This window comes from Xanthomonas sp. WHRI 10207, assembly GCF_040202975.1.
Lineage (GTDB): Bacteria > Pseudomonadota > Gammaproteobacteria > Xanthomonadales > Xanthomonadaceae > Xanthomonas.
The window spans coordinates 57,672-114,925 of record NZ_JBEGDX010000006.1; the positions used below are offsets into that span (position 1 = coordinate 57,672).

The following is a 57,254-nucleotide window of genomic DNA, read 5'->3' on the forward strand; positions in this document are numbered from 1 at the left end:
CACAGCGCCTGGTGGGCTGCGATTTCCTGGCCTTGATGAAGGAACTGGCCCCGGCCGGCATCGACGACCTGCAACGCGTCACCGGCCCGCTGGAAAACGGCTGAGCGCGGCGAACGACACCTGGCGAGCAGTGGTCAGGTGGATGTGGACAACGCGCTCAGAGACCAAGTGCCCGCGTGGGACATGCTGTACCGAGGCCGGTCGCACCCGCTGGGCGATGAGCGATAAGCGCCAGCGTTCTGTGAGCAGCGCCATTCCACCGGCTCAGCCCAACAGGCAGCCGCAGCAAGGGATGTCCGCAATACTGTCGATCGCCTTATCGACTGCCCTACGGCGGCAGCCCAACCAGCCCACCGCCCACCTCCGAACAAAGCGCAGTCACACCGCGCTGTTGCGAATCCCAACTCCCAACTCACCAATCACCAATCACCAACGATACAACTGCCAATACACCTTGTTGACCTTGTCCTTCTCGGCATCGGTATGCCCGTCGTGGTCGCGGTCGTACAGGAAGTAGGGCGCACCGCGGGCCGGCGTCACGCGCACCATTTCCAGCTGACCATTGACGCGGTATTCGTCGACCTTGTCGCCATTCCCCATGGTCTTGCTGGTGACATCTGCGCCGGCCGGAACATCGCCACCCGCGCGGCCACCACCGCTCGTGGCACAGCCGCCAAGCAGCAGCAACGGCAGCAGCAAAAGACATGCTCTCTTCATCGTCGTCATCCGTTTTAGGTCGTCGGTCAGTATGCGCTGGCGCGGTGTGGCGCGGGCGTGCAGCGTTAGAATTGTCCGATGAGCAAATTAGTCCTGATCGACGGGTCCAGTTACCTGTATCGCGCGTTCCACGCGCTTCCGCCGCTGACCAATGCCCAGGGCGAGCCCACCGGCGCGTTGTTCGGCGTGGTCAACATGTTGCGCGCCACCTTGAAGGAACGCCCCGCCTACGTCGCGTTCGTGGTGGACGCGCCGGGCAAGACATTTCGTGATGACTTGTATGCCGACTACAAGGCCAACCGCCCCTCGATGCCCGACGAGTTGCGCGCACAGGTGCAGCCGATGTGCGACATCGTGCATGCGCTGGGTATCGACATCCTGCGTATCGACGGCGTGGAAGCGGACGATGTGATCGGCACACTGGCGCTGCAGGCCGCCGCAGACGGATTGAGCGTCACCATCTCCACCGGCGACAAGGACTTCGCACAGCTGGTGCGTCCAGGCATCGAACTGGTCAACACCATGAGCGGCAGCCGCATGGATTCGGACGAGGCGGTGATCGCCAAGTTCGGCGTGCGGGCCGACCAGATCGTCGACTTGCTCGCGCTGATGGGCGATGCCATCGACAACGTGCCCGGCGTGGACAAGTGCGGACCCAAGACCGCCGCCAAATGGCTGGCCGAATACGACTCGCTCGACGGCGTCATCGCCAACGCCGACAAAATCAAAGGCAAGATCGGCGAGAACCTGCGCGCCGCACTGCCGCGGCTGCCGCTCAACCGCGCGTTGGTCACCATCAAGACCGACGTGGCGCTGGCCTGCGGCCCGCGCGCGCTGGAGCTGCGCGAGCCCAATGCCGAAACGCTGGCCGTGCTGTACGCCCGCTACGGTTTCAGTCAGGCCCTGCGCGAGCTGGGCGGCGCAGCGGCCGCTGGCGCGCAGACCGAAGCCATGGCCGTGGCCCGTACCGAACCCGGCCGCGCCCGCGGCACCGGCTTCGTCTCCGGCCCGGCGAGCGCGCCGGTGGATCTGGACCCGGCGCTGGCCGCGCCCGGTCAGTACGAGACGATTCTCACCCAGCAACAGCTGGACAGCTGGATCGCCCGCCTGCGTGCGGCCGGCCAGTTCGCTTTCGATACCGAAACTGACAGCCTGGACCCGCTGCAGGCCAACCTGATCGGCCTCAGCGTCGCCGCCGAGCCCGGCCAGGCGGCGTACCTGCCGTTCGGCCACGACTTCCCCGGCGCGCCGGCCCAGCTCGACCGCGCCCAGGCGCTGGCCCAGCTGGCGCCGCTGCTCACCGACCCTGCGCTGCGCAAGCTCGGCCAGCACGGCAAGTACGACCTGCACGTGATGCGCCGACACGGCGTGGAGCTGGCTGGGTACAGCGACGACACCTTGCTGGAGAGCTTCGTGCTCAATTCCGGCAGCGCCCGCCACGACATGGATAGCCTGGCCAAGCGCTATCTGGGCTACGACACCGTCAAGTACGAAGACGTCTGCGGCAAGGGCGCCAAGCAGATCAAGTTCGCCCAGGTCAGCCTGGAAGATGCCACCCGCTACGCCGCCGAAGACGCCGACATCACCCTGCGCCTGCACCACGTGCTCGGCCCCAAGCTGGCCGCCGAGCCAGGGCTGGAGCGCGTCTACCGCGAGATCGAGATGCCGCTGGTGGAAGTGCTCGCCCGCATCGAGGCCAACGGCGTGTGCGTGGACGCGGCCGAACTGCGCCGCCAGAGCGCGGACCTGTCCAAGCGCATGCTCGCCGCCCAGCAAAAGGCCACCGAGCTGGCCGGGCGCACCTTCAACCTGGATTCGCCCAAGCAGCTGCAGGCGCTGCTGTTCGACGAGCTCAAGCTGCCCGCCGTGGTCAAGACGCCCAAGGGCCAGCCCTCGACCAACGAAGAAGCGCTGGAAGCCATCGCCGACCAGCACGAGCTGCCGCGGGTGATCCTGGAGTACCGCGGCCTGGCCAAACTGCGCAGCACCTATACCGACAAGCTGCCGGAGATGATCCACCCGCAGTCCGGGCGCGTGCACACCAGCTACCACCAGGCCGGCGCCGCCACCGGGCGGCTGTCCTCGTCCGACCCCAACCTGCAGAACATCCCGATCCGCACCGAAGACGGCCGCCGCATCCGCCGCGCCTTCGTCGCCCCGCCCGGGCGCAAGCTGATCGCCTGCGACTACTCGCAGATCGAACTGCGCATCATGGCCCACCTGTCTGGCGACCCCGGCCTGGTGGGCGCGTTCGACTCCGGCGCCGACGTGCACCGCGCCACCGCGGCGGAGGTGTTCGGCCGCACCATCGACACCGTCAGCAATGACGAACGCCGCGCTGCCAAGGCGATCAACTTCGGCCTGATGTACGGCATGAGCGCGTTCGGCCTGGCCCGCCAGCTCGGCATCGGCCGTGGCGAGGCGCAGGACTACATCGCGCTGTACTTCAGCCGCTACCCGGGCGTGCGCGACTTCATGGAAACCACCCGCCAGCAGGCCCGCGACAAGGGCTACGTGGAGACGGTGTTCGGTCGCCGGCTGTATCTGGACTTCATCAATGCCGGCACCCAGGGCCAGCGCGCCGGTGCCGAGCGCGCCGCGATCAACGCGCCCATGCAGGGCACCGCCGCCGACATCATCAAGCGCGCCATGGTCAGCGTGGATGGCTGGATCGCCGACCATGCGCAGCGCGCACTGATGATCCTGCAGGTGCACGACGAACTGGTGTTCGAAGCAGACACCGATTTCGTCGACACGTTGCTGAGCGAAGTCACCGCGCGCATGTCGGCCGCTGCTGAATTACGCGTGCCGCTGGTGGTGGATTCGGGCGTGGGCGATAACTGGGACGAGGCGCACTGACGCAGCACATCACGCTGATATGCTGAATGCGCAGACCAGACATAAGTCGGTCGAAACATAATGCGCGCGCAGCAGGATTGGAGGAATGAATAACCGTTAAATTCTACATTTTTTTAACAGTTATCTTCACGATCCATCAATGTGGAAAATGGTGTTATATCCCTCGACGGGCGCAACGCCTGTCGGCAGATCTCTCCCATCCCCTGGAGCAGATCTCGGAGCGGAAACTCCTCCCCAAGTTTCCGTTCCCTGGCCCCGCCGACCTCCCCCTGGTCTGCGGGGCTTTTTTATTTCCAGCGTTCAGAGTAGCCGGAAAGACACGGCGCTGCTGGACAGCATCCGCAGATTGCGCAATGGCTGCGTGAGCAATCACAAATTTAAATGGGGGCGATTAACTCGCTCAATCAACACAGCGTTTCATTTGCGCAATTCAGGTTTAACTGTGAGCGACTCTGAACGCGTGAATCTGTGTGGATGACCCAACGGCTAAAGGCGCTGAAACCAATCCCCGCACGGGGAAGATTTCAGCGCCTTCGGATGCATCGGGCGTGGCGCAATGCCTTCGGACGGCAGCAGCGCTGGCGGCCCCTTAAATCCGGCCCGCTCCGATCACGGCAACGTCACTGTCAGCCCAGCCAGTCGCGCGGCACCAGGTAGTCCAGCAACCGCGCCTCGGCGCTGCCGGGTTCGGCGGTGTAGCCGTATTCCCAACGCACCCGCGGCGGCAGGCTCATCAGGATGCTCTCGGCGCGCCCGCCGCTCTGCAGCCCGAACAGGGTGCCGCGGTCGTAGACCAGGTTGAACTCCACGTAGCGCCCGCGGCGATACAGCTGGAACTCGCGCTCGCGCTCGCCAAACTGTTCGTCCTTGCGGCGCTGCACGAGCGGCATGTAGGCATCCAGGAAGCCATTGCCCACCGCCTGCTGGTAGGCAAAGTCGCGCTCGAAGTCCTGGCCCAGGTCGTCGAAGAACAGCCCGCCGACGCCGCGCGTTTCGTTGCGGTGGCGCAGGAAGAAGTACTCGTCGCACCAACGCTTGTGCGCGGCATAGCGCTCCTCGCCGAACGGCGCGCACAGCGTCTGCGCGGTGCGGTGCCAGTGCTGCACGTCTTCATCCACCGGGTAGAACGGCGTCAGATCGAAGCCGCCGCCGAACCACGCGGCAACCACCTCGCCATCGCGCTCGGCGCGGAAGTAACGCACGTTCATATGCGTGGTCGGCACGTGCGGGTTGTTCGGATGAAACACCAGCGAGACGCCGCAGGCCCGCCAAGTCGCGCCCGCCAGCTCAGGCCGGTGGGCACTGGCCGAGGGCGGCAAGCGCGTGCCGGACACATCCGAAAAGCCGATGCCAGCCTGCTCGAACACCGCGCCGTCGCGCAGGATGCGGGTGCGCCCACCACCGCCTTCCTCGCGCTGCCACAGATCCTCGGAGAACCGCGCTCGCCCGTCGGTGGTTTCCACAGCGGCGCAGATACGGTCCTGCAGGTCGGTCAGATAATCGCGTACACGGTCGAATTCGTTCATGGCCCAATTCTAAGCCGTGCATCGCGGCGGGTGCGCCCATCCGAACGTGGCCGTTTGTCGCAGGGCGATGCGGAAGGTGGAGAAGGTCCCGCAGCGGTTAGCGTGTCAGGGTCAGTCGAGTTGGTCTGTGTGTAACGTTTCAGCACAGCGCAGCAACCACTAAACCGCACGACACGGTGGCTTCCGTTCTTCAACAAAACCACCGACACACTGTCTGGTGCGGTGTCCTCGCCGCTTGCGGGACCGTTGGCGGCATGGATGCCGCCATCGAGCCCGCAGGGACGGGTTTACGGCGTGTCCCGCGAGCGGTGAGGGCGTTGCGCACTCGATGTCTTCGCGTTTGCTGCAGGGCCCTTGCCCGCCCACCATCGCAGGACACGCTGCAAGTACGTCCATGTAAGCTCCGTGGCGGCATCCATGCCGCCAAGGGTCCCGCGACGGTGAGCGGGCAAGCACCAGTCGCGTTGATCGGCGCCCAGGGTTTCGGCACTGCAACCAGCAACCCCCGACATCGCGCGACGCGGCGGTTTGGTTCTTCAGCAAAACCACCAGCAAACGGTCTGGTGCGGTGAGTGCACCTCGCCCTCGACTCACCAGGTTCGAAGATCGCCAGGCAACCGCAACATGCAAGCTGTCAGTCTTTTCAACGTGATTGACTAGCGCGGATCATTGGTTGCAAGGCAGCCGATCTGCGAGCGGACTGCATGGCCCTTGCCTGCGCCAAAATCACTGGACCTAGGCAAACTCCGCGCGAACAGCTGGCTTGCACAGTCGCCAGGCGAGTGCTGCATGCACGCAGCCGATGGCCAAAGCGCCCGCGCCGGTGAGCACCAGCGCCATCTGTTGCGTGGCCTGCAGGCGTGCCTGCATCTGCGGCCACTCCGGGCTGTGCGTTACATCGGCTGGCAGCATGGCCTGCACGCCGTCGAACAACGGCCCGATCAACGCCAGCCCGGCAAAATTGAGCAGCCCAGTGACGATCAGCACCGCCACAAACCCGATGCGCGCCCACTCGCGTCGCTGCAGCAGCGCCCAGCTCAGCCATGCAAACGCCACCGACAGCACCACCCCGATTACCGACAACGCCATGCCGTGGTCGATCACCCATTGCCACGACGGCGGCAAGGTCATGCCCGGGGGCAGGGCGAGCGTGGTGGCGTCGGGTACCGCCAACAGCACCACGATCTGAAACAGGTTGGCCAGTGCGCTGACAGCGCCCAGCAACAACGAGACCCATGCCAGCGGCGAGACAAAGCCACCGTTCGATTGGGGCGATGTGCGCGGCGCTGCGTTCATTGCAGCGACGCGATATGCGCCGCGACTGCCGCCTGCCCGGGTGGGTCCAGCGCGGGTTGCAGCTGTGCGTACCAGCCGGGCAGGGCATCGGCTGGCAGACACGCGCGCAGTAACGGCGTGCTGCGCTCAAGAAATTCCTCGAAGAACGGCAGGCCGCGGACATACAAAAAGTGGCTGTCGGTGATCGACATGCCGGCATAGGCTTCGCGCAGCCACTCCAGATGCGGCAGGGCATGCGCACCGTGACCGGCGCGGGTCAGCGCGGTCAGAAAGCCGGTCCGCGCCGTGGCTGGCGAGGTGGAGCGCTCCTGGGCGTTCAGATCGTCGAAGGTCAGCAGCCATTGCTCGCCGCGCTCGACCTCGTTGCACATCACCGAGGTGGTGGCCAACTGCAGCGCGTTGTGCGCGGTCGGCTCCAGCTCGTACAGCGCCAGCCAGTATGGATACGCCTCGTGGTAGCGGTCCAGCGCGCTCAATGCCAGCGCGCACAGCCGCTGCGCATCCGCACCGGCCTGCAACTGCGCTTGCGCCGCGTTGTAGGCGCCCACGTGATCGCCGCGCTGAAACGCGCTCAGCGCCGGCTGCAATGCGGGGTCGATCTCGGCAGCTGCCTCGCCGGCATCGTCGCCAGGCGCCGTCGCTGCGGTGGGTTCTGCCCGCGGCGGCTTCGCCACGGCGGTCTTGCGTCCAAACAAACGGTCCCACAGGCCCATCGCGTCTACCTTGTGTGCGCCAGCAATGAGTGGGAAGTCGCCGCGACGCCGGCGGCGCACCGGTTCTGCGGCAGACCGGCGCAGAGGGCGAACGCACGAACCCTCTGCCGGTCCTGCGTCAAGCTTAGAGCCACTTGCGTAGAGAGAGGTGAGTGCAACGCAACCAGCGTGCGTGCTGGATGAGCGACGCGTTGCCCTCGGCCCGATTGCCGCAAGCGTCTGCAGGCTGCGGCGATCGCTTCAGGACAAGGCGGCGAGCAGTACTCGCCCACAACAAGCTTCAAATGCGTATCTGTGACGTCGCCAGCGATGTAGCGCCTGGAAACGCTGCGCCCGGCACTGCAACCGTCTGTGGGTGCCGGTACCGGTGCCGGCAACGCCCGCCTTGCACCGGGCGCTGCGCGACGGTCAGCGCTGTGGCTTCACCTGCTCATTGAACAGCTTGAGGATGCGCTTGTACTCGTCCAGCCATGCATCGGCCCGGGTAAATCCATGGCGTTCCAGCGGATACGGCGCCACCTGCCAGTTGTCCTTGTGCAACTCGATCAACTTCTGCGTCATGTCCACCGAGTCCTTGAAGAACACGTTGTCGTCGATCATGCCGTGCGCGATCAGCAGATGGTCCTGCAGCCCGTCGGCGTAGTTGATCGACGAGGAGGTCTTGTAGGCCTGTGGATCGAGCTCGGGCGTGTTGAGGATGTTGGAGGTGTACTCGTGGTTGTACTGCATCCAGTCGCCCACCGGCCGCAGCGCTGCGCCGGCCTTGAAGGTGCCGGGGCTGCGGAACAACGCCATGTACGTCATGAAGCCGCCGTACGACCCGCCATAGATGCCGGCGCGTGCGCGGTCGCCCTGTTTGGTGGCGACCAGCCAGTCCAGCCCATCCAGATAATCCTCCAGCTCCGGGTGCCCCATGTTGCGGTAGATCGCGGTGCGCCAGTCGCGGCCGTAGCCTTCGGATGCGCGGTAGTCCAGATCCAGCACGATGTAGCCCTGCTGCACCAACAGGTTGTGGAACATCTGCTCGCGGAAATACGGCGTGTAGCGCTGCGACACGTTTTGCAGGTAGCCGGCGCCATGCACGAACATCACGATCGGATATTGCTTGCCCGGCTCGGGAGTCTGCGGCCCGTAATACTTGCCCCAGACCGTGCCGGCGCCGTGTTTGGACGGCACCTGCACGTACTGCGGTGCGATCCACGTCTGCGCCTTGAAGGCCGGCGTGCGCGTGTCGGTGAGCACCGTGGCCTGACCGCCCGCCGCCGGCACCACCGCCAGTTGCGGCGGCAGATAGGCGCCGGAGTAGCGCACCAGCAACTGCTGCCCATTCGGCGACAGGCTGAAGCCTTCCACGCCGTTCAAGGCCGTCACTTCGGTGAGCTGGTCGGTGCGCAGATCCAGCTTGCACACCTCGTAATCGCCCGGCCATTTCTGGTTGCACAGGAAATACATGCCGCTGCCATCGGCGCTGGGCACCGGCATCGACACTTCCCACTTGCCGCGGGTGCGCTGACGCGGCTTGCCGTTGCCTTCCACCGTGTACAGCTGCGAATGGCCGGATTCTTCGGAGAGCAGCCACAGCGTGCGGTTATCGGCTAACCAGCCGAAATCATTGAAGTCCCAGTTGATCCACGCGCTGTCGCTCAGCCGATGCCGCGGCTGCAGCTTGGCGCTGTCCAGATCCACGCTGGCGATCCAGCGGTCCTTGTTGTCCACCGCGCGGATTTCCACCGCCACGTTGCGGCCATCGTCGCTCCAATGCACCGCCGGGCCGCTGCCGTCGCCATCGCTTTCCACGCGCACCGCGCGATTGCCCTTGAGCGCGTCGCGCTTGGCGGCCTTGCGCAGTGCAGCCAGCGGGTCGGTGGCGATGCCGGGCAGCGCATCGAAGGACAGCTGGCGCGCGCTGCCTGCGGCCACATCGACCAGCCACAGTGCATGCGCCACCGGGGCATTGCGACCGACGCGGGAGCGGGTTTCCTGGAACTCTTCGTAACCGGATTCGGTCACGTACTTGGGCATCTTGCCGGCCTGGCCTTCGTCGGCGTTCTTGGCCTGTGTCACCACCAGCAGGTGGCGGCCGTCCGGCGACAATGCGCTGTCGACGATCTCCACCTCATCGCCCAGATACACCGGCGCTGCTGCGCGCGTGACGTCTGCGCGGCGCCAGGCATCTTCCTGCGTGCGCAGCGCATCGCGCTGTTCGCGATCGCGACGCAGCGTGGCCAGCGTGGCCAGTTGCTGCTCGCGCAGCACATCGGCCTTGGGCGCGGCCTTGGGGTCGCGCTCGGCCTTGACCACGGCCACCTGCGCGGTGCCGCCATCGGCCCGCCAGTGGTACCAGTTGTTGCCCGCACGCCAGATCGCACCGCCATCGCTGGCGAATTGCGGACGCGATTCGACTTCGTTGCTGCGGGTCAGCTGGGTCAGCGCGCCCGAGCGCAGATCACGCAGGAAAATATCGCCATTGCGTGCGAACAACATGCGCTGACGGCTGGCGTCGTAGCTGGGGTCGGCCGCATCCAGGCCGGCGCGCGCCGTGTCGGCCACGCGGTCTGCCGCTGCGCCGTCGATGCCCTGGCGATAGGTATCGCGCACCGGGCTGCCATCGCGCTTGAGCAGGTACTGCACCTGCTTGCCGTCCCACTGCCACCACGCCTGATCGACCGACGGCCCGATCCAGTCCGGATCGGCCATCACCTGTTCGATGGTGAGCGGTGCGGCGGACTGCGCATGCGCGGTGGCAGTCAGCAGCAGAAGGGTCAACGGCAGCAATCTGGGCATCGGAAACAACTGGACGCAAAGGAGAGCGCGCAAGCCTAGCAGTTCGTCTCTGCGGCAGGCTTGGGCCACAGGTCATGCGCGGGCGGCGTAACGCGGGGGTGGTTGCATAGCGGTGGTGCCAGACGGACGCGACTGTTATGTGTTTGCTGCACCTCATTGCAACCGCAGTGCGTGGCACTGCTGCGTTGCGCCGAATGACGCTGCGGCATGCACGGCGTCGCATGCGCGCATCGCTGTGCGCTTGTGGCGGGTTAAATGCTTCAGCGCCATCGTCGGCGGTCACTGCGTACGCTGCGTTGCGTCATGACGCGTTCTTTCTGTCTACCGCCTCTGTCTGCAGTAGGCGTTGCGAGAGGCTGAAAGGCCACTGGCGAATAAGCGCGCGTGGATGTTGTGGGCTGCGGACGTTGCACGTTGCACGTTGCACGTTGCCGATGACGGCGCTCGAGCTGCGCGCGTGCCCCGCCATTGGAGTCGCGGTTGTCACGGAGGCATGTCCAGAGCGCAATGAGCGAACGCGTCGTCCCCATACGCATAGGCCGAAGACCCGCGGTGGGTCTGGTGCCGGAAGGCGGCTTTACCGTCGCATGCAATGCTTGGCCACACATGCATGGTCGCCAACACCAGACGGAGATTCTGCGCACCTCACCGCCCCATTGTTGAAAGGTGCTTGGCGTGCGATTGAGCTAACACAACAATGCAGTGGCGGTTTTGGTGATCAGTATCGAAGCCTGCGACGTGTGAGCTCCGACGTGAGCGCGCGCGTCAGATTACGCGGACCCATTGCAGGATTCATCGGCGCAGCCATCCAGGTGCCGCGGTTGCCCGTCTGCCATCTGCGCCAGCTACGCGTCGCGGCCCCGGACAGCGGCCGGAAACCTCCCGACTTGCCAGCAGCCCGGGGGGCGGCCAAGCTAGCGCGCTTTTGCGATTGTCGATGCACATGTCCAGCCTGCCTGCTCCCGTTGTGTCCCATCCCATGGCCGTCGGCGCGCCTGGCCGGCCGTTGGCGTGGCGCGCGGGGCAGTCGGTGGATCTGGCGACCTTCGTCGCGCATGTGCATGGCCTGGCGCAGCAGCTGCCGGAGGGCCGCCATGCGGTCAATCTGTGCGAAGACCGCTACCGCTTCATGGTGGCGTTCTATGCCTGCGCGCTGCGTGGGCAGGTGTCGCTGCTGCCGTCGTCGCGCGCGCCGGCGGTGGTGGGCGAAGTGCAGGCCGGTCACGCCGATGCCTACTGCCTGGGCGATCTGGCGTTGGAGCTGGCGCCGCCGCGCTATTGGCAACTGCCGGACGCGCTGCCGCAGGCGGACGGCCCGATTCCGCAGCTGGCCGACGACGCACTGGTGGCGATCGGCTTCACCTCCGGCAGTACCGGTCGCCCGCAACCCAATCCCAAGACCTGGGGCAGTTTTCTGACCAGCACCCGGCAGGATCTGGTCGCGCTGCAAAGCCTGTGGGCGCACACCGACGCAGTGCCGCACGTGGTGGCCACGGTGCCGCCGCAGCACATGTACGGCATGGAATTGTCGGTGTTGCTGCCGATGGTGACCGAGCTGGCAGTGCACGCGGGCCGCCCGTTCTTCCCGGACGATGTGGCACGCGCGCTGGCCGATATTCCCGCCCCGCGCGTGCTGGTGACCACGCCCGTGCATCTGCGTGCCCTGGTCGAATCCGGGGTGGCATTGCCGCCGCTGGCCGGCATCGTCTCGGCCACTGCGCCGCTGGCACAGGAAGTTGCCGCCGCAGCCGAAGCGCGGTTTGGCGGTGAAGTGCGCGAAATGTTCGGCTCCACCGAAACCTGCGTATTCGCCGTGCGCCGCACCGCACTGGAAGCCGCATGGACCCCGCTGCCCGGCGTGCGTCTTGAAACCCAGGCCGCAGGCACCTTGGTGCATGCGCCGCATCTGGCCACGCCGGTGTTGCTGGCCGACATGATGGACGTGGCCGACGACGGCACTTTCCAGGTGCGCGGACGCCAGGCCGATCTGCTGGAAATCGCCGGCAAACGCGCATCGCTGGCCGACCTCACCCGCCGTCTGCTCGCCATCCCCGGCGTGATCGACGGCATCATCGTGCAGCTGGCGCCGGAGGCAGGTCAGTCGGTGGGCCGCATCGCCGCATTGGTGGTCGCCCCGACCCTGGACGACGCGCAGATCCTTGCCGCATTGCGCGTCAGCGTCGACCCGGTATTCCTGCCGCGCCGCCTGCGCAAGCTCGCCGTTCTGCCACGCAACGAAACCGGCAAACTGCCGCGTGATGTGGTGTTGGGGTTGCTCAACGGCTGAGCGAGTTTGCGCAATGCCCTCTGCAGGCCGATGCCAACGGCTGCGTGAGTGGATTGCTTACTGGCCGGGTGCCGGATGAGCGCAGAGGTAGGCCGAGAAACGCGTCAGTAGCTGAGTTTTCTGCATCGCCTCCAGGGTCGCATGCACTTGGCAGGCCAATCCGTTCTGATCCGCACAGCGCGCATCCGCCGTGTTGGCCGCACTCAAGCGCATGCGATCACGCTGCGTCAGCTGCGCTTGAAACTCGTCCTGCGCAAAATCCAGATCACCTGGCGTGATCGATCTGATCCGTTGGGCTGGGCAGCGCCGATCTGCCTGATCTGCCAGCGCTTCGAACGCCGCTTGTCCTGCGTATTCCTGCGTTCCGTCAGGGCTTGCGGCCGCCAGGAGAATTGCGAGAACAAGCATGCTGTCTCCGCGAGAGCGTCGTCTGCTCGACTGAGCGCACGATCTCACCGATGTCGACGGTCTGCCAGCGGCTACGCGCCGCATGATCAGTGGCAAAATAGGGAACAGCCTGGCCGCGAGCAATGCGGTATCTGCGCGATACATGCCGCACCCGGTTTTCACGGAACTACCGGCGGCCACAATCTGCGGCACGCCGGCAGGCACGGCATCACTCAGCCGTGCACACCATCGATCTCCACCGCCAGCTCATCGCGGCAGATCACTGCGTGCAGCAGCAGGCGCGGCACCGCGTCGCCAAAGCGGGTGTCCAGGGCCTGCGCGACCTTGGCCAGATCGTCCTGCTCGCGGACATACACCTTCAGGCGGGTGCCGGCGCCGAACTGCGCGGGCAGCGCTGGTGCATGCGTGCGTGCGGCGCCGAGCAGGGCATCGAAGTTGGCGAAGGTTTCTTCCAGCTGCGCCAGCAGCTGGCCGGTATGCATCGAGGCATGGCCCACCACCGCGGCGGTGCCTGACAGCAGCAGCGGCATGTCGCTGCCGGCGGGCGGCAGCATGGCGCGCGCAAAACTCGGCGGCTGCGGGCCGTATTGGCGCGGGTAGTTGTAGGCGCTGACCTGGCGCGGATTTTCCAGTGGCGTGCCAGCATCGGCGGCGGCCAGCCAGTAGATCTGGATGATGCGTTCGGCATCGCAGCGGCCCACCGCTGTGGCGGCCGGCAACTGCGCGACGTCGAAAGCGCCCAGGCCACGCGCGCGGCCCACGCAAAACTGGCGATAGCGCTCACGGTCGCCGCTGCCCAGGGTGATGGCATCCAGGTAGTTCCAGATGCGCAGCAGGCGCGGTGTGGCGCTACCGCTGACGAATGCGGTCAGCTCTGCATAGGCCTTGGCGGCGGCGTCTTCGATATCGACATCCTGCTCGTCGATTTCGATCACGCCAAACTGCAAATGCCCATCGCTGGACCAGGCGATGTTGCCGTCGCGGCCACTGCGCACCAGCGCATCGGTCCGCCACACCTCCAGCACATCGGCCTGATACGGCTGCAGCGGCACGCGCAGATAGCGCGGGTCGTCCAGGCGCGGGGCGGCATCGCCGAACCCGAACACCGCCAGCACCTGCGGATCGGTCAGCAGCGCCGCGGGGTCGGTGCGGTCGACATAATCGACCTGCAGGCGGGGATGGCGCAGCGGCTGCGCGGTCTGGGCCGGGGAAGCAGTCATTGAGTCTCTCGTTGCAAGGTGGTGCCGTCGAAGCCGTGCGTGGACAGGCGCCGACGTGGGCGCCACACCTGCCGCACGTACGGCATCGTCGATAGGAATGTCAGTGCTGGGATGGCGTGGACTGCGCGCAGAGACTCGCCGATAGGCAGGCGAGGGTGCAGCACCTGTACGTGCCGCAGCATCGCCCTACCGAGGCAGGCAGGCGTCAGCGCTGCTGTACAACCAGTCGGGCCGCCGCCCCTGATCAGAATAGCCGGACACTGCGGTCCGGGAGCCGGCCCGGCTGCCGGCTTGGCGGTCGGGGTGGGGCGCACAACGGTGGAAGTCATCCTGAAACGAACCTGCAGCGGGCGAGCGTCATGCAGTCATGATAGCCTGACCGGCGGCCCGGACATCTGTGCGGCCGCCGAGATCCACGCATGCCGACCAACGCAAGGACAGGGCGATCGCCGGCCGCGACGCGGGCCCGGCGCTCGGAATCGACAGGTACGCCACGTACACTGCCGGCTCGACGCGCCGTCCGCCACTGCCACCTGCCGCACGCTGTCGGTGGCCTGCTCCGACTTTGACCGACCCTTACCCTGGAACTTCTGGATGTCCTCGCAAACCGCTGCCGAACGTGAACTGGCCGAACTCCTGGTCGAAAGTCTGAACCTGGAAGACGTCCAACCCGCCGACATCGATCCGGAGGCGCCGTTGTTCAACACCGGGCTGGGGCTGGATTCGATCGATGCGCTGGAACTGGCGCTGGCGATCAGCAAGCGCTATGGCTTCCAGCTGCGCTCGGACAACGACGAGAACCGTCGCATCTTCGCGTCGCTGCGCGCATTGTCGGCGCATGTCGAAGCCAACAAGACCGTCTGAGGTTCCGACCGCCGCGCCCAGCGATGCCCCGCCGTGGGTGCTGGGGCTGGGCGTGCTGCTGGCGGTGGCGTACTCGCCGCTTGCCCACTGGGCCAACGCCAGCCACCGCTCCGACCTGGCCGTAATCGCCGGCGTCATGCTGGTGCTGATGGTGTTGATCGAACCGATGGTCGCGCGTCGCCCATGGGCCTGGGCGCTGGCACTGGTGAGCCTGGCCGGCCTGGGCGCGTTGTGGCATTCGCCGCACGCCATGCTGGTGCTTGCGGCGCCGCCGGTGGTGTTCACCGGATGGGTCGCCTGGTTCTTCGGGCGCAGCCTGCGGCGCGGGCGCACTCCGTTGATCACCCGCATCGTGGAAGGCCTGTACGGCCGGGCCGGCATGGCAGTGACGCCGGCGCAATTGCGCTACACGCGTGGGCTGACGCTGGCCTGGGCGCTGCTGTTGTGCGGGCTGACCCTGCTCAACCTGGTGCTGGGCCTGTGCGCCGAACCCAGCGGCGTGCTGGCCCAATTGGGTTATGCCTCGCCGTTGCCGATCAGCGACGAACGCGCCTCGTTGTTCGCCAATTTGCTGGTGTACGGCGTGGTTGGCGGGTTCTTTGTTGGGGAATATCTATTGCGCGGGCGCTGGTTTCCGCAGCGTCCCTATCGTAACCTGCCAGACTTCTTGCGCCAGATGGCGCGGCTCGGGCCGGACTTCTGGCGCGATCTGCTGCGCTGAGTGCGTGGCCAGGGGCAGCGACGTACGTGCACAGTTTCGGGGACAAAACAAAAATGCCGTTGGCAAGGATGCCGTCGCGCCTGGCGTGGGGTGTATTCAATCTGCTGCAATTGGCCTTCACGCTGACGTTTACCGCCGGCGGGATCGTGTATGCGTTGGTGCTGCTGGCGATCACCCGTGATGCCGATCGCCTGTTGCGCATGGGCGGCTGGATGTGGTCGCCGGTGCTGTTCCGCGGCGCGGGCGCCAAGGTGATCGTGGAAGGGCGCGAGCGGGTCGACTGGTCCAAGAATTATCTGTTCGTCAGCAACCACCAGTCCATCATCGATATCTGCGCCTTGTTCTACGCCTTGCCGGTGCCGCTGCGGTTCCTGCTTAAGGAAGAAATGCTCAAGGTGCCGTTCGTGAATTGGTATGCGCGCGCCACCGGCATGCTGTTCCTGGACCGCGACAGCCGCCGCGCCGGGGCGCTGGTCCGCCGGCAGGCGGCCGCGCTGCTGCGCGAGGGCAAACAGTTGTGTCTGTTTCCCGAAGGCACCCGTAGCCGCAGCGGCGAATTATTGCCATTCAAGGCCGGGCTACTGCAGGCCGCTATCGATGCTGGTGTCCAGGTTGTCCCGGTGGCGCTGGACGGTTGCGGCAAGGTGCTGCCGGTGGATGGTGTGTTCAGGGTGCGTCCCGGCATCATCCGCGTGCGCATCGGCGAGCCGATCGCGGTCACCGGGCCGGATGCACCGGATCGCCAACAATTGACCGAGCAGGCACACAAGGCCGTGGCTGCAATGCTTCAACCCAGGATCTGAGTTCCGCGCTTATGGATTTCGTCGTGCCGCATGATCATCCCTGCCTGCCCGGGCACTTTCCGGGTCGCCCCGTGGTGCCTGGCGTGGTCGTGCTCGACCATGTGCTGCAGGCCGTGGAAGCGCTGCATGGCCCGCGTGCCGCAGCACGGCTGCCGCAGGTGAAGTTCGTGCAGCCGTTGCTGCCCGGCCAGACCGCGTCGGTCATGCTGGAAGGCGACGGCCCGCGCTGGCGCTTCCGTGTGCAGCGTGCCGGCGAGGTGCTGGTCAGCGGCGAACTGGTGGCGGAGGCCGCGGCATGAACAAGCATTGGAAACAGCGTCCAGAAGGTGGCGGGCGCTTCGCGTTGTGGCTGATCCGCGGGATCGCACGGCATGCCGGGCGCTCGGTGGGGCGCGCGCTGCTTTACCCGATCACGCTGTACTTCCTGCTGGTGCGTGCGCCCGAGCGCGCCGCCTCGCGCGCTTATCTGGCACGCGTGCTGGGGCGTCCGGCCAAGCTGCGCGATGTGGCGCGGCATATCCATACGTTTGCATCGACCATCCTGGACCGCGTGTACATGTTGTGCGGGCAGATGCAGCGCTTCCGCGTCGACATCACCGGGCTGGATCAACTGCACACGCAGATGGACCGCGGCCGCGGCGTGCTGATCTTCGGCTCGCACCTGGGCAGTTTCGATGCGCTGCGCGTACTGGCGACCGAGCGCCCGGACGTGCAGGTCAAGGTGGTGCTGGACAAGGCCCACAACCGCGCGATGACCGACCTGCTGGGCGCACTGAACCCGCAGCTGGCCGCCAACATCATCGATGCCGGCATGGACGCGACCTCGATCGTCATGGCGATCAAGGACGCCACCGATGCCGGCGCGCTGGTGGCGCTGCTGATCGATCGCCCGCGCGAAGGCGACCCGGCGTTGCCGGCGATGTTCCTTGGTCGCAATGCGATGTTCCCGACCTCGCCTTGGTTGATCGCCGCCGCACTCAAGGTGCCGGTGGTGCTGGCGTTTGGCCTGTATCGCGGGGGCAATCATTACGAGCTGGCATTCGAGACCTTCAGCGAAGGCCTGGATGTGCCGCGCAGGCAGCGTGCGCCGGTGCTGGCGGTGCTCATGCGCGATTACGCGGCCAGGCTGGAACATTACACACGCTACGCGCCGTACAACTGGTTCAACTTCTACGATTTCTGGAACACCCATCATGCCGATGCGCCGCACCCTGCCGTGGATGCTGATACTGCTGTTCAGCGCCGCACCGCTATGCGCCGCACCGCCTGAGGCCCTGGATGTCGGCCAGGTGCTGCAGCGCCTGGCACGCCCGGTGCCTGCCAGCACCGAGTTCGTCGAACTGCGCGGCTCTGCACTGCTGAAAACGCCGCTGCGCGTGCAGGGCCATTACCGTCGCCCGGATGCGCAGACGTTGGTGCGCGAGGTGAGTGCGCCGTATCGCGAAACCACCACCTTGCGCGGCGACGAAGGCGTGCTCGAACGCGAGGGCAAAGCGCCACGCAAGTTCGCCTTGAGCCGCGTGCCCGAACTGGCCGGGTTGAAGTCTGGCTTCGGCGCGCTGCTGTCGGGCGATCGCGCGCTGCTGGAGCAGCAGTATCGCCTCAGCGGGCAAGGCACAGCGCAGGCATGGCAACTGACCTTGCAGCCCAAGGACGCCGCAGTGGCCAAGCAGGTACGCGAGCTGCGTCTGTACGGCAGCAACGATGAGCTGCGCTGCATCGAAAGCGTTCCGGCCAAGGGCGATGCACAACGCACGCTGCTGGCCGGCGCGGCACGTGCGGCTGCCAGCGTCAACGACGCCGCAGCGCTGACCACGCTCTGCCACGGCCCGGACGCGTGACCACGCGCGGGCAGGTCTTGCTGCTAGCCGTCGTCAAAAACGCCAGATCGCGCGCTTGCAACCAAGTTGCCGTCGCCCTGCTAGCCGATGTCGTACGCGGCTTGAGCGTCGCCCGTTGCAGTGAGGCGGTCGCATGCCGTTTGAATTGAACGCAAACCGCCGTATTGGGCTGGCCTTGCTGTGGTTGGCGTTGCTGGTGGTGGCCGGATTCTGGTTGAGCGAGACGCTCAAGGTCACTGGCGATCTGCGCAAGTTCATGCCCGCCCTCCGCAGAAAAAAAGCACCGGAGTTGCCCGATGCCGCGCGCGCGGCCGGTGGACGTCCAGCCATTGCGGTGAGGCAGTTGCATGCCGTTTGAATTGAACGCAAACCGCCGCATTGGGCTTGCCTTGCTGTGGCTGGCCTTGCTGGTAGTAGCCGGATTCTGGTTGAGCGAGACGCTCAAGGTCACTGGCGATCTTCGAAAGTTCATGCCCGCCCCGCGTACGCCTGCGCAAAAACTGCTGATCGAAGAACTCGGCGAAGGCCCGGGCTCGCGGCTGTTGCTGATGGCCTTGTCCAATAGCGACCCGGCCACCCTGGCCGAGCAATCGCAGCGGTTGCACCAGGCATTGGCCGCGCAGCCGGCGCTGTTCGAGCTGGTCGGCAACGGCGGCACTGCGGGGTTGGAGGCGATTCCGGAGCGCTTGTTGCCGTATCGCTATCTGCTTAGCGACAGCTTCGACACCGCACCGCTGGACGCGGCGACGCTTGAAGCGGCGCTGCAGTCACGCGTGCAGGATCTGGGCTCGCCGGCAGCGGCGATGGTGGAGCCGCTGCTGCCGCGCGACCCGACGCTGGAAGTGCTGCATCTGGCCGAGACCCTGCAGCCGGCGGCCGCACCGCAAACGCGTAATGGCGTGTGGTTCGATCGCGCCGGCACTTCGGCACTGTTGATCGTGCAGACGCATGCGGCCGGCTTCGATCCCACCGGCCAGCAGCTGGCCTACGACGCCGTGCAGGCGGCGTTCGCCACAGTCAGTAAGGGCACCACGACGCAGCTGATCTTGACCGGCCCGGGCGCATTCGCGGTGGAGATCACCGCACGCACCCAGGGCGAATCGCAGTGGATCGGCACGCTGGATACGGTGGGTCTGGTGCTGTTGCTGATGATCGCCTACCGCAGCTGGAAGATTCCGGTGCTCGGCGTGTTGCCGCTGGCCAGCGCCGGCCTGGCTGGCCTGGGCGCGGTGGCGCTGGTGTTCGACGGCGTGCATGGCATCACCGTGGCATTCGGCTTCACGTTGATCGGCGTGGTGCAGGATTACCCGATCCACTTGTTCAGTCATCAACGCCCCGGCCTGGATCCGCGCGACAACGCGCGGCATTTGTGGCCGACGCTGGCGACCGGCGTGGTGTCCACCTGCATCGCGTATGTGACCTTCCTGTTCTCCGGTGTGGATGGTCTGCGCCAGCTGGCGGTGTTCACCATCGCCGGTTTGGCCACTGCGGCGGTGACCACGCGTTGGCTGTTGCCGTGGCTGATCGACCCGGCCCCGCGCGACTATGCCGACTCGCGTCTGTTGGCAACGCTGTGGCGCGGTATCGCGCGGCTGCCGCGGCCACGCATCAGCCTGGCGGTGATCGCGGTGATCGGCCTGGCGGTGATCGCATTCGCGCCCGGCCAGTTCTGGCAGAACGATCTATCCAAACTCACCCCGGTGCCGCCCAAGGCGTTGGCGCAGGACACCCACTTGCGTCAGGAGCTGGGCGCGCCCGATGTGCGGTATGTGCTCGCGCTGCCTGCCGCCAACGATGAAGCGGCGCTGCAGGCCAGCGAATCCCTGCGGCCGCGGCTGGATGCGCTGGTACGCGACGGCGCCCTGGCCGGCTACGACATGGCCGCGCGCTATCTGCCCAGTGCCAAGACCCAGCAGGCGCGTCAGGCGGGGTTGCCGGATGCAGCGCAGGCGCGCGCGCTGACCGAGCGCGCGGTGGCGGCCACGCCATTCCGCAGCGATGCGTTCGCGCCATTCCTGCAGGATCTGGATGCCGCCAGGCGCGCGCCGCCGCTGCTGCCGGAGGATCTGACCGGCTCGCCACTGGCCACCTCGGTGGGCGGCTTGCTGCTGGGCCGCGGCGATCGCACGACCGCCCTGGTGTCGCTGACCGGCTTGCATGATCCGGCGGTGTTGGCTGCGGCGGTGCAGGGCAGCGGCGCGCAATTGCTGGACCTGAAGGACGCGTCCGAATCGCTGGTGGCCGCCTACCGCGGCCGCGTGCTGGGCGCCCTGGGTGTGGCGGCGTTGTTGCTTGCGGTGACGGTGGCGATCGCGTTGCGCAGCCCGCGCCGTATCGTGCGTGTGCTGTTGCCGATGGCGCTGACCACCGTGTTGATCCTGGCGATCCTGCGCGGCATCGGGGTGGAGCTCAATCTGTTCCACTTGATCGCGCTGATTCTTGCCGCAGGCTTGGGCCTGGATTACGCCTTGTTTTTCGATCACGCCGGCGACGATCACGCCGATCAGCTGCGCACGCTGCATGCATTGATCGTCTGCAGCCTGATGACATTGCTGGTGTTCGCGCTACTGGCCGCCTCCAGCATCCCGGTGTTGCGCGCGATCGGCAGCACGGTGGCACTGGGTGTGTTGTTTAATTTCATCCTCGCGTTGCTGGTGTCGCGCGAACCGGCACTGGAGCGCACACGCAATGGAGAATCGCATGCAGGGACGTGACGCAATCGCCGCCTTGATCCCGCATCAGGGCAGCATGTGCCTATGGGACGAGGTGGTGACCTGGGATGCGCAGCGGATTGTGGTGCGCAGTCATGCGCATTGCAGCGACACGCATCCGCTGCGTGCCGATGGACGTCTGCGCGCGCTGCATCTGTGCGAATACGGCGCGCAGGCCATGGCCGTGCATGGCGGCCTGCTGGGGCGCGCGTCCGGCAAGCCGGTGCGCCCGGGCATGCTGGTTGCGCTGCGTGCGGTGGAATTGCATGTGACGCATCTGGAGGCCTTGCCCGATGCCATCGAGTGCGAAGCGCAGGTGCTGATGCAGGGCGAGGACAGCCAGCAATACAGTTTCCGTCTGACCCATCAGGCGCAGCTGCTCGCCGAAGGCCGTGCCACGGTGATGCTGGGCGCGGCCTGAGATCTGCATCAGGGTGCGGCGTGTGTCTTCGTTGCAACCAGTGCGCTCAGGTTGGCGACGCTAGGTAGGCGGTGCGCATACAGCCGTGCAATGTCGCCGCCGCTGTGTAGATGCTCAAAATGCTCCAAGCCGATAGAGAGGAATTCGGGATTATCATCGCGCGCGGGCTTGATCTCGCCGACTTCAAGTGCCTTCAATGCGCTGATCCAATGGAAGGACTGACCGGCATCCTGGCGATTGAAGTAGGCGTACCAAACCGGAATGCGGAACAGTCGTTCGAACGCCACGGCACGTTTGAGCTCGCTCTCGTAGGGAAGGCTGTAATACGCCTGATTGGCGTGCTTGAACTGGACGTAGTTTTTCACGTCGACGGCGATCAAGCCAATTGATTCCAAAAGCATCAGGAAATCCGGACGTTTAACCGCAGTGCCAAATAATGGTGCGAAGGTGTCCTGCCCTTGGCAAATGGCCACATAGCTGAAGCCATGCAATTGCAGCCAGGTATTCATCGCGTCCTCGCCTTGTTTGCCAAGGCCCGCCAAGTTCACTGCACTCATTTCGTTTCGTTCATCGCCGCGAATGCCTGGAAGCTACCAGCCAGATTCGAAGGTGCTCAAGCGGCAGTGGTCGGATTTGCGGCATGGTCAGGCAAATACGGGATGGGTGCCAAGAGTCCGTCTTTCAGTAGTCAGCTTGCTCTACGATAACCCTCCTTCTCTGCTCATATGGTTCGTGGCTTATGAACTCAGCTGCACGACGCGCACTCGTCACAGGCGGCAGCGGCGATCTTGGCGGTGCGATCTGTCGCCATCTGGCGGCGCAGGGGCGGCACGTGATCGTGCATGCCAATCGCAATCTGGCGCGTGCGCAAGAGGTGGTTGCCGCCATCGTGGCCGACGGCGGTAGCGCCGAAGCGGTGGCCTTCGATGTGGCCGATGCGCAGGCCAGCGGCGCGGCGCTGGAGAACCTATTGGCGTCCGGCCCGATCCAGATCGTGGTCAACAACGCCGGCATCCACGACGACGCGCCGATGGCGGGCATGAACGCCGAGCAGTGGCATCGGGTGATCGATGTGTCGCTGCACGGTTTTTTCAATGTCACCCAACCGTTGTTATTGCCGATGGCGCGCACGCGCTGGGGACGCATTGTCAGCGTGTCGTCGGTGTCGGCAGTGCTGGGCAATCGCGGGCAGACCAATTACGCCGCAGCCAAGGCGGCATTGCATGGCGCGACCAAATCGTTGTCGCGCGAGATGGCCAGCCGCGGCATTGCCGTGAATGTAGTGGCGCCGGGCGTGATCGAAAGCGACATGGTCGGTGAAAATTTCGCGCCGGAGGTGATCAAACAACTGGTGCCCGCCGGGCGCGTCGGCAAACCCGACGAGGTCGCCGCGCTGGTCTCCTTCCTGTGCTCGGAGTCTGCCGGTTACATCAATGGCCAGATCATCGGCATCAATGGTGGCATGGGCTGATTGCCTGATGTCCAGGCTGCTGCGTTGCGCGCGTGGCTAGCTGCGACGACGGCGCTGATCGATAGCACCTTGCGTTACAACCGATGGCGTCCGAGTGTCATCGGCTTTACAGCCGATCTCATCGATCTTCATGTCGGATCGCATAAGCATGACGTGCGCTTCAAGAAAAAACGCGCCGTTGCCGGCGCGTTTGATCGGCCTCACGCCGCGTCCGCGTACCACGTCGCCGTCAGGATCGGGTCGCCGCTGGCGTTGGCGGTCAGTGCGTCCAGCCCGTGATCGGGCAGGTCGGGGTGACGGTGGCGCGCCTGCTGCAGGATCTCGCGTGCCAGCACCGCCATCTGCGCCACGTTGGTGTGGATGCGTGCGGCAAACGCGTCGTCGTCCAGGGTGTCGTGCAAGGCGCCATTGAGCTCGTTGAACCAGCCGATCAGATACTGGTCCAGCAGACGGCCATCGCTGGTAGCGATGCCTTGAGCAGTGTTGTGCACGCCCCAGTCGTGCAGCACGCGCTGCATGGCCAGGTTCATGTCGCGCGCATAAAAGAAGTCGGCTTTCATGCGCGACAACAGGCTCAGGTCGGCGATGCGTCCGGAACAGAACAGCGGCGCCAGCAACGACCAGTAGTAGGTGTAATCCCAGATCACCTTGACCGGCATGACCTGCTCGTCGCCGAACAGCGCGTACTGATCCTGATACAGGGTCAGGGTGTTTTCGTAGAACGAGAAATACAGTTGCTCATACAGCTCGGTATACGGGCTGAGCGACCTGCCGGCGCGATCGCGGCCGATCAGTTCGCAGATATAGGTGTTGGAGATGGCGATGAAGTCGCTGCCCGGCGAATAGAACGGATCCAGGAACACCCCCGCCTCGCCGGTGAGCGCCCAGCGCTGCGACGAGAACACCTGTTTGCAGCCATACGAAAAATTGCGCAGGAACAGAAAGTCCTGCAAGCGGTAGTCGGCCTTGTCCAATGAGGCGGCGACCTGCGGTTGATGCAGACGCAGCCAGTCCATGGCTTTTTCGTGCGTGTTCATGGTCTCCAGCGGGTGCATCTGCGCATCGCACACGATGCCCAACGAATGCGCGCCGGACGACAGCGGGATCAGCCAAAACCAGTAACCCGGCCCGCACATGTGATTGGTGGAACGCCAGCGGTCCGGCGGCGTGCAGCGCTGCAGCCAGCTGCTGTCCTGCGACCAGCCGTTCGGGTCGATCAGGCCTTCCACGCGCCACCACACCGCATTGGCGTTGTGCGCGTTGTCCTGTGCCAGGCCCAGCTTGCGCTTGAGCAGGCCAGCGCGGCCACTGGCATCGACCACCCAGCGTGCGCTCAGCGTGCCCTGCTCGCCGGCATGTTCGTAGCGCACCGCGTGGTCGGTCTCGTCCTCTGCCAGATCCACGCCCTTGACGCTGCAGTTGTCCAGGAACGCGATGCCCTGCGCGCGGGCGCGCTCACCGAGGAAATTTTCGAAGCGGCCGCGGTCGATCTGCCACGACGGTGTCGGCAGGATCTGGCTGACGCCCAGTTCGGTGCAGCGGTCGATGTCTTCGCGTTTGTCGGAGAAGAAGAAGCGGAAACCGAACTTGCGGATCTGCTCGGTCTCCAGATGCTCGCGCAACCCCAGCACGTCGGCAAAATAATGCGCGCCGATCTCCACCGTGGATTCGCCCACCTTGAACGCGGCCTCGCGCACCGGGTGCGCACGGCGCTCCAGCACGGTGATCGCAAGCTCCGGATCGCGTTGCTTCAATTGCAGGGCCAGGCTCAGGCCGGCCAGACCACCACCGGTGATGACGACATCGCGACGCTGTGCATTCATGGGGACGGGTTGCTCTTGGTAGCCGCGGGCACAGTAGCAAATTCGCCGTCGGCATCGTCAATGATCACCGGGTTGGCGCGCACGTTGCGGTACTCGCGCCAGATGTGCCCGTAGGTCCAGGCCTGCACGACCACGTGCGAGGTGATGTTCCACAGGTCGCGCACCAGCCGGAAATGGCTCTTGCGGAAGGTGCCCGGCGCGCTGCCCGCGTAGCGGGTTTCGATCGGCACCGCGACCACCCGTGCGCCGGCCTGGCGTGCGGCGGAAATCAGCAGCTGCGCCTCGAACACAAAGCCTTCGCCGGACACGTTGGGCAGGGTGAACACCGAGGCCGGATACAGCCGTTGGCCGCTCTGGCTGTCCACCAGTTGAAAACCGCAGGCCCAGGCGATGCCCCAGTCGCCGAAGTCGTTGCCGATCCGGCGGATGGTGGGCTGGGTGGCGCGCTTGCGCATGCGCGCGCCGACGATCACGCAGCCGGGGTGGCGGTTGGCTGCGGCCAGCAGACGCGGAAAATCGGCGGCCTTGTGCTGGCCATCGCCGTCCATGGTCATCACCGCGCGCATACCCATTTGCTGCGCCTGCGCAAAGCCGCTGCGCAACGCGGCGCCCTTGCCCATGCGCTGCGGATGGCGGATCAGGCGCACCGGCAGGTCGGCGATGCAATCGGCGGTGCCATCGTCGGAACCGTCGTCGATCACGATCACATGCGAGCAGTAGGTCAACGCATCGGTGACCACTTCGCGGATACGCAATGCCTCGTTCAAGGCCGGCACCAGAATCGCGGTGTCCTCGCGGGTCAGCGGCACCCGGCTCATGGCTGCAGCTCCACACGCAGCACCCGGCCAGGGCCGGCATACAGGGCGGCGCTGTCGCCGTGACCGGCCAGCAGCGCGAACAGCGGCAGCATCGGCGCCATCGCATTGGCGGCGACATGGCGCGCCAATGCGCCGTCAGCGGGAGACGGCGCGCCATCGTCCAGCCACGCTTGCAGCTGCGGCTTGCCGGCCTGGCCAGCGCTGCCCAGCACCAGCGCGCCACCAAGCAGGCCCTGGCTGGGCGAGATGCGGCCAAGCGGCCCCACCGAGCGCGCGTCGTAGCCGGCCAGCAGCACTGCATCGACGCCGGCGGTGAGCTGCACCAATGCTTCCAGCAGGCCTTGCGCGAAACTGGCGTCGTGGGCGCTGATCGCCGTAGCCGGCGTCATCGCGCCGGCACCGATGGTCCAGTAGCCGGCCGCGGCGTTGTGCACCGAGTTGTGGAACTTGGTCGGCGAGATCGCCAGCGGGTCGCTGGCCAGCGTGGTGCACATGTAATCGGTGATGGCCAGATCGCCGTGCGTGGAGGTGAACACCGACGGCAAGCTGGCAGGGTCGCGGCCGGCGGCGGTGCAGGCCGCCAGTGCGGCTTCCAGCGACACCGCCACCGTATCCGGCGCGCGGCGGCGCTCGTTGGCGGCCAGCAGCTGCGGCGCCGGACGTGCGGGCGTCTCCTGCAGCGGGCCGCCCTGCATGAAGGCATGCGCGGCCTCCCAGTTGGGCAAGCCTTGGGTCCAGAAGCCGATCCCTTCGATGGTGGCAGTCAGCATCAGCGTGCCCGCCCGAACAGCAGCGAACAGTTGTTGCCGCCAAAACCGAAGGAGTTGTTCATTGCGTAATCGATCCGGGAATGGGCGTTGTCGAAGCGGATCTGCGGGCCGCAGGCGGGGTCGGGCACCGCGCTGTTGAGCGTGCCCGGCAGCACGCCGTCGCGTAGCGCCAGCAGGGCGATCACCGATTCGACGATGCCGGCCGCGCCCAGGGTGTGGCCGGTCCAGGCCTTGGTCGAGCTGGCGTGCAAGGTGTCGGGGAAGATCGCCGCCACCGCTGCCGCTTCCACGCTGTCGTTGGCCGGCGTGGCGGTGCCATGCAGGTTCAGATAGCCCACCGCTGCCGCGTCCAGGCCGGCGCGTTCGAGCGCGCCACGCATCGCCAACTGCGCGCCCAGGCCCTGCGGATGCGGGGCGGACATGTGGTGCGCATCGCTGGATTCGCCATAGCCGTACAGCCACAACGTCGCATCCGGAGCGGCGGCGGTGCGTTCGACCAGCGCAAAGCCACCGGCTTCGCCCAGGCTCAGGCCGACCCGGCGCGCGTCGAACGGCTGGCATGGTTCGGGGGCGACCACCTGTAGCGAGTTGAAGCCGAACAGCACGCTGCCGCATAAGGTGTCCACGCCGCCCACCAGGGCCGCGTCGATCACCCCGGCCTCGATCAGCCGCGCCGCCTGGGCAAACACCTTGGCACTCGACGAACAGGCGGTGGCCACGGTCACGCTGGGGCCGCGCAGGCCGGTGGCGTGCTGGACGAAGTCGCCCAACGAATGCGGGGTGTGCACGATGGGGCGGTCCAGATCGTCCGGAAACCGCGCGCCATCGGCGTCTTCCACCAACCGTGTATAGGCCTCTTCGCTGGCGCCGATGCTGGAGGTGGAGGTGCCGATGATCACCGCCACGCGCTCGGCGCCATAGCGCTGCGCGGCGGCCTGCACGGCGTCGGCCATGCCGTCCTGCTGCAGGGCCAGCCAGGCCAGCCGGTTGTTGCGGCAGTCCCAGCCTTGCAGCGCAGCGGGCAGGACCACCTCTTCCACGCCGTCGACGCGGCCGATCCAGCATGGCAGCGGTTGCGGTCCGAAATCGTTGTAACGCAGACCGCTGCGGCGCGACTGCAGCGCGGCGGCCTGGGCCGCGAGCCCGGCGCCGAGCGCGGTGGTGGAGGTGTAGGCGGTGACGGCGACCGGGGCCATCTGGGACGAATGCTGCGCTTGGCTCACGATGGTCTGGCTGGCAAAAAGTGCTCGCAGTATATCGGTGGCGTACGCCAGCCCCGTCGATGGCGCAACTGAACGCGCCGGTCATGTCGCTGACGTGGCTGGGATTTTTCGCAGCGGCCGCGCTTTCGCCATCGCCGCAATTGGGACACAATCCTGCGACCCACCGCTCTACGAGCGCGATCACGCGCGCATGCACGCCTACGTCTATAAAAGCCAACGCAAGCAGGACACCTTCGTCTACCTCGCCAAGCGTGACGATTTCTCCGGTCTTCCCGCTGCCGTGCACGCGCCGTTGGCGCCATTCGCATTCGTGCTGGAGGTGGTGTTGACGCCTGAGCGCCGCCTGGCGCAGGCCGACGTGGTGACCGTGCGCGAAGCGCTCGCCAAGCACGGCTTCTACCTGCAGCTGCCCAAGACGGTAGTGCTGGCGGGCGAGTGCGACTATGACTGAGCCGCAGCGTGCCGCGCGATTGCGCGCCGCAGCGCTGGCGGGTGCAGCCGGCGTGGTGTTGTCCCTGCTCGGTGGCCTTGGTGGCGCCGTTGCCGCAGTGAGCCTGTGGCTGGCGCAGCCGGCCTTTGCATTAGCGGTGTCGTGGGCGCGTGGCACCCGCGCGCTGGCGACGCAGCCGCGTGCCATCGCACAGGCGCTGCCGCCGTTGCTGGCGATCTGGGGCGTAGGCCTGCTCGCCTTGGCGGCATTGATCAGCTGGCCGCTGACCGCGCTGCGCGATAGCGGCAGTCTGGCCGCCGCCTTGGCCTTGAGTGTGGCCGTCAGCGCCGCCTTGCTGGGACTGTGGCGCACCTGGCCGTTGTGGGGCGAAGTGGAACGCGACGGTGGCGCGCTGGCGCCACGCTGGCACGCGCTGGCCACGCAGGAACTGCATGCCTGGCGCGGTCTGCTGGCCGCCGCATTGGTGTTGACGGTGTGCACCCTGGTGGTGGCGCTGGCCTGGCCGGGTTGGTTGTCCGGCGGTCTGCGCTGGGGCCTGGCGATTGCCGCCAGCGCGCTGCTGCCCGCCGCCCATCTGCTGTTGCAACGTACCGCCGCACCGGCGCGCAGCGATGCGCCGGTGGCCCGGCAGGCTGCCGACTTCTTCTCCGAGGCGGCCGCCGAACCGCGCCCGCTGGAGCCGGTCGCCCAGCATCAACTGGTGCCCGAACTGTTCGAAGCCGCACGTAGCGGACGGGTGGATCGCGCGCTGCAATTGCTGGAGGCCGGCGCCGACCCGCAGGCGATGCCGCTGCCAGAGTGGCGCGACCAACGCAGCCTGCCGGCGCTGGCGGCGGTCCTGCCGGATCTGCGTCTGCTGCGCGAACTGATCGTGCGCCGCGTGGACGTCAACCAGCCGCATCGCGGCATGACGCCGTTGCTGGCCGCCACCCGCGACAGCTGGCATGGCCGCCCCGATGCGGTGATGACGCTGCTGGCCAACGGTGCCGACCCGCGCTCCACCGACAACGACGGCAATACGCCGCTGCATCATGCGGTGCGCAGTTCCGACCCCGGCGTGGCCGCGTTGCTGCGCGATGCAGCCGCCGACCTGGACGCGCTCAACAACGAAGGTCACTCGCCGCTGGCGATGGCGTGCCAGGTCGGCAATTGGCGGCTGGCGAAATTTTTGCTGGAACGCGGCGCCCATTCCGAACCGGACGGCGGCGCGCCGGTGTTGCTGGCCGCCGCCGGCACCGAAGAAGACGACCCGGCCGGCGTGCAGTTGCTGCTCAAGCACAAGGCGCGCGTGGATGCGCGCGATCGCCAGCGCCGCAGTGCCTTGCACGAAGCCGCGCTAGCTGGCCACGGCGACATCGTCGAAGCGCTGTTGTCGGCCGGCGCCAATCTGGAAGCGCGCGATCTGCTCGGCCGCACGCCGTGGCTGGATGCCGCGCGTCAGGCGCGCAGCGCGGTGCTCGAACGCCTGGTCGCCCGCAAGGCCGATGTGCTGGCCATCGACGGCGACGGCCGCAACGCGGTGATGCTGGCCTGCGCTGCCGACAGCGTGTCGCCTGCGCTGATCCGCCGCCTGCTCGATCTGCAGGTGCCGGCCGACAGCGTCGATGTGCATGGCCGTCGCGCCGTGGACGTGGCCGCCGAAGCCGGGCGTTGGGCGATCGTGCAATTGCTCGACCCCAACTATCCCTTGCCGGCTGCCGTCAGCGATGCGCATGGCGACACCCCCGGCGTGGCGGTGCTGCCCGATCGCCCGCCGCTGGTGTTGCTGCGCGAGGGCCTGCAGTTCGGCCAACGCGATGGCCTGGACGCGCTGGCGCGACTGTGCGCCCCGGACGAACTCGGTGGCCTGCTGCACGACGCGCATCTGGCGCTCAACGCCGATGCGGTGGACTGGCTGCTGCGTCACGGCGCCGATGCCGAAGTGCGCGATGCCTGCGGCGACGTGCCGATGTTTGCGCTGCTCTCGCGTGGTGTGGAGGCGGTGCCGGCGCTGCAGGTGCTGCTGCGTCACGGCGTGTCGCCGGCCGGTGCAGGTGGCCTGACCCGGCTGCTCAGCGCCTGCGTGCAGCACGATGCGGCATCGCGCGGGCTGGAACAGTTCGCAGTGGAATTGCTCGAGCGCGGCGCCGACCCATTCGCCCCGTCGGCGGCTGGCGATCCGCCATTGTCGCTGGCCGTGCGGCTGGGCTGGCTGCGCCTGCAGCAGTGGTTGCTGGAACACGGCGTGGATCGCGAAGCGCGCGACAGCCACGGCATGACTGCGCTGCATCTGGCCACCGCGCTGGGCCGCGATGCCTCGCTGAAATTGCTGGTCAAGCAGGGCGCCTCGCCGGAAGCACGCGCTGCCGACGGGCAGACCCCGCTGGGTGTGGCGCTGTCGATCGGCCGGCGCGATCTGGCCGACTGGCTGGACTGGCGGATCTGGTCGCTGCCACGCCGCACGCTGCGCGAAGCGGACGTGCCCGCGGCCGCGATGACTGGCGATACCGATGCGGTGCGACGCCTGATCGACCTCGGCCTGCCGGTGGATGCCGTCGATGCCCAAGGCTGCACCGCGCTGCTGCGTGCGGCCGGTGGCGGCCACCTGGGCGTGGTCGCGCACCTGCTCGGCCGCGGTGCCGACCCGCAGCGCGCAGCCAATAGCGGCGCCACGCCGTTGTCGGCGGCGGTGAGCATGCGCCAGACCGATATCGTCGCCGCCCTGCTGCAGGCCGGCGCGCAGATCGAACATCGCCTGCCCGGTGGCGTGACCGTGCTGATGCTGGCATGCGCACTCGGCCTGCCGGACATCGTGGCGCGTCTGCTCACGGCCGCAGCCAACGTGCACGCCACCGACGATCAGGGGTTGGCGCCGCTGCATTGCGCGGCGCTGTACGGTTTCACCGCGCGCGACACCACCCGCCTGCTGGCGCTGCTGGACACCTTGTTGCTGGCCGGCGCCGACCCTGACGCGCTCGCCGGTGGACGGGTCAGCCCGCTGCTGTTGTTGTTGGGTGCGCGCGCCGAACCGGGCACCGCCTGCGACGAAAAGGTGGTGCTGGCCGGCGTCGAACGTCTGCTCGACGAAGACGTCTCGCTGGATGTGGCAGACCAACGCGGCTTCGGCCCGCTGCATCTGGCCGCCCTGCATGGCTTGCCGCTGCTGGTGCAGCGCCTGCTGCGCGCCGGTGCCGATGCCGACCGTCGCGATGCGCTCAACCGCACCCCGCGCGAGATCGCCATCATGCGCGGCTTCATCGATGTGGCCGGCCAGTTCGAACCCGCGTTGCCGGGCGTCTCTTCGATGGCGCGCTTCCTGCGCGAAGGCCGCTGAGCCAGCGCGGCGGCACACCGCTGCGGGTGCTGTTCGTATGCAGCCGCAACCGGCTGCGCAGCCCCACCGCCGAGCGCGTGTTCGCCGACTGGCCGGGCGTGCAGACCCAATCGGCCGGGCTGGCAGAGGACGCCGAGGTGCAGGTCACGCCCGAATTGCTGCAGGAGTCCGACCTGGTGCTGGTGATGGAGCGCCGCCACCTGCAGTTGCTGCGCAAACGCTTCGCCGCGCATCTGCGCCATTGCCGCGTGGTGTCGTTGCAGATTCCCGACGACTACACCTATATGGATCCGGCACTGATCCGTCGGCTGGAACACACGGTGCCACCGTTGCTGCGTTTGCCCGCGTATTCGTAACCCGATCCCGACACCGCGCATGTAAGACTGCGGATTCTTTCGCTGGAAGGAAACGCCCACACGATGAGCGTGCGTATCGAGGACCACGCCATGCTGGGCAATTGCCACAGCGCGGCCCTGGTCGACCATCGCGGCACCATCGACTGGCTGTGTCTGCCACGCTTCGATTCCGATGCGGTTTTCGCATCGCTGCTGGGCGACGAGCAACACGGGCAATGGGCGTTGTCGCCCGCCGCCGCATTCCGCAGCGAACGCGCTTACGAAGACGACAGTCTGGTGTTGTGCACGCGCATGCGCACCGACACCGGCACCGTGGAACTGGTCGACTTCATGGTCGCCAGCGACAAAGACGACAGCCACCAGCATCTGGTGCGCATCGTGCGCTGCGTGCAGGGCGAGATGCCCATGCACATGCGCCTGACGTTCCGTTTCAACTACGGCCGCACGGTGCCGTGGGTGACCGGCATCGACGGCGGCATTCGCGCGATCGCCGGCCCCGACCAGCTCGCGTTGCGCTCGCCGCAGGAACTGCACGGCGAAGACCTGGGCACCGAAGCCGACTTCACGTTGCGCGAAGGCGAAAGCACCTGGTTTCTGCTCAGTCACGGCGCCTCGCATCAGCCCACGCCGCCTGCGATCGATCCGGAGCAGGCGCTGCAACGCACGACCGCGTTCTGGCATGGCTGGGCACGTCGCTGCACCGATGTCGGCCCGTGGACCAAGCAGGTGCGTCGCTCGCTGGTGGTGTTGAAAGGGCTCAGCTATCTGCCCACCGGCGGTATTGTGGCTGCGCCCACCGCCTCGTTGCCGGAGCATCTGGGCGGCACGCGCAACTGGGATTACCGCTACTGCTGGTTGCGCGATTCGGTGTTTACGCTGATCGCGTTGCTGCAAGCCGGCTATCGCGATGAAGCTGCGGCGTTTCGCGACTGGGTCCAGCGCACCATTGCCGGGTCGCCGGATCAGTTGCAGGCGCTATACGGCATCGGCGGCGAGCGCCGATTGCAGGAATGGGAAGCGCACTGGCTGCCCGGCTACGAAAATTCCGTTCCGGTGCGCATCGGTAACGGTGCGGTGGATCAATTTCAGCTCGATGTGTACGGCGAGCTGATCGGCGCCTTTCATTACGCACGCGAAAAAGGCGTGGGGCCGCCTGCCGATGACGATGGGTCGTCGGCGTCGTTGCTGGAAAAGATTCTCGACACGCTGGAAACCCTGTGGCGCCAACCGGACGAAGGCATCTGGGAAATCCGCGACGAGCGCCGGCATTTCGTGCATTCCAAAGTGATGGCGTGGCTGGCATTCGATTGCGGCAGCCGCGATGGCATTACCAATGCCGATGCCGACAAGCGCGCGCACTGGGGCCGGCTTGCCGAAGAGATCCGCGCCGAAGTACTGGAAAAAGGCGTGCATCCAGATGGCCACTTCGTCCAGAGCTACGGCTCCGATCGTCTGGACGCATCGCTGTTGCTGATTCCCATCGTCGGCTTTCTGCCGCCGGACGATCCGCGCATCGCCGCCACCGCCGATGCGATCGCGCGCGAGCTCACCATCGATGGCCTGGTCGAACGCTATCGCGCCGACGACAGCGCCGATGGCCTGCCGGCGGGCGAGGGCACCTTCCTGGCCTGTAGTTTCTGGCTGGTGGAAAACTTTGCGTTGATCGGTCGCACCGATGAGGCGCGCGCATTGCTCGAGCGTTTGCTCGGTCTGTGCAACGACGTGGGCCTGCTCGCAGAAGAATACGACCCGCGCGGCAAACGCATGCTTGGCAACTTCCCGCAAGGGTATTCCCACGTGGCCCTGGTCAATGCGGCATTGCGCCTGCACGGACGCATGGGCGAAAAGGAAACACATCCATGAACGAACAAGCCACAACCCCGCCGTGCATCATCGTGGTCTTCGGTGCCCGCGGCGACCTGACCAAGCGGTTGGTCATGCCGGCGCTGTACAACCTGCGCCGCGCCGGTGCATTGGGCGAGGAATTCGCCATCGTCGGCATGGACCATGGCGACATCAGCGAACGCGCGTGGCGCAGCAACATGGGGCAGTCGATGACGCAGCTGCTGAGCAGCCGCGACGCCGAATTCCAGACCGACGAATTCGACACCGACACCTGGGACTGGCTGCGCGAGCGCATGCATTACCTGCGCGGCGACTTTACCGACCTTGGCGCGTATCAGGCGCTGGACGGCGTGCTGGAGAAACTGCACAAGCGCTATGGCACGCAAGGCAATGTGCTGTTCTATCTCGCCACCGCCGCGCGCTTTTTCGAGCCGGTGCTGTTGAATCTCGGCGAAGCCGGCCTGGTCAAACAACGCGAAAATCAGGGCTGGCGCCGCGTCATCGTGGAAAAACCGTTCGGCCACGATCTGCCCAGCGCCAAGCATCTCAATGCCACCGTGGCCAAGGTGCTGCATGAGGATCAGGTGTTCCGCATCGATCATTTCCTGGGCAAGGAAACCGTGCAGAACATTCTTGCGTTCCGTTTTGCCAATGGTTTGTTCGAGCCGGTGTGGAACCGCGACCGCATCGATCACGTGCAGATCACCGCCGCCGAAACCATCGGTGTGGAAGGGCGCGGGCGCTTCTACGATCCCACCGGCTGCTTGCGCGACATGGTGCCCAATCACCTATTCCAGTTGCTGGCGATGATTGCGATGGAACCGCCGGCCGCATTCACCACCGAGGCGATGCATCGCCGCCGCGCCGAAGTGATCGAAGCCGTGCGCCCGATCAAGCCGGAAGACGTGGTGCGTGGTCAATACGCGTCCGGTGCGGTCAATCGCAGCGCCGTGCCCGGCTATCGCGAAGAAGACACCGTGCCGGACGACTCGGAAACCGAAACCTATGTGGCGATGAAGCTGCAGGTCGATACCTGGCGCTGGGCTGGCGTGCCGTTTTATTTGCGCACCGGCAAGCGTCTGCGCGAGCGCACTACCGAGATCGCCATCCGCTTCAAACCCGCGCCGCTGGCACCGTTTCGCAGCACCGAAGTCGGCGGCTACGGCCCCGACTGGCTGGTGCTGCATATTCAACCTGATGAAGGCATTTCGCTGCAGTTCGACGTCAAGCGCCCGGGCGCGCAGGTTGCACTGGCGCCGGTGCGCATGGACTTCCGCTACCGCGACTGGTTCCCCAAGGAATACACCGTGGGTTACGAGCGCCTGCTGCAGGACTGCATGAACGGCGAAGCCGGCTTGTTCCAGGATGCGGCGATGGTGGAAGGTGCATGGCGCATCGTGCAGCCGATCCTGGATGCCTGGAAACAACCGGCCAGCGACTTCCCCAACTACGCCGCCGGCAGCGCCGGCCCCTCGGCCGCCGACGCGTTGCTGGCCATGAACGGCGGACACGCCTGGCGCGCACTCACCCCAGGCCGCAAACCGCCGCCGCGCCGCCCGCTGGAAGTGCGTGCGGGTGCTGCAACGCCGGTGAAGAAAGCCGCCAAGAAGGCTGCGAAAAGGACGAGCAAGGTGCCAGCCAAACGCGCATCTGCATCTTCAACAAAACCTGTGCGGGCGAGCGAAGCAGCGTCTGCCAAGCCTTCAAAGAAGACGCCAGCCAAGCGCGTGAGCAAGCAGGTGCCGAAGGCCGCGAAAACCGTCAGCAAGGCAGCAGTCAGTCAGGTTGCAGCGAAGAAGTCGGCTGGTAAAACCGCAGCGCGCAAACCGCGCGGCTGAGCAACGCGATCGACATACAGCCGCTGCAGTCATGCAGCGGCTGTATGCGTCGTCAACGTACAACATAAGAAACATGCAACATAAGAATTGCCGCAGTTGTGTGCGGAGTACCTCCACACGATCTCGCGCGAGGCGCGCTACGGGATTGCCGGTAACGCCTCGTCGCGCGCAGGCACGCTCCTACACAAGCTCAACGATCCTACACAAGCTCAGCGATCGTGCGTCGTCGGTGCCGGCTCAGCATCCACATCCGCCTTGACGTCGGCTTCGAACAGGCGCATCAGGTCTTCGCGCGCATCGCGCGAGGTCTGCAGCACTTTGGCTTCGTCGTCGTAAACCAGGTGTTGCGCACGCATCAGGTCTTCGTCGTGCTTGCGGAAGCGCTCGATGTGTTCGCGCGCGAGCGCATCGCCCACGCCGAGCGAGGTCAGCACGCGTCCGCCCAGTTCCAGGCTGGAGGCGAATACCTCGCGGAACGGTTCGGCGCCCAGGTCCATCAGTTTCCAGGCGTGTTGTCGGTTGCGCGCGCGCGCCAGCACGGTGGCCTGCGGGTAGAGGCGGCGGATCAGCCGCACCGTCTTGATGTTGGTTTCCGGGTCGTCCACCGCGATCACGAACACCTTGATGCGGTCGGCGCCGGCGGCGCGTAGCAGGTCCGGCCGGGTCGGGTCGCCGTAATACAGTTCGCCGCCGAAGCGACGGATATCCTCCACCGTGTCGGGGTTGTGCTCCAGCGCCACAAACGGCACATGGCGCGAGGTAAGCAGGCGGGCCACCACCTGGCCAAAACGGCCCACGCCGGCGATCAGCACCTGCGGCGACTGCGCATCGATGGTGTCGAAGGGGCGCTCGGACTTGGGCACCTGCACCCGCAACGGTCCGTTGAGCAGGCGCTGCATCCCGAGCAGCAACAGCGGCGTCAGCGCCATCGAGACACCGACGATGGCCACCAGGCGGTCGTGATTGGCCGGATCCAGCAGGCCGACGCGATCGGCCTCGTTGAACACCACAAACGCGAATTCGCCGCCCAGCCACAACACGCTGCCCAGCATCAGGCTGCTACGTAGCGGCAGCTTGGCGACGCTACCGATACCGACCAGCAGCGAGAACTTCACCACCAGCAGGATCGCCACGCCGGCGGCGATCAACCCCGGTTCGGCGACCACGCGATTGAGGTCGATGCCCATGCCCACCGAAATGAAGAACAAGCCCAGCAGCAAGCCTTCAAACGGTTCGATCTGCGATTCGAGTTCGTGGCGGAATTCCGAATCGGCCAGCAGCACGCCGGCGATGAAGGCCCCCAGGCTGGCGCTCAGGCCGGCTTCCTGCATGATCCAGGCGGTACCCAGCACCACCAGCAACGCGCTGGCGGTGAACACCTCCGGCATGCGGGTGCGCGCCACCACATTGAACAGATAGCGCAACACAAAGCGCCCGCACAAGATCACCAGCGCCAATGCGGCCATCGCCTTGGCCACATCGGGCCAGGCGAGAGTGGCGTTCTTGCTGCCACCGAGCAACGGAATGGCGGCCAGCAACGGGATCGCGATCAGATCCTGAAACAGCAGGATGGCGAAGGCCAGTCGCCCGTAATCGCTGCCCAGCGCCTTGCGTTCGGCCAGCAGCTGCAGGCCCACCGCAGTGGACGACAACGCCAGCGCCACGCCGACGATGAGCGATGTTTTCCAGCCCAGATTGCCCAGCATCAGCAGGCCGCCCAGGATCATGGCCGTCACCACCACCTGGGTGGCGCCAGCCCCGAACACCGAATGGCGCATTACCTTCAGGCGGGCTGGCGACAGCTCCAGGCCGATCACGAACAGCAGCATCACCACGCCGATTTCGGCCGCGCCGCTGATGCGCTCGGCATCCTGCACTACGCCCACACCATCCGGGCCAAGCACCACGCCGGCGACCAGATAGGCCAGCACCGCGCCAAGGCCAAAGCGCTTGAACACCGGTACCGCCACGATGGCGGCCAGCATCAGGACCAGAGCCAGTTCCAGGCCACCGCTATGCATGCACATTCTCCGTTGAGGTGCGCATTATGCCGCCCGCAGCAGTCGGCCAGCTTGCACCAACGTGCCGGAGTCGCCGCCGATGCGCATCGCATGCCACACGGTGCGGTGCTGTGAGATGCGACAGCGCCACGCAACCGGCCACGTTGGTACGCGCGGCCATGCGGCGACCGCAGCGCCCAGCATCCGTCAGACGGAGCTGGTGTGCTGGATGCGCTGAAATCGCACCCTCAAAGCGAACAAGACCCGCTACTGCTCCTGCGATAGCAGGACGCCGAGAAGCCTGCGCAGGGCCACTGCACAGCCGCCAACGGCGTGAGGCCGGTGCGCTGTGCGGCATGCACGACGCATCTCACTGCGCCATGCATTCCCGCGGTGTGGCCGCGCGCTACGCTCGGTTGGCTGCGCTCAGTGGCTCTTGAGCAGGAAGCGTCGATCCAGCGGCTGCAGCGGACGAGCGTTGAATGGATAGACGCGCTCGAAGGCGTTGATCTGCTCCTCGGACACCTGCACCGGCTGCTCGAGCACCACCCAGTCCACCGTTTCGCTGCACGGCGGGGTGGTCAGCGAGCCTTCGTAGCGATAGAAGCGGCGTTGCTGCTTGGGCGGAAGGAAATCGCTGGCCCGCACCGAGGCGTTGGCGACCTGACGGGTCTGGTTCTTGTCTTTGGGCATGGCATCCAGCACCCGCTGGAAGGCAGGATTGGCCTTGCCGGTTTCGAAGAAGATCGCCAGCACGCCCAGGGTTCCATCCGGGCCCTGATGCACGATGTGCGCCTCCATCGGGAAGCGCCGGCCGTTCAACAGGTGCTCGCTCGGGTGATGGAAATGCAGCTGCAACGCGGTGTACTGCTTGCCACCGATCAGCATGGTGCCGCCGTCATGCAACTCCAGCTGGATGGAATGGCCGGTGTTGCGCACCGCCAGCGGCACGGCGCTGTAGTCCAGCTCCAGCTTGCCCAGGTTGGCGTCGAGCGCGCCTTTCAGATCGATCGGGCTATTCTGTTGGCCGTTGCCGCACAGCACGTTTTCCTTGGCCAGTTCGGCCCAGTGCTCGGCGCCCTCCGGACCGGTATAGCCCCACTCATGCCCGACGTGTTGGGGGGTTTCGTGCGCCTCCACGGGGGGAGTTGCAGGCAGCGTGGTTTGCGCCATGCCGACCGTGACCCAGCCCGCGGCGGCACACAGGCACACCGGGCGGAGACGGCGTAACAAAAACGACATAGAAGACGGCATTGGTGATTCCTGAGCAGCGACGGGAGCGGAGGGACGCGATGGCGCGCGCCCTTCAACGAAAACATGCGGTGGGTTGGCTGTGCCAAGAAGCGGACTGTACCGATTGCTGTGCTGCACACCACAGGTTTGCGACGGCCGGTGGATTCGCTCCGACCAGCACGACCTCTTGGCGCGGCTGGGCGCATCGCGGCGACAGGGTTGCAGGTGAATGCCGGCACCCCGCGCGGAGGTGCCACGACGATGGCACCTCCGCGTACTCGCCTCTTGCGCAGCGTCAGTCGCGCGTTGTCGGCGGGGTGAGCGGCATGGCCTGCGCCAGCGACGTGCAGTGCAGGCTCGGCATGCTGGACGCCCGGTGAAGCGGGGCGGCTGCCAAGGATTGACCAAGCGAGCGCAGGCGCGCAGACTGCGCCGCGCCGCCGCCCGGATCACCGGTCGGTGCGCATCTTTCGGAGCCTTTACTCATGTCCAGCGACAGTCACCCTAGACCCGGGTCGATGACCCAGCTGGCGCGCGCCTGAGGCTCAGGTTCGCCGGCTGTCATCGACGACGGTCGTCACCAGGCGAACCACCATGTACAACGAAACCCTGCGCCTTGCCCAAGGCGTCGATGCCTTGACCGCACCCCTGGCCGAGCTCAACACGGCCGATGCGGTGGAATATCTCAACACGCTCGATCGCGACGATGCGGCACACGTGCTGGCCGCGTTGCCGCCGCCGCGTGCGGTGAAGTTGCTCGAACAACCCGAGCTGCGCGATGCCAGCGCACTGGTCGCCCTGCTGCCGGCCGAGCAGGCCGCCTCCTTGCTCGGGCAGATGGCCGACGACCGCGCCACCGATATCTTCCACGGCCTGGATGCCGAGCAGCGCCAGCCGCTGCTGTGGTTGCTCAGTGCCGAAGCGCGGCTGTCGATCCAGGCGCTGATGCGCTACCCGCCCAACACCGCCGGTGCGCTGATGACCACCGAATTCGTGGCGGTGTCGTCCGACTGGACAGTGGGCCGCACCTTGCAGCACATCCGCGAAGTGGAGCGCAGCCGCGAGACCGTGTACGCCATCTATCTGCTCGACCCGGCCACCCGCGTGCTGCAGCAGGTGGTCACCATGCGCCGGCTGATCACCGGTGCGCCGGAGGCACTGATCCTGGAGGTGGCACAGGTCAATCCGCCGGTCACCGTGGACCCGGCGCTGGACCAGGAAGAAGTGGCGCGCCTGATCCGCCGCCACGACCTGCTCGCGATCCCGGTGGTGGATGCGCGCGGGCATGTGCTGGGCATCGTCACCGTGGACGATGTGCTCGACGCATTGATCGCCGAATCCACCGAAGACGTGCACAAGTTCGGCGGCATGGAAGCGCTGGACAAGCCCTACATGCACATTGGGTTTGGCCAGATGATCAAGAAGCGCGCCGGTTGGTTGAGCGTGCTGTTTCTTGGCGAAATGCTCACCGCCAGCGCCATGCAGCACTTCGAGGACGAGTTGTCCAAGGCGGTGGTGCTGACTTTGTTCATTCCGTTGATCATGAGCTCGGGCGGCAACTCCGGCTCGCAGGCCACTTCGCTGCTGATCCGTTCGCTGGCGCTGCGCGAAATCCGCCTGGGCGACTGGTGGAAAGTGGCGCTGCGCGAGCTGCCCACCGGGCTGACCCTGGGCGCGATTCTGGGCGTGCTGGCGATCGTGCGCATCGCCATCTGGCAGACCGCCGGCCTGTACGACTATGGCCCGCATTGGCAGATGGTGGCGTTGACCATCGGTGCGGCGCTGATCGGCATCGTCACCTTCGGCTCGCTGTCCGGCTCGATGCTGCCATTCGTGCTGCAACGCTTCGGCTTCGACCCGGCCAGCGCCTCGGCACCGTTCGTGGCCACGCTGGTGGATGTCACCGGGCTGGTGATCTATTTCAGCATTGCCGCGGCGATCTTGAGCGGCACGTTGTTGTAAGACAGGGCGATACAGGCCTGGCGAGCAATCGCCAGGCCTGTCTCTATGGGGGACGTGTCTAGGTTGACCGAGAGGGTGATGTCTGCGCGCTGCGCGCACGGATATCGATGACTTCGTCCCTGGCGTATCAGATCAGCAGCATGGCGGATCGCCGGATGTGGCAACGCCTGTAGCGCACCCTCGGTTGCGGTAGCTCCCTAGGCTTGGCACACGCGTGCTGCACAGCACGCCCATGCCTGGATCCATCAGTGCGTGTACCGTAGCGCGATGGCAGTGTTCTCCCCCGCACAATGAGTACCTATCACCTGCAACAGGTCTTCCGCCCCAGCACCGTTGCGGTGGTGGGTGGCAGTCCGCGCGATCGCTCGGCCGGGCGGGCGGTGGTGCGCAATCTGCGCACGGCCGGCTTCCCTGGGCAGATCGGTTGGGTGAGCCCGCGCTACAGCGAGATCGATGGCGTGCGCACGGTGGCGCGCTTGACCGATCTGCCGTGGGTGCCGGACCTGGTAGTGATCACCGCGCCGGCGCGCATCGTGCCGCGCATCGTCTCCATCGCCGCGCGGCGCGGGGTGGCAGCAGCCATCATCCTCACCGCCGGTTTGGGCCGTGGCCCTGGTTCGCCGGCCGCACGCATGGAAGCGGCCGCACGGGCAAAGGGCATGCGCATCCTCGGCCCGCATTGCCTGGGCGTGATCGCCCCGCATGCGCGGCTCAATGCCAGCATCGCCGCGCACTGCCCGCAAGCCGGCGATCTGGCGCTGATTTCCGAATCCAGCGCCATTGCCGCTGCCTTGGTGGAATGGGGCGTGGCACGCTCGGTGGGGTTCTCGGCGGTGGTGTCGCTGGGCGATACGCTGGATGTGGACTTCGGCGACCTGCTCGATTACTTCGCCACCGACTACCGCACCCGCGCCATCCTGCTCTACGTCGAACGCATCGGCGATGCGCGCAAGTTCATGTCGGCCGCGCGTGCGGCCGCACGCGCCAAACCGGTGGTGGTGGTCAAGTCCGGCCGCCAGTTCCGCATCAATCCCAATGCCGATACCCACGCGCAGGCGCTGGCCGGCTCGGACGCGGTGTATGGCGCCGCGTTCGCGCGTGCCGGGCTGCTGCGCGTTGGCGCATTGGACGAGTTGTTCGCCGCGGCCGAAACGCTGGGCCGGCTTGGTAGCTTCCCGGGCCGGCGTCTGGCCATCCTGAGCAATGGCGGTGGGGTGGGGCAGCTGGCGGTGGACCAGTTGGTGCTGCGCGGCGGCACGTTGGCCGAGTTGTCGGCCAAGACCCTGGAGCGGCTGGACCAGTCGCTGCCGGAAGGGTGGTCGCGCAGCAATCCGGTGGACATCATTGTCGACGCCGATGGCGCGCGCTATGCCGCGGCGATCGAAGCGCTGCTGGACGACCCCGAAAACGACGCCTTGCTGGTGGTCAACGTGCCCACCGCATTCACCTCCTCGGCCGACGCGGCCAAGGCGCTGACCCGCGCGCTGGAGCAACGCAACCGCTATCAGCGCGACAAGCCGGTGTTCGCGGTGTGGCTGGGCCAGGACGACGCGGCGATCGCCGCGCTCAACGCCGCGCGCGTGCCCACCTACGCCACGGAATCGGATGCGGTGCGCGGCTTCACCCACCTGGTGCGCTATCGCGAGGCGCAGGCGGCGTTGATGGAAACCCCGCCCAGCCTGCCGGAAGACTTCGTGGTGGATGCGGGCATCGCGCGTGCGGTGGTCGATGAAGCCTTGGCTGCGGGCCGGCGTTGGCTGGACCCAGTGGCGACCAACCGGCTGCTGGCCGCCTACGGCATCCCGATCGTGCCGTTGCAGGTGGCCACCACCGCCAACGAGGCGGCCTTGCTGGCCGACCCGCTGCTGGCAATGGGGCGCACGGTCACCTTGAAGGTGTTGTCCGGCGACATCGCGCACAAGTCCGACGTGGATGGCGTGCGCCTGAACCTGTCCAGCGTGGCGGCGGTGCGCGAGGCGGCGGCCGGCATCCTGGCGCGTGCCCGCGCCGCGCTGCCGAACGCGGTCATCGAAGGGGTGATCGTGCAGCCCACCGTGCTGCGGCCCAAGGCGCGCGAGTTGATCGCCGGCATTGCCGACGACCCGGTGTTTGGCCCGGCGATCGTGTTCGGCCGTGGCGGCACCGCGGTGGAGGTGATCAACGACCGCGAACTGGCGTTGCCACCGCTGGATCTGCGCCTGGCGCACGAGCTGATCGGCCGCACCCGCGTCTCGCGCATCCTCAAGGCCTATCGCGACGTGCCGGCCGCCGACGAGCGCGCCGTGGCGCTGGTGCTGGTCAAGCTGGCGCAGCTGGCCGCCGACATCCCGGAAATCACCGAGCTGGATATCAACCCGCTGCTGGCCGACCGCGATGGCGTGATCGCGCTGGACGCCCGCGTGGCGGTGGCGCCGGCACGCAAGCTGCACAAGGGCCGCGGCCATCCGCGTTTTGCGATCTTCCCGTACCCCAAAGAATGGGAGCGCCAGATCGCGCTTGGCGATGGCACCCATGCGCTGGTGCGCCCGGTGCGTCCGGAAGACGATGCATTGTTCCGCGCCTTCTTCGCGCGGGTCACCGACGAAGACCTACGGTTGCGGTTCTTCCAGTCGGTCAAGCATTTCAGCCACGAATTCATCGCCCGCCTGACCCAGCTCGATTACGCCCGCTCGATCGCGCTGGTGGCCATCGACCCCAAGACCGGCGACATGCTTGGCGCGGTGCGCCTGCATGCCGACGCCGATTACGAGCGTGGCGAGTACGGCATCCTGATCCGCTCCGACCTCAAGGGCCACGGCATCGGCTGGCAGCTGATGCGCATCATGATCGAGTACGCGCGCTGGCTTGGCCTGAAGCAGATCGAAGGCCAGGTGCTGCGCGAGAACCGCACCATGCTGGCGATGTGCCAGAGCCTGGGCTTTGGCGTACGCCCGGATCCGGACGATGCGACCCTGATGGCGGTGACACTGCCGGTAGCCGGCTGAGGCGCGTGCAGCGGGCGGAGCCTTGCTGGTACTGGGCTGGGAATGGCCGTAGACTCCTGCTGCACGGGATTCCACCCGCAGCCGATTCCGATTTCATGGACGATGTCATGTTGGAAGGCGATGATCGGTCGACGCGCTTCACCCTTGCCGCAGTGCCAGATCTGCACGCGCACGGCGTCACCGGAGCGCGATTTGCCGCCACACCACGGTCGGAGCCAGACAGTGGGCAGGCGCGACGCGTTGGCAGATGGCCTTCCCCCCTTTTTGCTCGCTCCGTCCTGAAACGCGTAGGCATCGCCTGCGTGCCAAGGTCGTGACCGCTCGTTTTCGTCTCAGCACTGTCGGGAGTTTCAATGTTTCGTGATTTTAGAATGTCGTTTGTCATCACCGCGCTCTGTCTGGGCGTCGCGGCGTGGTGGGGCCATAACTCGAGCATGGGGATGTGGCAGGCGTTGTGGCTGTGCGCCGTGCTGAGCGTGCTCGAAGTCTCGCTGTCCTTCGACAATGCCGTGGTTAACGCCGGCGTGCTCAAGCACATGAGCGAATTCTGGCGGAAGCTGTTTTTGACCGTCGGCATTCTGATCGCCGTGTTCGGCATGCGCCTGGTGTTTCCCATCGTGATCGTGTCGGTGGCGACCGGCATGGGCTTGATGCCGGTGATCGATCTGGCGCTCAACGAGCCGGACAAATACAGCCAGGTCCTGACCGACCACTATCCGTCCATTGCGGCGTTCGGTGGCATGTTCCTGCTGCTGGTATTCCTCAACTTCCTGTTCGATCGCGACCGCGAGCTGCATTGGTTGGGTCCGGTTGAGCGGCTGGTCGGCAAGCTGGGCAAGGCAGACGCCATGGCCGTCATCGTCGCCGTCGCCGTGCTGCTGGGGACCAAGCTGTTCCTGCCGCAGGACATCTTCCAGAGCGTGCTGTTTGCCGGCATGGGCGGCATCTTGCTGTACCTGCTGGTCGATAGCGTGGATGCGCTGTTCGAATCAGAAGAGGACGAAAACGGAGTCAGCGTCGCCAAACGCTCGGGCGTGGCTGCGTTCTTGTACCTGGAAGTGCTGGATGCGTCCTTCTCCTTCGATGGCGTGATCGGCGCGTTCGCGATTACCCGTGACGTGGTCATCATCATGCTGGGCCTGGCGATCGGCGCGATGTTCGTGCGCTCGATGACGGTCTATCTGGTGCACAAGGGCACGCTGGACGAGTTCGTATTCCTGGAGCACGGCGCGCACTACGCTATCGGCGTGCTGGCGATCATCATGCTCATCGGCACGGTGCAGCATGTGCCGGAAGTGCTGACCGGCCTGATCGGTGTGGCTTTCATCGCGGCATCGGTGTGGTCATCGATCCGCTACCGCAAGCGGCATCTGGCTGGCGACAGCGCGTAGCCGACTGTCGTTCGCTGCGTTCGGCAGGGAACGACGCTGGTACGGCCAGGTCCACAGCGTCGCGCGACGCCGGCCTGGCCGGCAGCGCGCTGCGCCTGCCGCATGTCTGGCCAGCGTGTCTGACACGATAAAGCCGCCTTTTTCCCGCATTTCCTTTATCAGGTGAAGTTATGCGTCGTTTGCCCGTCTATCTATTGCTCGATACCTCCGGATCCATGCGCGGCGAGCCGATCGCTGCGGTCAATGTCGGGCTGCGTGCCCTGGTGACCTCGCTGCGGCAGGATCCATCGGCCCTGGAGAGCGTACACATCTGTTTGATGACCTTCGACGCGGACGTGAAGACCATCCTGCCGCTGACGCCGCTGGACCAGTTGCAATTGCCGGAAATCACCACGCCCGATTCGGGTCCCACCATGCTCGGCAAGGCGCTGGAGCATGTCTGCGAGCGTGTGGATCTGGAAGTGCGTCGTTCCAGCGAAGACGCCAAGGGCGATTGGGCGCCGCTGCTGTTTGTGATGACCGATGGCAGTCCCACCGATCTGCAGGTGTTCGAAGAACAGATTCCCGAACTGCGCAAGCGCAACTTCGCCAACATCATCGCCTGTGCGGCGGGGCCCAAGGCCAAGTCGACGTACCTGTCCATGTTCACCGCCAATGTGTTTGCGCTGGATACGCTGGACAGCGCGTCGTTCACCAGCTTCTTCAAGTGGGTGTCGGCAGCGGTCAGCGGTGGCAGCCGGAGCCAGGGCACCCCGGAGAGCACGGCGCTGCCGCCGCCGCCGAGCGAAATCCAGCTGGTGCTGTAAGCGCAGTTGCCGTGTTGTTGAGTCGCTGTCTTCGTTGCGGAGTTTGAGATGCGTCGCCTTCCGATCTATTTCCTGCTCGACGTCTCCGAGTCAATGATCGGGGAAAACCTGTATCGGCTCGAAGAAGGCCTGTCGCATATCGTGGCGACGTTACGGACCGATCCGCACGCGCTGGAAACAGCGTGGATTTCGATCATCGCCTTCGCCGGCCAGGTGCGCCGGTTGCTTCCACTGACCGAACTGACGAGCGTGGTCGTGCCCAGCCTGCCGGCGGGCGGTGGGACCTCGCTGGGCCGGGCGATGAACTACCTGATGGACGAGGTAGACGCCTCAGTGCGCCGCAACAGCCCTGAGCGCAAGGGCGACTGGAAGCCGATCGCCTTCCTGATCACCGATGGCAAGCCAACCGACGATATCGCGCCGGCACTGTCGCGCTGGCAGCAGCACTACGCCAGCCGCGTCTCATTGGTGGCGGTCTCGATCGGGCGCAATGCCGACCTGGGAGTGCTCAGCCAGTTCACCGATGCCGACAAGGTGCTGACGCTCGATGACAGCAGCGACGGTGCGTTCCAGCGCTTCATCGCCTGGGTCACGCAATCGGTACAGGCGCGTAGCCGCAGCGTGGGCGATGTGGCCAAGGAAGAGCAGCTGCCGGACGCCGATGTGTCGATCCTGAAGAAGCTCAATCTGGACAAGCCGATGGAGCGCGTCGACGAGTCCAACGCCTACTTCGTGTCAAAGTGCCAGCGTAGCGAATTGCCGTATATCTCGCGCTACGAGCCCATGCATCAATCCTTCGATGTCGGCAGCGCGCAACTCAGTGCCACCACGTATCGGTTGGTGGGCTGCTATCCGGTCAAGAACAGTTATTTCGAGATGTCGTCGGAGGCGCCCAACTTCGCCACGGTGGAGTCGGACCAGATCTTCGGCACGCCAAGTTGCCCGCATTGCGGAAACCGGATCGGATTTGCGATGTGTTCCTGCGGCAATACGTTCTGCGTTGCCGGGGAAGGGGAGCAGACCTGCCCATGGTGCAAGCAACGCGCCTATTTCGGCTGTTTCGCCGATGGGGAATCGGTCGAAATCTCGCGTGCACGGGGCTAGCTGATGTCGCCATTGCCACCACCTGCGCCACCGGCGCGCGCACAGGCGCAGGCCGCCCTGGCCGAGGTGCTTGGCAGCTACCTCCGTCAGCATGGCGTTGCGCCGGAACCGGCCCGGCTCCGGCAGCTGCTGCAGGAAGCGCCGGTGCTGGAGTTGCTGCATTGGCTCGACGCCACCGCCTTGCGCATGGCGCCGCCGCTGGCAGGCGCGTTGGCATCCACGCCCCCGCCCGCTCCCTCCCCGACTGCCGCGGCGCAGGTTGCAACGGTACCGAGTCAAGCCGGGCAGACCCCGATCGAGTCGTTCACGCTGGGCGAGATGGATGCTCCTGCGGTACCGGCGTCGGCTACTGGCGTGGCGGTCGATGCGCTCTTCGTGGCGCCCGCCACCACCGCAGCCACAACGGCGCTGCGGTGGCGATTTGCCAACGCCACCGCGGGCACGCCGTATCGCGCTCAGGCCACGCCGGTCAGCGATCCGCAGCGGCCCCAACTTCAGTACCGCCTGGTGGCCGTGGAGGGCCTTCAGGGAAGCGGCTTGCGCTTCGACGCCGCGGACGGCGTCCTGTCCGGTGTGCCGAGCACCGCCACGGCGACCGGTGAAGAAATGCATTTTGCGGCGCGGTTCGTGGCGGTCGACGCCGCAGGGGGCGCCCCAGTGCATGCCGGGGTGGCCAGCCTGCTGGTCAATCCAGACCCGCGCGCGCTGTGGAAGCAGCGAGAGCCGGATGCAGCCTTGGGCCTGCGTAAATCGCATACCGCAACGGCGTACGCGCAGATTGCTGGCGCGCAGGTGGTCGCCGCCAGTGTGCGCGGGCGGTCACATGCCAATACGGCCAGCTTCCGCGAAGACGATTTCGCCATTGCCACCGACCGAGATGCACGCTGGCTGGTCTGCGCGGTGGCAGATGGCGCCGGGTCGGCGCCGCTGTCGCGACGCGGCTCGGAGCTGCTGACCCGGCATGCCGTCACCACGCTGGCGGCGCACCTGGATGGCATCGAATGCTGGGCGCACAACCAGGCGCTGCAGTGGCCGCAGCACGCCGAGGTCCTGCCCCGGCTGCAACCCCGTCTGTTGCAGGCCGTGTGCGCCAGCCTGGTCTCGGCCAACCAGGCACTGGTCCAACACGCCTCCTTGCTTGGTGTCGATGAAAGTGCACTGGCCTCGACGCTGATGCTGACCGCCGTGCGGCCCTGCGGCGCGCAGCTGCTGGTCCTCAGCTACTGGATCGGTGATGGCGCCGCAGCAGCCTACGACGCTGCCACTGGCCAAGTGCAGTTGCTCGGGCATGCCGACGCCGGTGAGTACTCCGGTCAAACCCGGTTTTTCCTTTCCGATGCGTTAGCCGGCGATCCGCAGGCGGCCGTGCAGGCGCGCTTGCGCTGTGTGTGGCTGCCCGCAGGCGCGAAGGTGATCCTGATGAGTGACGGGGTGTCCGATCCCAAGTTCGGCACCGAGCGTGCCCTGCAGGACCCTGCGCAGTGGCAGCACTGGTGGCAGACCGATATTGCGCCGCAGCTGCACGCTGAGCAGGGCAGTGCGCGCTGGTTGGACGCGCTGGTGGACTATCTCGGCTTTTGGTGCCCGGGCGAGCATGACGATCGGACCTTGTTGATGATTCAGACGGAGCGGGTGCAATGAGCGCTGCCATCATCCGGACCACCGCCCACGATGGCAGCGCTGTCGAGTTCTACGACCAGCTGCGCGGCAGTGGCGGGCTGAAGGATTGCTATTTCAGCGTGGACGGCAGCTATGTGGTGCTGTTTTTTCGCCAGCCGCCCGATGCCAACGTGCGCGAGCGGATTGCCAATATCGTTGGCCGTTTCCGCGACGGTATCTTCAATCAGGTTGGTGGCGAGTACTGGAGCGGCATGTTCTGTTGGCCGCAACGTACCCTGGAATGGAATGGCCGCTTCGGCCTGGTTGCGCCGATGTACGCGCGGCATTTCTTCTTCGAACATGGCTCGCGCAATGGCGATGTGCTGCAGATCGTCGGCCGCGAGAAAGAAGGCAAGTGGTTCGCCTCTGCCAATAATCGCAGCAAGTATCTGGATCCGCGCGAACTGGGGAGCTGGGCCAGCCACCTGCGCATCTGCCTGCTGATTGCCCGCGCAGTCCGCCGCCTGCATATGGCCGGGCTTGCGCATTCCGATCTGTCCTACAAGAACGTGCTGGTCGATCCGGTTGGCGGCAACGCCTGCATCATCGACATCGATGGGCTGGTGGTGCCAGGGAAATATCCGCCGGATGTGGTCGGGACGCCGGACTTCATTGCGCCGGAGGTCGTCGCTACCGCCAGCCTGCCCAAGCACGACCCGCAGCGGAGCCTGCCCTGCATCCAGACCGATCTGCATGCGCTGGCCACCCTGATCTACATGTACCTGCTGTATCGCCATCCATTGCGTGGCGGCAAGGTGCACGACCCGGATGCCACGCGCGACGAAGAGTTGGCGATGGGCGAACGCGCGCTGTTTGTGGAGGATCCGCAGGATGCGTCCAATCGGGTGCGCTTGAGCGATGTGCGCAGCAGCGAACTGCCTTGGGCCGATACCGCCACGCGCCCGTATACGCTGACAGGCCCCTACCTGTCGCCGCTGTTTCTGCGCGCCTTTACCGTCGGGCTGCGTGATCCGCAGCAGCGGCCGCAGGCCTCGGAGTGGGAAGACGCGCTGGTGCGCACCGTCGATCTGCTGCAGCCATGCACCAATGCCCGGTGCGAGCAGGGGTGGTATGTCTTCGACAACACGTCGCGGCCGCGCTGTCCGTTCTGCTCCACGCCCTATCCCAATGCGTTGCCGGTGCTGGATCTATATTTCTCCACGCACACGCCCGGTCAGTTCCGGCCGGAAAATCATCGTTTGGTGGTGTACACAGGTCAGTCCCTGTTTCCCTGGCATGTCAATCGACATGTCGCGCCCAATGAAAAGCTGGCCCTCGAGCAACGGCGACGCGTGGGCTACTTCGTGCTGCACGAGCAGCGCTGGTATCTGGTCAATGAGGCGATGCCCGAGCTCTACGATGCGTCCGGCGGCATGCTGGTCCCCATCGGCGAGAAGGTGGAGCTGACACAGGGGCGGCAGCTGCTGCTGTCGCGTGCGGAGGGTGGGCGCCTGCTGCATGTGCAACTGGTCCAGGCCGACGCGGGAGCCAATGCCGCTGCGGTTGACTAGACCTGCGGGGCAGGTCACTCTTTCGACCTGCAAATTGCACAGCGGCTGCGCCGATGCAGCGGTACAGCGCAGACGGGCCAGGCCAGGGAGGGGCAGTGACGAATCTACAGATCGGACAGAACATCGCCCTTGAGGGCGACCGCCTCGACGCGCAGATCGTGGTCGCTGGCGCGCCTTCCGGCATGGACCTGGATGTCAGCGCATTCGTCCTGAACGCCCAGAGCCAGGTCATCGATGACAGCGCTTTCGTTTTCTATGGGCAGCCCAGCTTTCAGGCAGGCGCAGTCACGCTCGATGCCGCCGCGCGGCGGGTGAGCGTGCAGCTGTCGGCGTTACCGGCAGCGGTCGAGCGCGTGGCCGTTGCGATCACCATCGATCAGGGGATACGGCGTGCGCAGCGCTTTGCGCAGCTGCAGCATCTGACCCTGGAGGTGACGGGCGGTGGCCAGGCTTGCAGCTTTGCCCCGCCGCTGGTCGGCATGGCAGAGACGGCGTTGATCCTGGCCGAGTTCTATCGGCGCAACGGCCAGTGGAAGCTGCGCGCGGTGGGGCAGGGATTTACCGGGGGGCTGGGCCCGCTGGCAAAGCATTTCGGCGTGGATGTGGCTGACGATCCGGACGCGACCACTACCACGTCCGCACCGGCACCTGCAGCTGTGCCGCCGCCTGTGCCGGTCGCCCCGCCGCCGCCGCCGCCGGTAAATCTGTCCAAGATCGTGCTGGAGAAATCCAAGCCGGTCGCACTGGAGAAAGCGTCAGGCAAGTTTGGTGAGATTGCGGTCAACCTGCGCTGGAGTCGCGGTGGTGGCCTGTTTTCGCGTGCCATCGATCTGGATCTTGGCGCGATGGTGGAAATGCAGGACGGAGACAAGACGGTCATCCAGGCGCTGGGCGGCAATTTCGGCAGCCTGGCGCAGATGCCGTACGTCAAGCTCATGGGCGACGATCGCAGCGGCAGCTCCGGTCAAGGCGAATTCCTGCACCTCAATGGCGATGAGTGGTCGCGCATCAAGCGCGTGTTGATCTTCGCCTTTATCTACGAGGGCACCCCCAATTGGTCCAACGCCAATGGCGTGGTGACCATCCGTACCCCGGGCCAACCTGAGCTGGAAGCGCGCCTGGACAGCCCGAACAATCGCGACGGCATGTGCGCCATTGCCCTGCTCGAAAATAGCAACGGCACCCTTCGTGCAACCAAACAGGTGGAATATTTCACCGGGCACGACACGATGGATCAACGGTTCGGCTTTGGTTTTGAATGGAGAGCCGCTCGCAAGTAGCCGGTTTGTCGCGTCCGGCGGGCGCTGCCGTGTGTCCGTGGACGATCACCCGCGTTTCCCAGGAACCGCAAGGTTCTGATTCTTACCCCGTAAATCTAAGGAGTTCAGTATGAGCGTCAGTCTTTCCAAGGGCGGTAACGTCAATCTCAGCAAGGAGGCACCTGGCCTGAGCGAAGTGGTTGTGGGCCTGGGCTGGGATCCGCGCGCCACCGACGGTAGCGAATTCGATCTGGATGCCAGTGCATTCCTGCTCAAGCCGGACGGCAAGGTGCCTGACGACAGCAGCTTCATCTTCTACAACAACAAGACCTCCGCGGACGGTTCGGTCGTGCACCAGGGCGACAACCGCTCCGGCGCCGGCGAAGGCGATGACGAGCAGATCACTGTCGCGCTCAACGGCGTCCCCGCCGCTGTCGACAAAGTGTCTTTTGCAGTCACCATCCACGAGGCCGAAGGCCGTCGCCAGTCGTTCGGCATGGTGGGCAATGCGTACATCCGCGTCGTCAACAAGGCCGACAACAAGGAACTGGCGCGCTACGACTTGACCGAAGACGGCTCCACCGAAACGGCGATGATTTTCGGCGAGCTGTACCGCAATGGCACCGACTGGAAGTTCCGTGCGGTTGGCCAGGGTTTCAAGGGTGGCCTGGGTCCGCTTGCTGCACAGTACGGCGTCAACATCGGTTGATTCCGCATGGGTCGCTGCGTTGGCGCAGCGGCCACGAAGATGGATCATCAGTGGCCGCGCGAATGCAGATTCGCGCGGCCACCTTCACACCGGGCCCGGCTCGGTGATGACTCAAGGAGACTGCAATGAGCGTTAGTTTGAGCAAGGGACAGCGGATCTCGCTGAGCAAGGAAGGCGGCGCACAGCTGACCAAGGTGGTCATGGGGCTGGGTTGGGATGCAAAGAAGACCAAGGGGTTCTTGGGGTTTGGCCAGCGTGACCAGTCGATCGATCTGGACGCCTCGTGCCTGATGTTCAACGATGCCAATCAGCTGGTCGACCAGATCTGGTTCCAGCAATTGGACTCGCGTGACGGCAGCGTTCGACATACCGGCGACAACCGCACCGGTGATGGCGATGGCGACGACGAGCAGATCGTCGTGCAGCTGGACAAGATTCCGACCGGAATCAAGAGCCTGGTGTTCATCGTCAACAGCTTCACCGGCCAGAGTTTTGCGGAAATCGAAAACGCGTTCTGCCGCCTGGTGGATGCCAACGGCAACAAGGAAGTCGCACGCTACAACCTGTCGTGCCAGGGCAATCACACTGCCCAGCTGATGGCCAAGCTGTACCGCCATGAAAACGACTGGAAGCTGCATGCCATCGGCGAGTCCTGCTCCGGCCGGACGTTCCACGACATGCTGCCGGTCATCAACGGCCAGCTGTAAACGGTTAGTTGTAAACATCCAGGACGGCTGCCGCGCCTGCGGCGCCGTCCTTATCGGTCGGCACCATGCGCGGGGCCGCGTTTGATCTTTCGAGTATCCGTATGTCACTTCCCCACGCACGCGTCTGGTTCAACCGGCACTACGCGACTATTGCACGCATCATCGATCATCTTCGTGGCGAGGCCGAGCCGCTGCCGATCTGGACATGCGTCTCCCATCGGCAGGAGAACTTCCGCGGCTTTGCCCGTGCCGACCATGCCTTGCTCGAACCTGCGGGCCTGAACCCGGCTGACTATCTGCAGTGGTGCTATCAGGTGGTGCAACAGCTGCAGATCACCCACCTGGTGCCCGGCTACGAGCAGAGCCTGCTCACCCGCCACCGCGCGGAGTTTGCGGCGCTGGGCTGCCAGATCGTGCATGCAGCGCCTGCGGACATCCTTCCCAACCTGCATCACAAGCAATGGGTCTACGCGGCAGTGGACGGGTTGGTACCGCTGCCGGAGTACCGCTATGTAACCACGCTGCCGGAGGCGGTTGAGGCGGTCGAGCAGCTGAGCGCGAATGGGGCGGTATGCGTCAAGCCCACCGTGTCGGTATATGGCAAGGGCTTCTATCGACTGGTGGACGGGATCGAGCCGAGCACCTATGCCTGCAGCCCGCAGGAATGGATCGGGCGCATGCAGCGCCTGCCAGAGTTTGAGCCGCATCTGGTAATGCGCTATCTGCCCGGTGTGGAGTACAGCGTGGACATCGCCGCGCGCGATGGCGAGGTGCTGGCATGTGTGGTGCGCCAGAAGGATCCCAACAGCAAGGTGCAGCAGCTTTCCATGCGCGCGGATCTGGTGGGCTTTGCCACCGCGATGGTGAAGCGCTTTGGCGCCAACGCGCTGATCAACGTGCAGTTCAAGGACGACATCGCTGGTGCGCCGATGTTGCTGGAAATCAATCCGCGTGCGGCCGGTGGGATCGGCATGAGCTGCATGTCCGGCATCAATCTTCCGCATATTGCGTACCGGGCCTGCATCTTCCCCGAATTGCCGGTGCATGTTCCTGCGCCACGCCTGGGCATTCGAGTGACCGAGATCTCGCTCGCGGTGGAGCTGCCCGATGCGCATCCCTTGCCTGGCACGGTGATGTCGAAGGTTGCGGTCGACGCATGAGCACGCTGCAGGTCACCTTGCCCACCGGCACGTTGCACTGCGCCGGCCAGCCCGGCAATCGCCGTGCGCTGACCGATATCTGTGGCGTTGGTGCGCGCCGCAATCCCAAGCGCGGCTTCGTCTTCGTCTCCAAGGTACTGGGCAAGCACTGGCCCGCCTCGCCGTCCACGATGGCGCAAGTGCAGGCCGAGCTTGCGGTGCAGATTCCGGTGCCGGCCGATGAGATGGTCTTGTTTGTGGCGCTGGCCGAAACCGCAACCGGTCTGGGTCACGGGGTGTTCGAAGCGTTCCTGCAACGCGCCGGCAGCCGGGCGATGTTTCTCCAGACCACCCGCTACCCGCTCGACGGCGCGCAGGTGCTGCGCTTCGAGGAAGAACATAGCCATGCCACCCAGCAGTTTCTCTACCTGCCCGAGTCGCCCGCGCTGCGTGCGGCGCTCGAACAGGTGAGCACGGTGGTGCTGGTGGATGACGAGGCGACCTCGGGCCGGACCTTCTTGAACCTGGCAACCGCCTTGCGAGCGGTGTGCCCGCGCCTGCGCACGGTACACCCGGTGGTGCTGACCGATTTTTCCGAAGGCCGTGTGCAGGCGTTGCTGTCCGCGCTGCCAGGCATTGCCGAGGTTGCGCCGATCTCGCTGTGGTCCGGCACGCACCGTTTCGAACGTGATCCTGTGGCTGTGCTGGCACCGGCACCGGTGGCCTACGCAGCGGTGGCCTGCCGTCGGCAGCATGTCAGCGCCTACACCGCCCGCCTGGGTCTGGCCGCCGCCATCGCGCTGCCGGACGCGCTGGTGCAGGCTTGCCATGCGGCGCTGGACCAGCGTCCGGTCCTGGTGATTGGTACCGGCGAATGCATGTATCCGGCGCAACGGCTGGCGCAGGCGCTGGAGGCGCTGGGTCATGCGGTGGTGGTGCAATCGACCACGCGCTCGCCGCTGATGCAGGCCGGCGCCATCGACGACATCGCCATGGTGGAGGACGTGTATGGCGAGGGGATTCCCAACTATCTCTACAACCTGACGCGTTCCCCGGGCGCGGTGCGGATCGTGGTGCACGAAAGCCGCGAGCGCGCCTGCGTTGACCGACTGGTGCAGCAGCTGCAGGCCATCGAAGTGGATCTGGTCGAGCAGCGGGTCACCACGCCGATGCAGGCGGTGGCCTAGATGTATCAGGTGGCCTTGGTCGATCTGGACGACACCCTGTTTTCATCGTTGCGCAAGCAGCCGCAGGCAGAGGGGCTGGAGCCGGCGGCGTTGTTGGTCGATGGCACCGCGGTGAGCTACACCTCGCCGCGCCAGCGCGTGTTCGCACAGTGGCTGCGGCAGGCCGATCTGGTGGTGCCGGTCACGGCGCGCACGCTCGATACGTTCGCGCGCGTGCTGCTGCCTTTCCACGGCCCGGCGATCGTGGCCCATGGCGCTACCATTGTGGATGCGCAGCGGCAGATCGACCCGGTGTGGGCGGCAACGATCCAGACCCAGATGCAGGCACAGCTGCCGGTCCTGCAGCAGCTGCAACAGGCCTTGTCGGACCGCTTCGGCGATGCGCTGGAGGTCAGCATTGCCGGCGCGCCGCAGCAGCCGGCGTATCTGGTGGCGCGCGAGCCTTCGCGCGACGAACAGGCGGTGCGCAGGATTTCCGACCAGGTCATCGCGCCATGGGTGGCGCAGCATCCCGGATACACCCATCACGTCAACGGACGCAATCTGGCGGTGCTGCCACCGTGCGTGGACAAGCGACTGGCGGTGCGGTATCTGCTGGACGGGCTACGCCAGCAGCATGGCGAGCTGTTCGTGGTGGGAGCAGGCGATAGCGTGACCGATCTGCCGTTCATGTCGCTGTGCGATCTGGCGATCGTGCCCACCGGGTCGCAGGCCTGGGCGCAGGTGCGCGGCCTGGTTGACGGGGCGCACGCATGACATCGGTCGGGTTTTCGGGCAGCTATGCGCCAGGTGATGTGACCTTTCTGCTGACCCAGATCGCCGTCGCGCCGATGGCGGATCTGCAGGAAAAAGAACGCCTGATCCAGGGGGGGCGCACGCATTATTCGGAAATGCTGACGCCGGAGCAGTTGCCAGCTCCGGAATACCTGGCCTTGTTCCGCAGTGCCGTGGCGCGTCATCTGCCCACGATGGCGCGCGACCTGCTGCAACTGGCGAGCGCGGTGCGGCAACGGCATGCGCGTCCGGTGCTGGTATCGCTGGCGCGTGCCGGCACGCCGATCGGGGTGGCATTGCGGCATGTGTTTGCCAGCCGCTGGGGCATGGACGTGCCGCATTATTCGATCTCGATCCTGCGCGGCCGTGGGATCGACCGCGTGGCGCTGGCCCACCTGTGCGCGCAGCACGATCCGGCATCGTTGGTGTTCGTTGACGGCTGGACCGGCAAGGGAGCGATCACCGCCGAATTGCATGCCTCGGTGGCGGGCTTCAATGCCGCGCAGGGCACGCAGGTGTCGTCGGATCTGTTTGTGCTGGTGGATCTTGCCGGGAGTAGCGCCGGCCACGGCTCAACCGAGGATTATCTGATTCCGTCGGCCATTCTCAATGCCACCGTGTCGGGCCTGGTCAGCCGTACCGTGCTCAATGCCAGCATTGCCCCCGGCCAGTTCCACGGCTGCGTGCTGTACCAGGACCTGCGCGCGGGCGACATGTCGCAATGGTTCGTTGCGCAGTTGCTCCAGGCGGCAGCAGCGCTGCCTGCGCCGGTGCATGATGGCGCCGCGCAACCGGCGCAACGTCGCGCGGCTGCACTGCGCTGCACCGATAGCCTGCACCAGTTGCGCGCGGCATTTGCAGTGCGCGATGACCACTGCCTGAAAGTGGGCATTGGCGAGACCACCCGGGCAATGCTGCGACGTGCCCCGCGCGCGCTTTGCCTGCAACGCCCGGACGATGCCGATACCGCTCATCTGCGCTGGCTGGCGCAGACCCGCGGGATTGACGTAAACATTCTTTCCAGCCTGCCATTGAAGGCGGCTGCGGTCATCAAGGATCTGCGACATGTCTGAAGCCTATCGGTTGGGCGCCTCGCTGTACGTGCCTGCGACCAACGACAATCTTTCCGAAGTGCTGTCGGGACGTCAGTTTCCGCAGGCGCGTTCGCTGATCGCCTGCACCGAGGATGCGGTGTCGTCCACCGACCTGCCGCATGCGATGAGTCACATCCGACGCACCTTGTCGACCTTGCCACCACGGTCGCACGGCCCGCTGCGGTTCATTCGTCCGCGCAATGCCGAAGTGCTTGGGCAATTGCTGGCGATGCACGACATCGACCGCGTACACGGGTTCGTGCTGCCCAAGATCGATACCGACACGCTGGCCGCTTATGAGCGGCAGCTGGCCGATCACGATTTTTGCATCATGCCGACCCTGGAGACGCCGCAGGCGATGGACCCGTTGGGGCAGCGCGAGATCCGTGGCTGCCTGCAGGGCAGCCCGTTGAGTTCGCGGGTGTTGGCTGTGCGTATCGGCGGCAACGACCTGCTGAGCATGCTGGCAATGAAGCGGGTACGCGGCACCACGATCTACGACACCCCGGTGGGCCTGGTCATTCAGCAACTGGTTCTGGCATTCCGGCCGTACGGCTTCCAGCTCACCGCGCCGGTCTACGATTTCTTCGACGATCCGCAGACATTGCGGCGTGAACTTGCCATCGATACCGCGATGGGGCTGGTCGGCAAGACCG

At 65.9% G+C, this 57,254-nt stretch carries 47 protein-coding genes and 1 other RNA gene (2 of these 48 cut by a window edge); 33 read left to right on the plus strand and 15 right to left on the minus strand.

The features are described from left to right. Positions 1-104 carry the 3' portion of a type VI secretion system protein TssA gene (gene tssA / locus ABQU90_RS18010; protein WP_323523136.1) on the plus strand. The gene continues 940 nt to the left of window position 1, outside the view, so the window shows 104 of its 1,044 coding nt (coding positions 941-1,044); the start codon falls outside the window, past its left edge; it ends in the stop codon at positions 102-104. 4 nt (positions 105-108) lie between these two features. Here the strand turns inward: tssA and ABQU90_RS18015 are convergent. Next, positions 109-185, minus strand: a non-coding RNA gene (locus ABQU90_RS18015) — sX9 sRNA. Between the two features lie 241 nt (positions 186-426). Further along, positions 427-717 carry a DUF2782 domain-containing protein gene (locus ABQU90_RS18020; RefSeq protein ID WP_055846968.1) on the minus strand — a complete coding sequence of 97 codons (291 nt, stop codon included), beginning with the start codon at positions 715-717 and terminating at the stop codon, positions 427-429. A gap of 78 nt (positions 718-795) precedes the next feature. Here ABQU90_RS18020 and polA point away from each other — a divergent pair, with 78 nt between their 5' ends. After that, positions 796-3,576, plus strand: a complete 2,781-nt coding sequence (gene polA / locus ABQU90_RS18025) for a DNA polymerase I (protein ID WP_323523137.1) — start codon at positions 796-798, stop codon at positions 3,574-3,576. Between the two features lie 626 nt (positions 3,577-4,202). On the opposite strand, the gene hemF is transcribed toward polA, so the two are convergent. The 4 genes from hemF to ABQU90_RS18045 form a co-directional block, all read right to left on the minus strand. Continuing rightward, positions 4,203-5,102 carry an oxygen-dependent coproporphyrinogen oxidase gene (hemF, locus tag ABQU90_RS18030; protein ID WP_323523138.1) on the minus strand — a complete coding sequence of 300 codons (900 nt, stop codon included), beginning with the start codon at positions 5,100-5,102 and terminating at the stop codon, positions 4,203-4,205. 735 nt (positions 5,103-5,837) lie between these two features. Further along, on the minus strand, positions 5,838-6,398 hold the full coding sequence (locus ABQU90_RS18035; RefSeq protein WP_323523139.1) for a hypothetical protein: 561 nt from the start codon (positions 6,396-6,398) through the stop codon (positions 5,838-5,840). After that, positions 6,395-7,111: an SH3 domain-containing protein gene (locus ABQU90_RS18040; protein WP_311239876.1), complete on the minus strand. Its 717-nt coding sequence runs from the start codon at positions 7,109-7,111 to the stop codon at positions 6,395-6,397. The genes ABQU90_RS18035 and ABQU90_RS18040 overlap by 4 nt, the downstream gene beginning before the upstream one ends. Before the next feature lie 408 nt (positions 7,112-7,519). Next, on the minus strand, positions 7,520-9,886 hold the full coding sequence (locus ABQU90_RS18045; protein ID WP_323523170.1) for a S9 family peptidase: 2,367 nt from the start codon (positions 9,884-9,886) through the stop codon (positions 7,520-7,522). Between the two features lie 952 nt (positions 9,887-10,838). Here ABQU90_RS18045 and ABQU90_RS18050 point away from each other — a divergent pair. Next, positions 10,839-12,182 carry an AMP-binding protein gene (locus ABQU90_RS18050; protein ID WP_323523140.1) on the plus strand — a complete coding sequence of 448 codons (1,344 nt, stop codon included), beginning with the start codon at positions 10,839-10,841 and terminating at the stop codon, positions 12,180-12,182. 57 nt (positions 12,183-12,239) lie between these two features. Here ABQU90_RS18050 and ABQU90_RS18055 read toward each other — a convergent pair whose 3' ends face one another. Both ABQU90_RS18055 and ABQU90_RS18060 read right to left on the minus strand, forming a co-directional pair. Then, on the minus strand, positions 12,240-12,590 hold the full coding sequence (locus ABQU90_RS18055) for a hypothetical protein (protein ID WP_323523141.1): 351 nt from the start codon (positions 12,588-12,590) through the stop codon (positions 12,240-12,242). Between the two features lie 212 nt (positions 12,591-12,802). Next, positions 12,803-13,810 carry a chorismate transformation FkbO/Hyg5 family protein gene (locus ABQU90_RS18060; RefSeq protein WP_323523142.1) on the minus strand — a complete coding sequence of 336 codons (1,008 nt, stop codon included), beginning with the start codon at positions 13,808-13,810 and terminating at the stop codon, positions 12,803-12,805. Between the two features lie 594 nt (positions 13,811-14,404). On the opposite strand from ABQU90_RS18060, the gene xanC reads away from it, so the two are divergent. From xanC to ABQU90_RS18105, 9 genes are all read left to right on the plus strand, one after another. Then, a complete protein-coding gene (gene xanC, locus ABQU90_RS18065; RefSeq protein ID WP_011260626.1) occupies positions 14,405-14,674 on the plus strand; it encodes a xanthomonadin biosynthesis acyl carrier protein XanC in 270 nt (89 codons plus the stop codon). A 37-nt stretch (positions 14,675-14,711) separates the two neighbouring features. Next, the gene (locus ABQU90_RS18070) at positions 14,712-15,395 is read left to right on the plus strand and encodes a COG4648 family protein (protein WP_161963180.1); all 684 of its coding nucleotides are present in this window, start codon (positions 14,712-14,714) and stop codon (positions 15,393-15,395) included. Between the two features lie 53 nt (positions 15,396-15,448). Further along, positions 15,449-16,198, plus strand: coding sequence for a lysophospholipid acyltransferase family protein (locus tag ABQU90_RS18075; RefSeq protein ID WP_055846997.1), 750 nt, complete (start codon positions 15,449-15,451; stop codon positions 16,196-16,198). Positions 16,199-16,209: 11 nt separating this feature from the next. Beyond that, positions 16,210-16,497: an ApeI family dehydratase gene (locus tag ABQU90_RS18080; RefSeq protein ID WP_055847000.1), complete on the plus strand. Its 288-nt coding sequence runs from the start codon at positions 16,210-16,212 to the stop codon at positions 16,495-16,497. Beyond that, complete coding sequence (locus ABQU90_RS18085) at positions 16,494-17,468, plus strand: lysophospholipid acyltransferase family protein (RefSeq protein ID WP_055847003.1); 975 nt, start codon at positions 16,494-16,496, stop codon at positions 17,466-17,468. The genes ABQU90_RS18080 and ABQU90_RS18085 overlap by 4 nt, the downstream gene beginning before the upstream one ends. Further along, positions 17,392-18,039 (plus strand): LolA-related protein, encoded by a 648-nt coding sequence (locus ABQU90_RS18090; RefSeq protein WP_323523143.1) that lies wholly within the window; start codon positions 17,392-17,394, stop codon positions 18,037-18,039. The genes ABQU90_RS18085 and ABQU90_RS18090 overlap by 77 nt, the downstream gene beginning before the upstream one ends. 133 nt (positions 18,040-18,172) lie before the next feature. After that, entirely contained in the window at positions 18,173-18,397 is a 225-nt protein-coding gene (locus tag ABQU90_RS18095) for a hypothetical protein (RefSeq protein WP_323523144.1), read from the plus strand. Next, positions 18,387-20,753 carry an MMPL family transporter gene (locus ABQU90_RS18100; RefSeq protein ID WP_323523145.1) on the plus strand — a complete coding sequence of 789 codons (2,367 nt, stop codon included), beginning with the start codon at positions 18,387-18,389 and terminating at the stop codon, positions 20,751-20,753. The genes ABQU90_RS18095 and ABQU90_RS18100 overlap by 11 nt, the downstream gene beginning before the upstream one ends. Further along, the gene (locus ABQU90_RS18105) at positions 20,740-21,171 is read left to right on the plus strand and encodes a hotdog family protein (RefSeq protein WP_323523146.1); all 432 of its coding nucleotides are present in this window, start codon (positions 20,740-20,742) and stop codon (positions 21,169-21,171) included. Before ABQU90_RS18100 ends, ABQU90_RS18105 begins: the two co-directional genes overlap by 14 nt. 8 nt (positions 21,172-21,179) lie before the next feature. Here the strand turns inward: ABQU90_RS18105 and ABQU90_RS18110 are convergent, their stop codons facing one another. Continuing rightward, complete coding sequence (locus ABQU90_RS18110) at positions 21,180-21,728, minus strand: hypothetical protein (RefSeq protein ID WP_323523147.1); 549 nt, start codon at positions 21,726-21,728, stop codon at positions 21,180-21,182. Between the two features lie 182 nt (positions 21,729-21,910). On the opposite strand from ABQU90_RS18110, the gene fabG reads away from it, so the two are divergent. Next, on the plus strand, positions 21,911-22,642 hold the full coding sequence (fabG, locus tag ABQU90_RS18115) for a 3-oxoacyl-ACP reductase FabG (protein ID WP_323523148.1): 732 nt from the start codon (positions 21,911-21,913) through the stop codon (positions 22,640-22,642). Positions 22,643-22,842: 200 nt separating this feature from the next. Here fabG and ABQU90_RS18120 read toward each other — a convergent pair whose 3' ends face one another. From ABQU90_RS18120 to ABQU90_RS18135, 4 genes are read right to left on the minus strand one after another with little or no spacing between them, the layout of a single operon-like run. Then, entirely contained in the window at positions 22,843-24,465 is a 1,623-nt protein-coding gene (locus ABQU90_RS18120) for an NAD(P)/FAD-dependent oxidoreductase (protein WP_323523149.1), read from the minus strand. Further along, complete coding sequence (locus tag ABQU90_RS18125) at positions 24,462-25,283, minus strand: glycosyltransferase family 2 protein (protein WP_323518144.1); 822 nt, start codon at positions 25,281-25,283, stop codon at positions 24,462-24,464. The genes ABQU90_RS18120 and ABQU90_RS18125 overlap by 4 nt, the downstream gene beginning before the upstream one ends. Then, positions 25,280-26,053 (minus strand): beta-ketoacyl synthase chain length factor, encoded by a 774-nt coding sequence (locus ABQU90_RS18130; protein ID WP_323523150.1) that lies wholly within the window; start codon positions 26,051-26,053, stop codon positions 25,280-25,282. Before ABQU90_RS18130 ends, ABQU90_RS18125 begins: the two co-directional genes overlap by 4 nt. Beyond that, positions 26,053-27,249, minus strand: coding sequence for a beta-ketoacyl-[acyl-carrier-protein] synthase family protein (locus ABQU90_RS18135; protein WP_323523151.1), 1,197 nt, complete (start codon positions 27,247-27,249; stop codon positions 26,053-26,055). The genes ABQU90_RS18130 and ABQU90_RS18135 overlap by 1 nt, the downstream gene beginning before the upstream one ends. Before the next feature lie 217 nt (positions 27,250-27,466). Between ABQU90_RS18135 and ABQU90_RS18140 the strand changes: the two genes are divergently transcribed. The 5 genes from ABQU90_RS18140 to zwf all read left to right on the plus strand — a co-directional run bounded on the left by ABQU90_RS18140 (position 27,467) and on the right by zwf (position 35,079). Further along, complete coding sequence (locus ABQU90_RS18140; RefSeq protein WP_323523171.1) at positions 27,467-27,727, plus strand: YcgL domain-containing protein; 261 nt, start codon at positions 27,467-27,469, stop codon at positions 27,725-27,727. Then, on the plus strand, positions 27,720-31,040 hold the full coding sequence (locus ABQU90_RS18145) for an ankyrin repeat domain-containing protein (RefSeq protein WP_323523152.1): 3,321 nt from the start codon (positions 27,720-27,722) through the stop codon (positions 31,038-31,040). The genes ABQU90_RS18140 and ABQU90_RS18145 overlap by 8 nt, the downstream gene beginning before the upstream one ends. A 26-nt stretch (positions 31,041-31,066) precedes the next feature. Then, the gene (locus ABQU90_RS18150) at positions 31,067-31,396 is read left to right on the plus strand and encodes a low molecular weight protein tyrosine phosphatase family protein (RefSeq protein ID WP_323523153.1); all 330 of its coding nucleotides are present in this window, start codon (positions 31,067-31,069) and stop codon (positions 31,394-31,396) included. Between the two features lie 63 nt (positions 31,397-31,459). After that, a complete protein-coding gene (locus ABQU90_RS18155; protein ID WP_323523154.1) occupies positions 31,460-33,259 on the plus strand; it encodes a glycoside hydrolase family 15 protein in 1,800 nt (599 codons plus the stop codon). Beyond that, positions 33,256-35,079: a glucose-6-phosphate dehydrogenase gene (zwf, locus tag ABQU90_RS18160; RefSeq protein WP_323523155.1), complete on the plus strand. Its 1,824-nt coding sequence runs from the start codon at positions 33,256-33,258 to the stop codon at positions 35,077-35,079. Before ABQU90_RS18155 ends, zwf begins: the two co-directional genes overlap by 4 nt. Positions 35,080-35,288: 209 nt before the next feature. Here zwf and ABQU90_RS18165 read toward each other — a convergent pair whose 3' ends face one another. Together ABQU90_RS18165 and ABQU90_RS18170 are read right to left on the minus strand one after the other, a co-directional pair. Further along, the gene (locus tag ABQU90_RS18165) at positions 35,289-37,100 is read right to left on the minus strand and encodes a monovalent cation:proton antiporter-2 (CPA2) family protein (RefSeq protein WP_323523156.1); all 1,812 of its coding nucleotides are present in this window, start codon (positions 37,098-37,100) and stop codon (positions 35,289-35,291) included. 405 nt (positions 37,101-37,505) lie between these two features. Then, complete coding sequence (locus ABQU90_RS18170; protein WP_323523157.1) at positions 37,506-38,333, minus strand: carbonic anhydrase; 828 nt, start codon at positions 38,331-38,333, stop codon at positions 37,506-37,508. A 573-nt stretch (positions 38,334-38,906) separates the two neighbouring features. On the opposite strand from ABQU90_RS18170, the gene mgtE reads away from it, so the two are divergent. The 15 genes from mgtE to ABQU90_RS18245 all read left to right on the plus strand — a co-directional run. Next, a complete protein-coding gene (gene mgtE, locus ABQU90_RS18175) occupies positions 38,907-40,274 on the plus strand; it encodes a magnesium transporter (protein ID WP_323523158.1) in 1,368 nt (455 codons plus the stop codon). Positions 40,275-40,564: 290 nt separating this feature from the next. Next, positions 40,565-43,258, plus strand: a complete 2,694-nt coding sequence (locus tag ABQU90_RS18180; protein ID WP_323523159.1) for a bifunctional acetate--CoA ligase family protein/GNAT family N-acetyltransferase — start codon at positions 40,565-40,567, stop codon at positions 43,256-43,258. A gap of 353 nt (positions 43,259-43,611) precedes the next feature. Beyond that, positions 43,612-44,649 carry a DUF475 domain-containing protein gene (locus ABQU90_RS18185; protein WP_115514222.1) on the plus strand — a complete coding sequence of 346 codons (1,038 nt, stop codon included), beginning with the start codon at positions 43,612-43,614 and terminating at the stop codon, positions 44,647-44,649. Positions 44,650-44,819: 170 nt separating this feature from the next. Continuing rightward, positions 44,820-45,455: a vWA domain-containing protein gene (locus ABQU90_RS18190; RefSeq protein WP_115554883.1), complete on the plus strand. Its 636-nt coding sequence runs from the start codon at positions 44,820-44,822 to the stop codon at positions 45,453-45,455. A 48-nt stretch (positions 45,456-45,503) separates the two neighbouring features. Further along, positions 45,504-46,559, plus strand: coding sequence for a TerY-C metal binding domain-containing protein (locus ABQU90_RS18195; RefSeq protein WP_115514221.1), 1,056 nt, complete (start codon positions 45,504-45,506; stop codon positions 46,557-46,559). Between the two features lie 3 nt (positions 46,560-46,562). Further along, complete coding sequence (locus ABQU90_RS18200) at positions 46,563-48,200, plus strand: protein phosphatase 2C domain-containing protein (protein ID WP_323523160.1); 1,638 nt, start codon at positions 46,563-46,565, stop codon at positions 48,198-48,200. Continuing rightward, positions 48,197-49,729, plus strand: a complete 1,533-nt coding sequence (locus tag ABQU90_RS18205; protein ID WP_323518129.1) for a helix-hairpin-helix domain-containing protein — start codon at positions 48,197-48,199, stop codon at positions 49,727-49,729. The genes ABQU90_RS18200 and ABQU90_RS18205 overlap by 4 nt, the downstream gene beginning before the upstream one ends. A 95-nt stretch (positions 49,730-49,824) precedes the next feature. Next, on the plus strand, positions 49,825-51,009 hold the full coding sequence (locus ABQU90_RS18210) for a TerD family protein (protein WP_323523161.1): 1,185 nt from the start codon (positions 49,825-49,827) through the stop codon (positions 51,007-51,009). Positions 51,010-51,118: 109 nt separating this feature from the next. Continuing rightward, positions 51,119-51,697, plus strand: coding sequence for a TerD family protein (locus ABQU90_RS18215; RefSeq protein ID WP_115514217.1), 579 nt, complete (start codon positions 51,119-51,121; stop codon positions 51,695-51,697). A gap of 125 nt (positions 51,698-51,822) precedes the next feature. Further along, positions 51,823-52,404 (plus strand): TerD family protein, encoded by a 582-nt coding sequence (locus ABQU90_RS18220; RefSeq protein ID WP_115514216.1) that lies wholly within the window; start codon positions 51,823-51,825, stop codon positions 52,402-52,404. Between the two features lie 101 nt (positions 52,405-52,505). Beyond that, complete coding sequence (locus ABQU90_RS18225; protein ID WP_323523162.1) at positions 52,506-53,564, plus strand: ATP-grasp domain-containing protein; 1,059 nt, start codon at positions 52,506-52,508, stop codon at positions 53,562-53,564. Beyond that, complete coding sequence (locus ABQU90_RS18230) at positions 53,561-54,730, plus strand: phosphoribosyltransferase domain-containing protein (protein WP_323523163.1); 1,170 nt, start codon at positions 53,561-53,563, stop codon at positions 54,728-54,730. The genes ABQU90_RS18225 and ABQU90_RS18230 overlap by 4 nt, the downstream gene beginning before the upstream one ends. After that, positions 54,731-55,486, plus strand: a complete 756-nt coding sequence (locus ABQU90_RS18235) for an HAD family hydrolase (RefSeq protein WP_323523164.1) — start codon at positions 54,731-54,733, stop codon at positions 55,484-55,486. Continuing rightward, positions 55,483-56,577, plus strand: coding sequence for a cysteine protease StiP domain-containing protein (locus ABQU90_RS18240; RefSeq protein WP_323523165.1), 1,095 nt, complete (start codon positions 55,483-55,485; stop codon positions 56,575-56,577). The genes ABQU90_RS18235 and ABQU90_RS18240 overlap by 4 nt, the downstream gene beginning before the upstream one ends. Then, positions 56,570-57,254 carry the 5' portion of an HpcH/HpaI aldolase/citrate lyase family protein gene (locus ABQU90_RS18245; protein WP_115514211.1) on the plus strand. 191 nt of this gene lie beyond the right edge of the window, so the window shows 685 of its 876 coding nt (coding positions 1-685); the start codon lies at positions 56,570-56,572; its stop codon lies beyond the right edge, outside the window. Before ABQU90_RS18240 ends, ABQU90_RS18245 begins: the two co-directional genes overlap by 8 nt.

What these genes read in the sequence shown, in the direction of transcription:
- mgtE (WP_323523158.1), top strand. Translation starts at nt 38,907, where the DNA reads ATGTACAACGAAACCCTGCGCCTTGCCCAAGGCGTCGATGCCTTGACC.
- zwf (WP_323523155.1), top strand. Translation starts at nt 33,256, where the DNA reads ATGAACGAACAAGCCACAACCCCGCCGTGCATCATCGTGGTCTTCGGT.
- ABQU90_RS18225 (WP_323523162.1), top strand. Translation starts at nt 52,506, where the DNA reads ATGTCACTTCCCCACGCACGCGTCTGGTTCAACCGGCACTACGCGACT.
- ABQU90_RS18060 (WP_323523142.1), bottom strand. Translation starts at nt 13,810, where the DNA reads ATGACTGCTTCCCCGGCCCAGACCGCGCAGCCGCTGCGCCATCCCCGC.
- ABQU90_RS18195 (WP_115514221.1), top strand. Translation starts at nt 45,504, where the DNA reads ATGCGTCGCCTTCCGATCTATTTCCTGCTCGACGTCTCCGAGTCAATG.
- ABQU90_RS18235 (WP_323523164.1), top strand. Translation starts at nt 54,731, where the DNA reads ATGTATCAGGTGGCCTTGGTCGATCTGGACGACACCCTGTTTTCATCG.
- ABQU90_RS18220 (WP_115514216.1), top strand. Translation starts at nt 51,823, where the DNA reads ATGAGCGTTAGTTTGAGCAAGGGACAGCGGATCTCGCTGAGCAAGGAA.
- ABQU90_RS18055 (WP_323523141.1), bottom strand. Translation starts at nt 12,590, where the DNA reads ATGCTTGTTCTCGCAATTCTCCTGGCGGCCGCAAGCCCTGACGGAACG.
- ABQU90_RS18075 (WP_055846997.1), top strand. Translation starts at nt 15,449, where the DNA reads ATGCCGTTGGCAAGGATGCCGTCGCGCCTGGCGTGGGGTGTATTCAAT.
- ABQU90_RS18140 (WP_323523171.1), top strand. Translation starts at nt 27,467, where the DNA reads ATGCACGCCTACGTCTATAAAAGCCAACGCAAGCAGGACACCTTCGTC.
- hemF (WP_323523138.1), bottom strand. Translation starts at nt 5,102, where the DNA reads ATGAACGAATTCGACCGTGTACGCGATTATCTGACCGACCTGCAGGAC.
- ABQU90_RS18090 (WP_323523143.1), top strand. Translation starts at nt 17,392, where the DNA reads ATGCCGATGCGCCGCACCCTGCCGTGGATGCTGATACTGCTGTTCAGC.
- ABQU90_RS18185 (WP_115514222.1), top strand. Translation starts at nt 43,612, where the DNA reads ATGTTTCGTGATTTTAGAATGTCGTTTGTCATCACCGCGCTCTGTCTG.
- ABQU90_RS18085 (WP_055847003.1), top strand. Translation starts at nt 16,494, where the DNA reads ATGAACAAGCATTGGAAACAGCGTCCAGAAGGTGGCGGGCGCTTCGCG.
- ABQU90_RS18035 (WP_323523139.1), bottom strand. Translation starts at nt 6,398, where the DNA reads ATGAACGCAGCGCCGCGCACATCGCCCCAATCGAACGGTGGCTTTGTC.
- ABQU90_RS18095 (WP_323523144.1), top strand. Translation starts at nt 18,173, where the DNA reads ATGCCGTTTGAATTGAACGCAAACCGCCGTATTGGGCTGGCCTTGCTG.
- ABQU90_RS18215 (WP_115514217.1), top strand. Translation starts at nt 51,119, where the DNA reads ATGAGCGTCAGTCTTTCCAAGGGCGGTAACGTCAATCTCAGCAAGGAG.
- ABQU90_RS18110 (WP_323523147.1), bottom strand. Translation starts at nt 21,728, where the DNA reads ATGAGTGCAGTGAACTTGGCGGGCCTTGGCAAACAAGGCGAGGACGCG.
- ABQU90_RS18020 (WP_055846968.1), bottom strand. Translation starts at nt 717, where the DNA reads ATGAAGAGAGCATGTCTTTTGCTGCTGCCGTTGCTGCTGCTTGGCGGC.
- ABQU90_RS18040 (WP_311239876.1), bottom strand. Translation starts at nt 7,111, where the DNA reads ATGGGCCTGTGGGACCGTTTGTTTGGACGCAAGACCGCCGTGGCGAAG.
- ABQU90_RS18170 (WP_323523157.1), bottom strand. Translation starts at nt 38,333, where the DNA reads ATGCCGTCTTCTATGTCGTTTTTGTTACGCCGTCTCCGCCCGGTGTGC.
- ABQU90_RS18165 (WP_323523156.1), bottom strand. Translation starts at nt 37,100, where the DNA reads ATGCATAGCGGTGGCCTGGAACTGGCTCTGGTCCTGATGCTGGCCGCC.
- ABQU90_RS18125 (WP_323518144.1), bottom strand. Translation starts at nt 25,283, where the DNA reads ATGAGCCGGGTGCCGCTGACCCGCGAGGACACCGCGATTCTGGTGCCG.
- polA (WP_323523137.1), top strand. Translation starts at nt 796, where the DNA reads ATGAGCAAATTAGTCCTGATCGACGGGTCCAGTTACCTGTATCGCGCG.
- ABQU90_RS18205 (WP_323518129.1), top strand. Translation starts at nt 48,197, where the DNA reads ATGAGCGCTGCCATCATCCGGACCACCGCCCACGATGGCAGCGCTGTC.
- ABQU90_RS18155 (WP_323523154.1), top strand. Translation starts at nt 31,460, where the DNA reads ATGAGCGTGCGTATCGAGGACCACGCCATGCTGGGCAATTGCCACAGC.
- ABQU90_RS18230 (WP_323523163.1), top strand. Translation starts at nt 53,561, where the DNA reads ATGAGCACGCTGCAGGTCACCTTGCCCACCGGCACGTTGCACTGCGCC.
- ABQU90_RS18145 (WP_323523152.1), top strand. Translation starts at nt 27,720, where the DNA reads ATGACTGAGCCGCAGCGTGCCGCGCGATTGCGCGCCGCAGCGCTGGCG.
- ABQU90_RS18100 (WP_323523145.1), top strand. Translation starts at nt 18,387, where the DNA reads ATGCCGTTTGAATTGAACGCAAACCGCCGCATTGGGCTTGCCTTGCTG.
- ABQU90_RS18190 (WP_115554883.1), top strand. Translation starts at nt 44,820, where the DNA reads ATGCGTCGTTTGCCCGTCTATCTATTGCTCGATACCTCCGGATCCATG.
- ABQU90_RS18080 (WP_055847000.1), top strand. Translation starts at nt 16,210, where the DNA reads ATGGATTTCGTCGTGCCGCATGATCATCCCTGCCTGCCCGGGCACTTT.
- ABQU90_RS18050 (WP_323523140.1), top strand. Translation starts at nt 10,839, where the DNA reads ATGTCCAGCCTGCCTGCTCCCGTTGTGTCCCATCCCATGGCCGTCGGC.
- xanC (WP_011260626.1), top strand. Translation starts at nt 14,405, where the DNA reads ATGTCCTCGCAAACCGCTGCCGAACGTGAACTGGCCGAACTCCTGGTC.
- ABQU90_RS18200 (WP_323523160.1), top strand. Translation starts at nt 46,563, where the DNA reads ATGTCGCCATTGCCACCACCTGCGCCACCGGCGCGCGCACAGGCGCAG.
- ABQU90_RS18135 (WP_323523151.1), bottom strand. Translation starts at nt 27,249, where the DNA reads ATGGCCCCGGTCGCCGTCACCGCCTACACCTCCACCACCGCGCTCGGC.
- fabG (WP_323523148.1), top strand. Translation starts at nt 21,911, where the DNA reads ATGAACTCAGCTGCACGACGCGCACTCGTCACAGGCGGCAGCGGCGAT.
- ABQU90_RS18120 (WP_323523149.1), bottom strand. Translation starts at nt 24,465, where the DNA reads ATGAATGCACAGCGTCGCGATGTCGTCATCACCGGTGGTGGTCTGGCC.
- ABQU90_RS18180 (WP_323523159.1), top strand. Translation starts at nt 40,565, where the DNA reads ATGAGTACCTATCACCTGCAACAGGTCTTCCGCCCCAGCACCGTTGCG.
- ABQU90_RS18240 (WP_323523165.1), top strand. Translation starts at nt 55,483, where the DNA reads ATGACATCGGTCGGGTTTTCGGGCAGCTATGCGCCAGGTGATGTGACC.
- ABQU90_RS18105 (WP_323523146.1), top strand. Translation starts at nt 20,740, where the DNA reads ATGCAGGGACGTGACGCAATCGCCGCCTTGATCCCGCATCAGGGCAGC.
- ABQU90_RS18130 (WP_323523150.1), bottom strand. Translation starts at nt 26,053, where the DNA reads ATGCTGACTGCCACCATCGAAGGGATCGGCTTCTGGACCCAAGGCTTG.